We start from the raw sequence: 56,803 nt of genomic DNA, 5'->3' as shown, positions 1-56,803 counted from the left end.
CGACGGCGAGACCGTCCGGATCCGCGTCGCCAAGCTCCCCTGACCGACTGATTGCGCATTCCGCCCCCAACACCCCGACTGATTGCGCATTGCGGACCGACCCAGCAGGCCGCCGGCCTGATCGTGAGGGTCTGCAATGCGCAATCAGTCGGGTGGGCCGGCAGCCCGGCATACGCTGCGCAGGTGAGCGAGAGCGCGCGACGGGTCCCCGGGGACGTGCTCGTCCACCTGCGCCGGGCGCGCGACCACGTCGACCGCAGCTTCGCCGAGGAGCTCGACCTCGACGAGCTCGCGTCCATCGCCGGGCTGAGCAAGTTCCACTTCATCCGCTCGTTCGCCGCGGTCTACGGGCTCACTCCCATCGCGTACGTCGGTGAGCGGCGCGTCGAGCGGGCGCAGGACCTGCTGCGCACGACCAACCTCACCGTCACCGAGGTCTGCCACGCCGTCGGCTACAGCAGCCTGGGATCGTTCAGCAGCCGCTTCCGCGAGATCGTCGGCGAGACTCCCAGCGCCTTCCAGACCCGGTATGCCGTCCACGGCGCCCCTCGTGTCCCGGGCTGCTGGGTCTTCATGTCGGGGCTCGTCGAGAGGCGCGCGGGCCCGGGGAGCCCCGCGGACGGCATACCGAGCAATCCGGGAGAAGCGGCGGGTGGGTCCGGGCTCGTAGCGTCGAGCCCATGATCACCAACGTCTCCCTCGTGTCCGTCTGGGTCAAGGACCTCGACGAGTCCCTCGCCTTCTACACCGACGTCCTCGGCTTCGCCGCCGGGGACGACATCACCCTCGGGCCTGACTTCCGGTGGGTCACCGTCACCCACCCGGCCCAGCCCGAGCTCTCCCTGCACCTCACGACGCCGAGCAAGCCGCTCTCGGACGAGCTCATCGCCGCGATGCAGCGCGCCCAGCTCGACGGCGGGCTGCCCGGCGTGGGCCTGCACGTCGACGACTGCCGCAGGACGGTCGAGGAGCTCAAGGCCAAGGGCGTCGAGTTCCTCCAGGAGCCGGAGGAGCGGCCGTACGGCATCGAGGCCCTCATGCGCGACAACTCCGGCAACTGGATGGTGCTCGTCGAGCCACGCGAGTTCACCCCCGAGGACTTCGACGGCGTCTCCTTCGACTGACCACCCGCTGACCCATCCCCCGACTTATTGCGCATTCCGGTCCCTGCGGAGTGACTGATTGCGCATGACGGCCAGCACGCCCGAACGCACTCCGCAATCAGTGGGACTCGCACGGTCGGGATGCGCAATAAGTCGGGGGTCTGGGGGTGGGCGCGGGGCTGCGAGAATGGGGGGCATGGCACCGGCTCCCGACTCTTCCCAGCGCGAGGCAGCGCGCACCCTCGAGATCACCAAGCGGCTGCGTGAGGTCGAGCAGGCCATCCTCGCCCGGGCGCCGGAGCACGACCTCGAGCCCTCCCTCGACCGGATCCGCGCCGTCATGGAGCTCGCCGACGACCCGCAGCGCACCTACCCCGTCATCCACCTCACCGGCACCAACGGCAAGACGACGACCGCGCGGGTCATCGAGTCGATCCTGCGCGAGATGGGCCTCACGACGGGTCGGTTCACCTCGCCCCACCTGCACTCCATGCTCGAGCGGATCGCCATCGGGGGGCGCCCCATCGGGGCCGAGCAGTTCCTCTCCGCCTACGACGACGTCATCGGCCTCATCGACATCGTCGACGCCAGGTCGGCCGCCGAGGGGGGTCCGCGGATGACCTACTTCGAGGTGCTCGTCGCCGTCGCGTACGCCGCCTTCGCCGACGCCCCCGTCGACGTCGCCATCGTCGAGGTCGGCATGGGCGGCAGCTGGGACGCCACGAACGTCGCCGACGGCGTCGTCTCGGTCATCACGCCGATCAGCCTCGACCACCAGCACTTCCTCGGGAACACCGAGGTCGACATCGCCCTCGAGAAGGCCGGGATCATCAAGCCCGACGGCATCGCCGTCAGCGCCAGCCAGGACGACCCGGCCGTCATCGGCATCCTCAACGCCCGGGCGGAGGAGGTCGGCGCCCAGATCGCCCACGAGGGCGAGCAGTTCGGCCTCGAGGGCGGCGACGTCGCCGTCGGCGGCCAGGCCGTCACGGTGCGCGGCCTCGCCACGACCTACCCCGACCTCTTCCTGCCGTTCCACGGGTCGCACATGGCCCAGAACGTCACCGTGGCCATCGCGGCGGTCGAGGCGTTCGTCGGCGGCGGCGAGCAGGAGCTCGACCTCGAGGTCCTGCGGGCCGGCCTGGCCGCCGCGACCTCACCCGGCCGCCTCGAGGTCGTGCGGCGCAGCCCGACCGTCCTCGTCGACGCCGCGCACAACCCCGCCGGTGCCATCGCCCTGCGGGACGGCCTCCAGGAGGCGTTCACGTTCACCAAGCTCGTGGGTGTCATCGCGATTCTCAAGGACAAGGACGCCTCGTCCATGCTCGAGATCCTCGAGCCGGTCCTCGACGAGGTCATCGTCACGCGCACGACCTCACCGCGCGCGATGCGCCCCAACGACCTCGCCGAGCTCGCCCGCGGGATCTTCGGCGACGCCCGCGTCACGGTCGTCGACGACCTGCCCGACGCCCTGGACCGCGCGGCGGGCATCGCCGACGGCGCCGGCGTCGGTGGGGGAGTGCTCGCCACCGGTTCGGTCGTCACCGCCGCCGAGGTGCGGATGCTGCTCGGGGTCACCGACGCCTGAGGCACACCTCGCGGGGCCAACGCCGGGGCGGGTCGCGACGGTTCGCGAACCGCACCCGTGCTCGTGGACCGGTTGGAACCGGCGCGCGAGTCACCCTGCGGTTCGCGAACCACGTCGGGCAGGTCCTCCGGCGCGCGCTGAGGGCGGGGCGCAGCCCCGTCAGCCGACCTCGTCCCCTGCGAGCGCCTTCGCGGCGAGGTGCTCCTCGTCCGCGACCTCCCACACCTCCACGGCCGCGTGCAGCCCGATGACGACGATGACCAGCCCGAGCAGCAGGTCCGGCCACCCGGATCCCGTCAGGGCCGTCACCGCCGCCATCGCGACGATGAGGAGGTTGACGAGCACGTCGTTGCGGGCGGAGAGGTATGCGGCCCGCGACAGGCTCCCGCCCACGTGCCGGACCCGGGCCAGCAGCCACGCGCAGAGACCGTTGACGAGGACGGCCCCGAGCGCCGTGGCCACGAGCCAGCGGACGTCGGGAGGCGCCGGGTCGCCCCACTTCGACACCGCCTGCCAGATGGCAGCGGCGGCGGGCACGAGGAGCACCCCGGCCATGACCTTGCCGGCGATCGCCCGGTGACGAGCTCCCCACCCCAGTGCCAGGGCGATGAGGAGGTTGACCGCCGTGTCCTCGAGGAAGTCCACGCTGTCGGCGAACAGGGCGACCGACCCGATGGCCAACGCCACGCTCGCCTCGACGGCGAAGCCCGCGACGTTCAACCCGGCCACTGTCAGGACGACGCGTCGCAGCCGCCACGGATCGGCGGCGCCGGGGACCTCGGGGACCTTAGGAACACCGGGGACCTCGGGGACGCCGGGGACCTCGGGGACGCCGGGGACACCGCCGGGGACGGCTGGGGGAGGCACCGGTCCATCCAACCAGCGCACGCGGCATACCCTCGTGCCATGCATCCGATCGCCAGGCTGGTCCTCATCCTCGCCGTCGCGGCGCTGGCGTTCTGGCTCGTCATGAAGCTGCGCGAGAGCACCCGCGGCGACACGGTGAGCTTCCGGCCGGTCGAGGACCTCCCGCCGACGGTCCAGCAGTCCATCGACCTCGCGCTCGCGCACGGCAAGAGGGTCACTGCGATCAAGCTCTACCGCCAGGCCACCAAGGCCCCGCTGGCCGCCGCCAAGGCGGCGATCGACGTGCGGGAGTGGAAGCGCGGATGACCCGGGTCCCGTTCACCGGCCGGCTCGGGACGTTCACCTGGCGGATGCTCGCCACGGTCCTCGGGAGCCAGGCCCTCATCATCTTCCTCGGTGCGCTCGTGGCCCGGGGCTCGGCGATCGCCCGGGGCGACGGCAACGGCACGACCCTGCTGTGGGCCGGCTGCGGCCTCGGGATGCTCGCGATCGTCGCGGCCGGGCTGATGCGCGGGCCGCTCGGGCTCCCGCTCGGCTGGCTCGTCCAGCTGCTCACCTGGGCCAGCGCCGTCATCGTCCCCGCGATGGTCGGGGTGGGCCTGGTCTTCACCGGCCTGTGGCTGCTGTGCCTGGTCAAGGGGCAGCAGGTGGACGCGATGATGGCGGCGCGCGAGTCCGGGGCCTCCGGCCCGGAGGCCGCTCGCTAGGCTGACCCGCGTGACCACCGAACGCTCGCTCGTCCTCGTCAAGCCCGACGGCTTCGCCCGCGGCCTCTCCGGGGAGGTGCTCCGCCGGATCGAGTCCAAGGGCTACACGCTCGCGGCCCTCGCGGTGACGACGCCCACCCGCGAGATGCTGGCCGACCACTACGCCGAGCACGAGGGCAAGCCGTTCTACGAGCCGCTCGTCGAGTTCATGTCCTCCGGTCCCGTCACCGCGGCCGTCATCGAGGGCCAGGGCTGCATCCCCGGCTTCCGCGCCCTCGCCGGCGCCACGAACCCGACCGAGGCGGCCCCGGGCAGCATCCGGGGCGACCTGGGTCGCGACTGGGGCGAGAAGGTCCAGAAGAACATCGTGCACGGCTCGGACTCGCCGGAGTCGGCCGAGCGCGAGATCGCGATCTGGTTCCCCGGGCTCTGACGGCCCCCGCACACCCTTCCTCGGTATGCCGTCCGCTGACCAGCGCGGGCGGCATACCCGCGTCCGGGGCCTTGCGTCCGCAACCCTGGTCGGGAAGTCGACCACGCCGCGGACGCCAGCCGCCGCACCGGCGCTGCGTCCGCAACCCTGGTCGGGAAGTCGACCAGGGTTGCGGACGCAAGCGAGGGCGTATGCCGCGTGTTGGGCCGACGACCCGCGAGCGCCCCCGCGTAGCATCGCGAGCGTGGCTGGACTGGACCGATGGATGCGCGCGCGAGACCTCGCCATCGACCTCGGGACCGCCAACACGGTGATCTACGAGCGGGGGCGCGGGGTCGTCCTCGACGAGCCGTCGGTCGTCGCCGTCCGGACCGGCACCTCCGAGCTCCTCGCGGCCGGGCACCGTGCCAAGGAGATGCTCGGCCGCACCCCGGACTCGGTCCGCGCCGTCCGCCCCCTGCGGGACGGCGTCATCTCCGACGCCGACGTCACCGAGCGGATGCTGCGCTACTTCGTCGACCAGGTCGCCCCCTCACGGCTCTTCCGCCCACGCATCGTCGTCTGCGTCCCCAGCGACATCACGAGCGTCGAGCGCCGCGCCCTCGAGGACTCGACCCTGCGCGCCGGCGCCCGGAGGGTCCACGTCATCGAGGAGCCGATGGCGGCGGCGATCGGGGCCGGGCTGCCCATCGAGGACACGATGGCGTCGATGGTCGTCGACCTCGGGGGTGGCACGACCAACGTCGCCGTCATCAGCCTCGGCGGCATCGTCACCTCCCGCTCGATCCGCACCGGCGGGGACGAGGTGGACGAGGCGATCGTGGCCCACGTGAAGTCCGAGTACTCGCTGCTCCTCGGGGAGCGCAGCGCCGAGCAGATCAAGGTGGCCGTCGGGTCGGCCTTCCCGCTGCGCCAGGAGCTGAGCGAGCGCGTCCGCGGGCGTGACCTCGTCACCGGGCTGCCCAAGACCGTGGCGATCTCGTCGGCCGAGGTCCGGCGGGCCATCGAGGGTCCGGTGCTGCAGATGGTCGAGCTGGCGCGCGCCGTGCTCGACGTCTGCCCGCCCGAGCTCGCCGGTGACGTCCTCGAGCGCGGTGTCACCCTCACCGGTGGGGGAGCGCTGCTGCGCGGGCTCGCCGAGCGGATGCACCACGAGCTGGGTGTGCCCGTCACCGTCGCCGACGACCCGCTGCGCGCCGTGGCCCGCGGCGCCGGCCGGTGCGTCGAGGAGTTCGACACCCTCCACCGCGTCCTCGTCGACAACCGCCGGCCGTGAGGGGCGACGCGCCCGACCGTCGGAGGCGCCGCCTCCTCGCGATCGCGGTCCTCGTCACCTCGGCCCTGGTCGTCCTCGACCTCGTCGGGGGCCCCGGCCCCGGGCTCCTGCGCCGTGGCGCCGCGACCGTCCTCGGCCCGCTCGAGCGCGTCCTCGCCCCGTCCGGGCGCGCCGGTGAGGACGAGCTGCTCCGCGACAACGAGCGGCTCGCCGACGAGCTGCGGCAGGCGCGCCTCGAACGAGCGGAGGCCACGGCCGCCGCGCAGCTCCTCGCCTCGCCCACCACCGCCGGGGCCGAGGTCGTCCCGGCCCGCGTCGTCGGGGTGGGCGCGCCCGGCCCGCAGGGGATCGTCCGGATCACGATCGACGTCGGCAGCCGGGACGGGGTGAGCGTCGACCGCACGGTCGTGGCGTCCGGCGGGCTCGTCGGCAGGGTCGCCTCCGTCGCCCCGTGGACCAGTGACGTCCTCGTCGTCGGCGGGCCGGAGGTCGTCGTCGGGGCCCGTGTCGGCGCCGCGGGCGCGCTCGCCACCGTCGGCGCGGACGCGAGGAGCGCCGCGGACCGTGGTCCGGGAGAGCTCGGGCTGGCCCTGGTGCAGGTGGGCGCCCTTGCGGTCGGCGACGAGGTGCGCACGCTCGGCAGCGTCGACGGGCGACCGTTCGTCCCCGGCGTCCTCATCGGCACGGTGACGGCGGTGCAGCCGAGTCGCGGCCGCCTCGCCCCCACGGGCACGGTGCGGCCGGCGGTCGACACGGGGTCCCTCTCGGTCGTCGGGGTGCTGCTCACCGCGCCCCGCACGACGCCCCGTCCCGCCGCGACCGGAGGATCGTCGTGACGGCGACTGGTGCCCTCCTGCGGGCGGCACTGCTGCTCGTCGGCGCCGTTCTCGGCGTCACCCTCGCGGCCCGTCACCTCGCCCCGCTGCCCGACCTCGTCCTCGTCGTCGTCGCCTCGGCCGCGCTGCGGTCCGGGCCGCGCGGCGGTCTCGTCACCGGACTCGTCGGCGGGTGGCTGCTCGACCTCCTCCCGCCGGGTTCCGCCGTGCTCGGGACCCAGGCCCTCCTGTATGCCGTGTGCGGCCTCCTCGTCGGGCTCGCCCGCCGCCCCGGCCCGGTCTCGCTCGTCTGGGTGGTCGCGGTCATCGCTGCTGCCGCGGGGGGTCTCGAGGTCGTGCGCGCCCTGCTGGCCCTCGCCCAGGGGGTCCCCGTCGGGGTGGGGTCCTCGCTCGGCCGGGTGGCGGCGACGGCCACGGTCGGCCTGCTCCTCGTCCCGGTCGTCGGCAGGCTCGAGCGCCGCTCCGAGCGTCGGAGGTTCGCGTGACGAGCGCCGGGCTGCGGCCGCGGGACGGGTCCGGCCACCAGGGCCGCTTCCTCGCCGTCGGCGCGGTCGTCACGCTCCTCTTCGTCGTCCTCTTCGGCCGCCTCGGGCAGGTGCAGCTCACGGAGCACGCCGACTTCGCCGTGGCCGCGGCGAAGCTCAACACGCGCGAGGTCGTCGTCCCCGCCGTGCGCGGCCGGATCCTGGACCGGGCCGGGAAGCCGCTGGCCGACAACACCTCCGTCACCGTCGTCACGGTGGAGCGGCGCGTCGTCGCCGACAGCGACGACGGGGCGCGGGGGGTGCTGGAACGGGTCGCGGCGACGATCGACCGCCCGGTCCAGGAGCTCCTCGACCGCACCCACCTCTGCGGTGCGGAGGGGGCGCCGGCGGCCCCGGCCTGCTGGGCGGGCTCGCCCCAGGTGCCCATCCCCGTGGCGAGCGGGGTCGACCCGCAGCGGGCGCTGAGCCTCGTCGAACGGCCCGACCTCTTCCCGGGGGTGGCCGTCGAAGCCGTCCCCGTCCGGCGCTACCCGGCGCCGCTCGGGGTCAACGCCGCCCACCTGCTCGGCTACCTCGGTCGCGCCACCGAGGCCGAGGTCACGTCCGGGCGGGTCGGCGCCGACGACCTCGTCGGCCGGGCCGGCCTCGAGCAGCAGTACGACGCGGAGCTCCGCGGTACCCCCGGTCGCACCACCGTTTCGATCGACGCCCGCGGGCTCGTCACCGGCGTCGTCGCGCAGGTGGACCCCACGCCCGGCCGCGACCTCGTGACGAGCATCGACGCCGGTGTGCAGGCGGCCACCGAGAAGGCCCTCGCCCGCGAGATGGCCGCCGCGCGGGCCCGGGGCCTGCCCGCCGACTCGGGCGCCGCCGTCGTCCTCGACGTGACGACCGGCAGCGTCGTCGCCTCCGCCAGCGCCCCGACCTACGACCCCAACGTGTGGACCGGCGGCATCTCGGCCACGGAGTACGCCGCCCTCACCTCCCCGAAGGCCGGCACCCCGTTGCTGTCACGGGTCACCGGCTCGGCCATGGCCCCGGCCTCGACGCTCAAGGCGCTGAGCGTCCCCGCCGCCGTCGCTGCCGGGAACTCCCTGGCCCGCACCTACGAGTGCGGGTCCAGCTACCGCATCGGCAACCGCTCCTTCCGCAACTTCGAGTCGCGGGGCTACGGTCCGATCACCTTCCACAAGGCCCTCGAGATCTCCTGCGACACCGTCTTCTACGACGTCGCGTACCGGTCGTGGCTGGCCCTCGGCGGGCTCTCGGGCGCGGACGCCCGTGACCCGTTCATCACCACCGTCCGCGACTTCGGGCTCGGCAGCCGCAGCGGCATCGACCTGCCGGGGGAGAGCGCCGGGCGGATCCCGGACCGCGCGTGGAAGCGCGCGGTCTGGGAGGAGACCAAGGACGAGACCTGCGCCAGGGCGACGTCCGGCTACCCGGAGGTGGCGCGCACCGACCCGTCGCGGGCGGCATACCTCGTCGCCCTCGCGAAGGAGAACTGCGTGAGCGGGGCCCAGTTCCGCGCCGGGGACGCCGCGAACTTCTCGATCGGGCAGGGGGACGTCGCCACGACCCCGCTGCAGATGGGCGTGGCGTATGCCGCGATCGCCGGTGGTGGTGTCGTCCGGACGCCGCGCGTCGGGGTGCGGACCGTGGACCCGGTCACGGGGTCGGCCGCGCCCGTGGCGGCCGGTCCCACCCGGGCGACGGCGCTGACGAAGGACGTCGGGGACTACGTCCGGAGCGGGCTGCGTGCCGTCGTCGTGTCGGGGACGGCGGCCCGGGCCTTCGCGGGGATGCCGGCCGACTGGCCGGTGTCGGGCAAGACCGGGACGGCCGAGGTGTTCGACCGGTCCGACACGTCGTGGTTCCTGTCGTACGCACCGACGACCAGACCCCGGTATGCCGTGTCCGTCGCCGTGGGCCAGGGCGGCCACGGCAGCGAGACGGCGGCGCCGGTGGCGCGCTCGATCCACGAGGCGCTGCGCGTCCTGCGTTGAGGGTCGGTCGCCGCTCGACGGGCACGGGCGGCCCACTAGGCTGGCGCGCATGGCTGACTTCGATGTCGTTGTTCTCGGTGCTGGTCCCGGTGGGTACGTCGCGGCGATCCGCGCCTCGCAGCTGGGTCTCAGGGCCGCCGTGGTGGAGGCGAAGTACTGGGGTGGTGTCTGCCTCAACGTCGGGTGCATCCCGTCCAAGGCGCTGATCAAGAACGCCGAGCTGGCCCACACGCTGCAGCACGACAAGAAGAAGTTCGGCATCGAGGGCGACGCGACGATGTCCTACGGCCCGACCCATGCCCGCTCGCGCCAGGTCTCGGCCGGCATCGTCAAGGGCGTCCACTTCCTCATGAAGAAGAACAAGATCGAGGAGATCGACGGCTGGGGCACCCTGACCAGCCCGACCTCGATGGACGTCAAGCTCAGCTCCGGCGACAGCCGGACCGTGACGTTCGACAAGCTCATCATCGCGGCCGGTGCCGTGACCCGGATGCTCCCGGGCATGGAGGTCTCGAAGAACGTCGTGACGTACGAGGAGCAGATCCTCGACGAGGACCTGCCGGGCTCGATCGTCATCGCCGGGTCCGGCGCCATCGGTGTCGAGTTCGCCTACGTCATGAAGAACTTCGGCGTCGACGTGACGATCGTCGAGTTCCTCGACCGGATGGTGCCGACCGAGGACGCCGACGTCTCCAAGGAGCTGCTCAAGCACTACAAGAAGCTCGGCGTGAAGGTCCTGCTCTCGACCAAGGTCGAGGGTGTCGAGGACACCGGGTCGGGCGTCAAGGTCACGGTGTCGCCGGCGGCCGGTGGCGACTCCCAGGTCCTCGAGGCCGACAAGTTCCTCTCCGCCATCGGGTTCGCCCCGCGCACCGAGGGCTACGGCCTCGAGGCGATCGGCGTCAAGCTCACCGACCGCGGCGCCGTCGAGATCGACGACTACTGCCGCACCAACGTCGACAACGTCTACGCGATCGGTGACTGCACCGCCAAGCTCATGCTCGCCCACGTCGCCGAGGCGCAGGGCGTCGTCGCGGCCGAGACCATGGCCGGCGCCGACACGATGCCGGTCGAGTACGACTTCGTCCCGCGGGCGACCTACTGCCACCCGCAGATCGGGTCCTTCGGCTACTCCGAGGCCCAGGCCAAGGAGAAGGGCTACGACGTCAAGACGGCCATGTTCCCCTTCAGTGCCAACGGCAAGGCCATGGGCCTGGGCGACGCGGTCGGTTTCGTCAAGATCGTCGCCGACGCCACGCACAACGAGATCCTCGGCGCGCACATGATCGGCCCGGACGTCACCGAGCTGCTCCCGGTGCTCACCCTCGCGCAGAAGTGGGACCTCACCGCGGACGAGGTCGCCCGCAACGTCTTCGCCCACCCGACCCTCTCCGAGTCGGTCAAGGAAGCCATCGAGGGCATCGCCGGCCACATGATCAACCTCTGACCCGGCCGGGCGCGACGCCCCATCCCGCGCGTGAGCCTCAGCCCATGCCGGTGCCGAGGTTGAAAATGTTGCCGTCGGGGTCCTCGAACCAGACGCTGCGGAACCCTCCGTCCATCATGGTCGCCACGCCGTCGTCCCACTGGGTCTCCGGCAGGTCGTAGGTCTGGAAGGCGACCCCCTTCGCGCGGAGGTCGGCGACCTGGGTGTCAAAGGCGTCCTCGGGCAGCTCGAACATCATCGCCGTCGCCTTGTTGGTGCCGGCGAACTCGGACTCGTAGACGAAGATCCCGCCCGAGCCGGCCCGGTACTCCACGCCGCCTGGCATGTCCCTCCCGGGGGTCAGCCCGAGCGTGCCCTCGTAGAACTCCCGGGCACTGCCGATGTCCCTGACGCCGAGCGTCGGGACGGGTGTGTGGTCACCGATCATGACTGCTCCCAAGGCGGACCGGGCGACCCTCGCACGGTCGGCCCCCTCGAGCCTAGGGAGCGCGGCGGTCCACGTTCAATGGGTCGAAGAGAGGTGGCCGGATGGTGAAGGTGGGCCACCCCGCCCGGCGCGGCCCACAGCACGCGGCCCCTCAGCGCGTCGACGTGCCCGACGGCAGGGCCGAGCCGGTCTCGAGCAGCGACTTGAGCGAGTCGAGGATGCTCACCCAGCCCTCGCGCACGTTCTCGGCCGTGAGCGGGCTCGCGTCGAGGCGGTCGTGGACGAGCCGGAGCCGGGTGAGCCCGTCCCCGACCGGGGCCAGGGTCCACGCGACGCGGCTGGGCGGCTCCGCGGCGAGCTCGTCGTCGTAGAGAGGGTGCCAGGTGTGGACGAGACGGTGGGGCGGGTCGACCTCCTCGACGAGGCCCTCGACCGCGACCCGGCCGTCCGGCAGGTGCGTCTGGAACGGCTCGCCGGCCACGGGAGGCGAGGTCCAGTGGGTGGCGTGGAAGTACTGCCGGGTCGACGCGGGGTCGGTGAGGGCGTCCCAGACCTCCCCGACCTCCGCCCGGATGTCGATCTCGTAGACGTGCTGCGTCGTCATGGCTGCTCCTTGGGGTGCGGGGTCTCCACGGCGCCCTTGAGGTCGAGGAGCGTGCGGGTGAACGGCTGCGCGTACTTGCTCACCCAGCGGTCGGCGATCTGCGCGATGGGGACGGGGTTGAGGTGGTGGTGCTTCTCGCGACCGACACGGTGGGTCGCGACGAGGTCGGCCTCCTCGAGCACGGTGAGGTGCTTCATCACCGCGAAGCGGGTGACGGCGGGGAAGAGGGCGACGAGCGCGCCGACGGTCTGCCCGTCGACGTCGAACAGGGCGTCGAGGATCGCCCGACGCGTCGGGTCGGCCAGTGCCCGGAAGACGAGCTGGTCCGCATCCATGCCCCAGTATGTGACCAAATGGTCACATGATTCAAGACCCGTGCGCAGAACCGGCCGCCAACACCGAGCGGTATGCCGTGACGATCGCCTCGGCGCTGCGCGCCGCCTCGTCCGCGTCCGTCTCGAACCCGACGACAGAGAGCCTCATGACCTCGCGTCCCAGCCACGTCGCCCCACCGGTGAAGCAGACGCCGTCCGCGCGGATGCGCTCGATGGTGGCCCGGGTGACGCGGTCGCCCTCGTCGTCGGGACGGTCGGCGCCGAACCGGACGAGCACCTGGTTGAGGTCGACGTCGTTGAGCACGGCGATGCCCGGCTCGGTGCGCAGGCGGCCGGCGACGAGCCGTGCGCACGCGCAGTGCCGCTCGACCACCTCTCGGATGCCGTCCCTCCCGAGCGTGCGGATCATCGCCCACACCGCGAAGCCGCGTGCCCGCCGCGAGAGCTCCGGGACGTAGTGGGACGGATCGCGCTCGCCCTCGCCGGGGGTCGGCAGGTAGCTCGCGGCGATCGTCATGGCCCGTCGGTGCGCCTGCTCGTCCCGGACGACGACGAAGCCCGAGTCGTACGGGGTCTGCAGCCACTTGTGGCCGTCGACGGCCCAGGAGTCGGCGCCCTCGAGGCCGACGGCCAGGTGGGACGTCTGCTCGGACACGCGGGCCCACAGGCCGAACGCCCCGTCGACGTGCACCCAGGCACCGGCGGCCCGGGCTGCGGGGACGAGCACCCCGAAGTCGTCGAAGGCACCGGTGTTGACGTGTCCGGCCTGCAGGACGACGATCGCCGGCTGCCCCACCCCCGACAGGACCTCGAGGGCGGGCCGTACGAAGACCCGGCCGTGGTCGTCGACCGGCAGGCGGGTGACCCGGTCGCGACCGAGGCCGAGGAGCTGCAGCGCGGCATACACCGTCGTGTGCGCTTCGGCGCCGATGACGACGGTGACCTCCGGCGCCCCGAACAGGCCGTCGCGCTCGACGTCCCACCCGACGCGCCGCAGGACCTCGCCGCGGGCGGCGGCGAGCGCCGTGACGTTCGCGACCGTCGCGCCGGTGACGAACCCGACCGACGCCTCGCGGGGCAGGTCGAGGAGCTCGAGCAGCCAGCCGGCGGCGACCGTCTCCACCGCGGAGGCGGCGGGCGCGGCCTGGTGGTTGCCGGCGTTCTGGCCCCACGCACTCGTCAGCCAGTCGGCCGCGACACCCACGGGGTGGGAGCCGCCGATGACCCACCCGAAGAACCGGGGGCCGGTCGGGGTCATGAGCCCTCGGTCGGCGCGGCGCACGAGGTCGTCGAGCACCTCGGCCGGGTCCGAGCCCGACTCCGGCAGCGTCGCGACGAACGAGCGCAGCGACGCGGCGTAGTCCTCCTGCGGTGCGGCGGCACGGTCGGCGACGCCCTGGCGGAACGCGATCGCGGACCGGGACGCCTGCTGCCACAGTCGGGCGATGTCCTCGGGCGGCGTCCTCACCATGTGCCCAGCATCCCGGTCGGGGGCGGCGGGCGCCAGAGTCGTGGAGGCGACGGGCGTGGCCTACGCCGTGGCGGGTGGCTCCTCCACGGACGCGGGGGAGACGAACTCGCGCAGGACCTGTGTGAACCGCTCCGGGTCGTCGAGGTGCGGGAAGTGACCCGCCCCCTCGAAGAGCTCGACGCGACAGCCGGGGACCGAGCGCTGGGCGCTGATGGCGTGCCACGCCGGGATCATCCGGTCCCTGGAGCCCCAGACGATGAGGACCGGCACGGACGGGGCGTCCTCGAGGTGGCCGTGGGCGCTGATGCTCTGCCCGCCGAGGTCGATCACGGCGCGGGTGGTGGCGAGGAACGCTCGGCGGCTCTCGCCGTCGCCGAGGGTCGTGAACCCGCGCCAGACGGCGCTGAGGTCCGAGCCGGCCCGCCAGCCGACCTTGCCCGCGACGCGGCCGAGGGCCTCCACCTTGGACAGCACCGGGGCCGAGGCGACGACGCTGAGCACCTGCTCCGCGCCGGGGAGGGTCGCGGAGCGCAGGACGAGGTTGACCTCGCGGCCCAGCCCCCCGCTGGCGACGAGGACGATCTTGTCGACGCGGTCGGGGAAGAGGTAGAAGAACTGCATGGCGATGCCACCGCCGAGCGAGTGCCCCACGAGGGTGACCCGTTCGATGCCGAGACGGTCGAGGAGGTCGCGCATGGTCGCGGCGTGCGCGCTGAGGGAGTAGTCGCCCAGCGGCTTGGCCGAGTCGCCGTGGCCGAAGAGGTCGGGCACGAGGACCCGGTGGTCGTCGTCGAGCTTGTCGACGAGGCGGGACCACTGCCGCTGTGAACCGAGGATCCCGTGGATGAAGAGCAGGGCCGGTCCGGAGCCGCTGTCGACGAAGGACAGCTCGTGACCGTGCAGACGCACCGTGCGCGGGGTCATGTGAGCCATGGAGAGGTCCTCGAGCGGGTCGGCGGGGCGGATACTCCACGGTAACCCCGCGCGGGCCACCGGTCTGCGCGTCCCGGGTGTGACCTATCCCGCGAGGGTCCCTCCGAAGACCTGCCACGCGAGCAGGGACTTGGCGACCAGGCTGAGGACGATGTAGACCCGCTCGCCGAACAGGTAGTCCGCCCACCGGCCCCGGGCGCGGTACTGCAGCCACTGGTTGAGCGCGAAGACGTTGAAGAAGAGGAAGAGCGAGACGACGATGCCGTAGACGAAGCCGGGCGGACTGGCGTCGGACGGGGACTGCGGCGAAACGACGTAGAGCACGACGGCGAGCCACGGCACGGCGCCGGCGATGCACCCGAACCAGAACGGCAGCCAGCCGCCCCCTCGGGGCCGTTCGTACCTCTCCTGCAGCCAGCCGAAGAGGATCATCGACGCGTTGACCCCGGCGATCGCCAGCAGGGCCGTGACGTCGGCGATCCCGACGAGCTGGGCGATGACCACCATCATGAGGGAGCTCGACAGCGAGTACTCCACCCATCGGGCCCGGTTGATGGACCGGGCGAGGTCGGCGACGTAGCCGCGGAACCACACGGTGGAGACGACGAGGTGCGCGAGCGCCGACAGCGCGAGGAACGCGGCCACGGCCAGCCCCGTGGACAGGTCGAAGAGGACGGTCGGGTCCTGGGGGGCAGTTCCGGGCGGCCCGGCCAGGTAGCTCGCCGTGACCGGCAGGGCGAAGTCGGTGGCGAGCGCCACCACGGCGACCGCCTGGGCCGCGTGCAGGGCTGCCGCCGCGAGGTTCCACGTGCGGAGTCCGCGCTGGGTGTCGGGGGAGAGCTCGTTCGTCATGAGTGGACCGTAACCGGCGGACCCCGGTTCTCCTCCTAGGATCACCGCGTGAGCTCGCTGTTCATCCGTCAGGCCCGACTCGTCCCCGTCGCCGGCCGTCCCGCCCCCGAGGGCATCGTCGGTGTCCCCGTCGACGTGCGCGTCGAGGCCGACCGGGTCGTCGAGGTGGCACCGACGCTGCGCCCCACCGGCGCGGACCAGGTCCTCGAGGCCGAGGGGCGCTGGCTCGTCCCCGGGCTGTGGGACCAGCACGTGCACATGGGCCAGTGGGCCGCGAACGCCACGCGCCTCGACCTGTCCTCCACGTCCAGCGCCGGAGAGGTCGTGCGGATCGTCGCCGCCGAGATCGGCGCGAGGTCGGGCCGAGCCCCCGGCACGGTGCTCCAGGGGTTCGGCCACCGCACCGCCGGGTGGGAGCGCCAACCCACCGTCTCCGAGCTCGACGCCGTGAGTGGTGAGGTGCCGGTCGTCCTCATCAGCGGCGACGCCCACCACGGCTGGCTCAACTCGGCGGCGCAGCGGCTGCTCGGGGTCGCGCCGAGGGACACCGTCGTCGAGGAGAACGAGTGGTTCCCGGTCTTCGCCCGGCTCGACGAGGTGACGCGGACGCCGGAAGGCGGGCGGACGGCATACGCGAAGGTGCTCGACGCGGCGCTGCGTCGCGGCGTCGTCGGGGTGCGCGACATGGAGTGGGCCGACAACGCGACCGAGTGGGTGGAGCGTTCCGGGTCCGGTCTGGCGGTGCTGCGGGTCCGCACCGCGACGTATGCCGTGGGGCTGGCCGACGCCATCGCCGCCGGCCGCCGCTCGGGTGACGTCCTCGACGAAGCCGGGCTCGTGACGATGGGGCCGCTGAAGATCATCAGCGACGGGTCGCTCAACACCCGGACCGCGTACTGCCACGACCCCTACGTGGGCGACGACGTCCTCGAGCACCCCCGGGGTCGGGCCAACAACTCGCCCGAGGAGCTCGCCGACCTGCTCGCGCAGGCCACGGCCCACGGGCTCGACGTCGCGGTGCACGCGATCGGGGACGCGGCGGTGGGCATCGCCCTCGACGCGTTCACCGCGACGGGTGCAGCCGGGTCGATCGAGCACGCCCAGCTCGTGGCCCTCCCGGACCTCGGGCGGATGGCTCGACTGGGCGTCGTGGCGAGCGTCCAGCCGGCGCACCTCATCGACGACCGCGACGTCACCCACCAGTGCTGGCCCGACCGGGCGGACCGGTGCTTCCCGCTGCGCTCGATGCTCCGGGCCGGCGTCACGCTGGCGCTCGGGTCGGACGCGCCGGTCGCGCCCCTCGACCCGTGGGAGGCCATGGCCGCAGCCGTCCACCGCACGGGTGACGACCGCGAGGAGTGGAACGCCCAGGAGACGATCACGGTCACCGAGGCGCTCGCCGGCAGCCTCGACGGCGCCCCGACGGTGGGTGCCGGGAGCCTGGCCGACCTCGCGCTCCTCGATGCGGATCCCTACGCCGCCGGGGAGTCCGGACCGGAGGCGGCGGCCCACCTGCGCTCGCTCGAGGTGTCGACGACGGTCGTCGGCGGCCGGGTTTTCGGGATCGTCTGACCCATTCGGGCCATGCCTGACTAGTTGACTGGGCCATCCCCCAGTGCCCCTTGGGTGGACTTCCCGGCATTCGCACTCGGCGTTCCGATGGCCCACCTAGCGTGAACTGCGTCGTCATTACTTGACGAAACCACAGCGGTTCAGGGGTGCAGGATGTCGAGGTCGCAGATCTTCGCACGGCGTTCCGTGATGGTCGGCTGGGATGCCGTCTCATGGCTGCTGGCGCTGTTCGGCTTCCTCCTCGTGCGCCACGAGTTCGCCCTCAGCGAGCGGATGTGGGTCATCGCCGCGGCCTACGTCGCGGCAGCGATCGGGCTGCAGGTCGTCGGCGGGTTCGCCACCCACCTCTACCTCGGTCGCAGCAAGGTCGGCAGCTTCGACGAGGTCACCTCGCTCGCCCAGATCGTCGTCGCCAACAGTGTCATCCTCGGCGCGACCTTCTACATCGCGGCCCCGCTGTTCTCGCGGGGGATCGCGTTCGTCATGCCGGCCCTGGCCTTCCTCTTCATGGCGGCCGGACGGTGGGTCTTCCGGATGGCGCGCCAGCAGGACCGCCGTCGGCGCACCGAGCACCCCGGTGTCCCCGCCCTCATCTACGGTGCCGGCGACGCCGGGCACCAGCTCGCCGGCCTCGTCGACTCCTCCGGCGACTCTCCCTACTCGATCGTCGGCTTCATCGACGACGACCCCCGGCTGCGCTTCCTGCGGGTGAACGGCTACCGGGTCCTCGGCCGGGGGGTCGACCTCGTGGCCGCCGCCCGGGCCGCCCACGCCGAGGTCGTCGTGCTCGCGATCAGCCAGGCGTCCCCGCAGCTCATCCAGGACGTCTCCGACCGCTGCACGGAGGCGGGGCTCGACCTCGTCGTCGTCCCGCCGCTGCGCGAGATGATCTCGGGCCGGATCGACCTCGACGAGCTGCGCGCCTTCAACGTCGCCGACCTCCTCGGTCGTCGTCCCATCGAGACCGAGCTGTCCGAGATCGCCGGCTACGTCACCGGCAAGGTCGTCCTCGTCACCGGGGCCGGCGGCTCGATCGGCTCCGAGCTCGCCCGTCAGGTCAGCCAGCTCGGCCCGTCGAAGCTCATCCTGCTGGACCGCGACGAGTCCGCCCTGCACGCGACCAAGCTCTCGCTCGACGGCGACGGGCTCCTCGACACCGACGACACGGTCCTGTGCGACATCCGGGACCAGGGCGCCCTCTGCGCCGCCTTCGCCCGGCTCGCCCCGGAGGTCGTCTTCCACGCCGCCGCCCTCAAGCACCTCCCGATGCTCGAGCGGTTCCCCGAGGAAGGCTGGAAGACGAACGTGCTCGGCACGCTCAACGTCCTCGAGTGCGCCGCGACGAACGGCGTGCAGCACTTCGTCAACATCTCGACCGACAAGGCTGCGGACGCCACCAGCGTGCTCGGCCAGACCAAGCGCCTCGCCGAGCGGCTCACCGCCTGGTATGCCGGCGAGACCGGGATGAGCTTCCTCTCGGTCCGCTTCGGCAACGTCCTCGGGTCGCGCGGGTCGGTGCTCGACACCTTCCGGGCCCAGATCGAGCGCGGTGGCCCGCTCACCGTCACCGACCCCGAGGTCAGCCGGTTCTTCATGACCATCCCGGAGGCGTGCGAGCTCGTGCTCCAGGCCGCGGCCATCGGTCACCCCGGCGACGTCCTCGTCCTCGACATGGGTGAGCCGGTCCGCATCATCGACGTGGCCCGGCGTCTCATCGAGGAGTCCGGCAAGGACATCCAGATCTCCTTCTCCGGCCTGCGCGACGGCGAGAAGCTCCACGAGGTGCTGCTCAGCGCCGAGGAGCGCAGTCGCCACACGGCCCACCCGCTCATCACCCAGGTCTCCGTGCCCCACCTCTCGCCGGCCGACGTGCTGGCCAACCGGCTCGACCTCGACGACCTCGAGGTCCCCATGTCCCACCAGGGCGACTCTTCAAGAAAGAGGATTCGATGACCACAGCAGCCACTCAGGGATTCCCCACGATGCCGGGCGGGGTGCGGCTCGCCGTCGTCGGGCTGGGCTACGTCGGCCTGCCCCTCGCCGTGGAGTTCGGCAAGACCATGGACGTCGTCGGGTTCGACATCAACGGGTCCCGCGTCAAGGAGCTCAGCGCCGGCAACGACTTCACCCTCGAGGTCAGCGACGAGCTGCTCGCCGAGGCGACCGGCCTGCGCTTCACCGAGCACCCCGAGGACATCGAGCACTGCAACGTCTACATCGTCACGACGCCGACTCCGATCGACGCCGCGAAGCAGCCGGACCTCACTCCCGTGCTGTCCGCGACGGAGAGCATCGCCAAGGTGCTCGCACCCGGCGACACGGTGATCTACGAGTCGACCGTCTACCCGGGGGCCACCGAGGAGCAGTGCGTCCCGGTGCTCGAGGAGATCTCGCGGCTGAAGTTCAACAAGGACTTCTTCGTCGGCTACAGCCCGGAGCGGATCAACCCCGGCGACAAGGAGCACCGGCTCACGACGATCGTCAAGGTGACCTCCGGCTCGACGCCCGAGACGGCCGACTTCGTCGACGAGCTCTACTCGAGCATCATCACCGCGGGGACGCACCGCGCATCGTCGATCCGCGTCGCCGAGGCGGCCAAGGTCATCGAGAACACCCAGCGCGACGTCAACATCGCCCTCATCAACGAGCTCGCGATCCTCTTCAACCGGCTCGACATCGACACCGAGGAGGTCCTCAAGGCGGCCGGGTCCAAGTGGAACTTCCTCGGCTTCCGCCCGGGCCTCGTCGGTGGTCACTGCATCGGCGTCGACCCGTACTACCTCACGCACAAGGCGCAGGCGGTCGGATACCACCCCGAGATCATCCTCGCGGGCCGTCGCCTCAACGACTCGATGGGCTCCTACATCGCGGCGCAGCTCGTCAAGCGGATGACCAAGGAACGCATCCCGGTGCGCAACGCGCGGGTCCTCATGCTCGGGCTGACGTTCAAGGAGAACACCCCCGACCTGCGCAACTCGCACGTCGTCGACATCCTCGACGAGCTCGCCGAGTACGAGATCGACGTGGACGTCCACGACCCGTGGGCCCGTGCGGAGGAGGCCAAGCTGCACTACGGCGTCGACCTCGTCGCCGCGCCCGAGGAGGGTGCGTACTCCGCGGTCATCGTCGCGGTGGCGCACCAGGAGTTCGTCGAGATGGGCGCGCAGCGGATCCGGGCCTTCGGCAACCCCGACGGACACGTGCTCTACGACCTGAAATACGTGCTCGACAAGTCCGAGACGGACATGCGGCTGTGACCGCCCTCACCCCGCCCAGCGAGCGCATCTGCCTCTCCGCTCCGGACGTCACCGAGGCCGAGGAGGTGGCCCTGGTCTGCGCGCTCCGCTCCGGATGGGTCGCCCCGCTGGGTCCCGAGGTCGACGCCTTCGAGGTGGAGCTGGCGGATCGTTTCGACCGGGCCCACTGCGTGACGCTGTCGTCGGGTACCGCCGCGCTGCACCTGGGTCTGCTCGGTCTGGGGGTGAAGCGAGGAGATGTCGTCGTCACGTCGACGATGACCTTTGCCGCGACGGTCAACGCCATCACCTACACGGGAGCGGAAGCCGTGCTCGTCGACTGCGACGAGAGCGGGAACATGGATCCCGACCTGCTCGAGGAGGCGCTTCAGTCGTGCGCCGCCGAGGGCCGCCCGGCGAAGGTGGTGCTCCCCGTGGACCTGCTCGGCAAGGCCGCGGACCACGACCGGATCCGTGCCCTCGCCTCGGCGTTCGGCGCCTCGGTGCTCTCGGACGCCGCCGAGTCGGCTGGTGCCGTCCGCGGTGGTAGGCCGTCCGCAGCGTTCGGAGACGCCGCGGTGCTCTCCTTCAACGGCAACAAGATCATGACGACGTCGGGTGGAGGCGCGCTCCTCACGGACGACGGCGTGCTCGCAGAACGCGTCCGTTACCTCGCGACCCAGGCGCGGCAGCCGGTCGTGCACTACGAGCACACCGACATCGGCTACAACTACCGGCTGTCCAACCTGTTGGCCGCCATCGGCAGGGTCCAGCTGCAGCGCCTGGACGAGATGATGGACAAACGACGTCAGCACCGGCTGCGCTACATCGAGCAGTTCCAGGGACTGCCGGGCGTGACCGTCTTCGGCGAACCATCCGGGGTCAACGGAGGGTCGACCCGGGACAACTGGTGGCTGACCTCGATCCTCGTCGACCCCAAGCGCGCCGGCTTCTCGCGGGAGGACCTGCGGCTCAGCCTGGCGGCGCATGACATCGAGGCGCGTCCGCTGTGGAAGCCGATGCACCTGCAGCCCGTCTTCATGACGGCGCGGGCCTTCGTCAACGGCACCAGCGAACGTCTCTTCCAGACCGGGCTGGCACTTCCGAGCGGCTCCGTCCTGGGCCAGGCGCAGATCGACCGGGTCCACGGCGTCATGGCCGACTTCCTGCAGGGTCACTGTGCCGCGTGAGGACCGCTACGACCGGGTGAAACGAGCCGTCGACATCTCGGTGAGTGCCCTCGGCCTGTTCGTGTCCGCGCCGCTCCAGGCCGTGATCGCCGCTGTCGTCCTCGCCGCGCACGGCCGACCGGTGTTCTTCAGGCAGGCCCGGCCGGGCCTGCACGGCGAGGTCTTCGAGCTGGTCAAGTTCCGCACCATGCGTCATCCCGACGACACCCATGTGACGGACGCGGAGCGCCTCACCGGCGTCGGCCGCTTCCTCAGGTCCACGAGTCTCGACGAGCTCCCCTCCCTGTGGAACGTCCTCAGGGGCGACATGAGCCTGATCGGGCCGCGGCCGTTGCTCGTCGACTACCTCGGGCGCTACTCACCCGAGCAGGCGCGTCGACACGACGTGCGCCCCGGGATCACCGGTCTGGCGCAGGTGTCGGGACGGAACTCGCTCTCGTGGGAGGACCGGTTCGCGCTGGACGTCGATTACGTCGAACGCCGAAGTCTCGCTCTCGACCTGTCTATCATCGGCCGTACGGTGGTGGCCGTGCTGCGGCGCCAAGGGATCAGCGGGGAGGGAGAGGCGACCATGAGTCCGTTCCTCGGCAGCGCTCTGTCTTCGGACCACGGGCAGGACCGGGTCGTCGGTGCCTGAGAGCGCACGGCGGGTCGTCGTCGTGGGTGCTTCGGGTTTCGGTCGTGAGTGCCTCGACGTCCTCGAGGCGATGGTGGCCGCGGGTGTGGATCTCGAGGTGGTCGGCGTCTTCGACGACGCACCCTCGCCGGCCAACCGCGATCGCCTGGGGGTGCGCGGGGTCGCCCACCTCGGGTCGCTCGCGGACTTCATTGCTGCGGACGACACCTCGATCAGCTACGTCCTGGGGGTCGGCCACCCCCAGACCCGGGTGACGCTCGTCGAGCGGCTGGACACCGCCGGCTTCACCGCGTTCTCCGCGATCCACCCGAGCGCCGTCATCGGCTCGGACCCGTCGATCGGTCCGGGGTCGGTCATCTGCGCCGGCGCGGTCGTCTCCACGAACGTCAAGCTCGGGCGGCACGTGCACCTCAACCCCCACGTGACGATCGGCCACGACGCGGTGCTGGCTGACTTCGTGTCGGTGAACCCCGGTGCGGTCGTCTCCGGTGAGGTCACCGTGGGCGCGGCCACGCTCGTCGGGGCGAGCGCGACGATCCTGCAGGGGCTGCTCGTGCGTGAGGACGCGGTCATCGGGGCGGGGGCCGTCGTGACACGAAACGTCCCGAACGGCGTCACCGTCACAGGTGTGCCTGGCTCGTGGTCATAGACACCGCGTCGGGCACCCGGGCGACGACCGCTCGCCAGGCGGGTTCGCCAGTCGCCACGGGCGATCGTCGACGGCTGGACGTCCAGGGCCTGCGCGCCGTCGCGGTCCTGGTGGTGGTCGGGTACCACGCAGGTCTGCCGCTGCCCGGTGGCTTCGTCGGCGTGGACGTCTTCTTCGTGATCTCGGGGTTCGTCATCACGGGAATGCTCCACCGGGAGTGGGCCGCGCACGGCCGCATCCGGTTCGCGCGCTTCTACCTTCGGCGGTTCAAGCGCCTCACGCCCGCCCTCGCGCTGATGGTCGCCGTCACCGTGCTGCTCTCGACGCTGTTCCTGTCACCGCTCGGAGCGCAGCAGTCGACCGCTCAGACCGCAGTCGGCGCGATGTTCCTTCTCGCCAACGCCGTCATCGCCCGCACCACCGGCGACTACTTCGACGCACCGGCAGAGACGAACGCACTGCTGCACACGTGGTCGCTCTCGGTCGAGGAGCAGTTCTACCTGTGCTTCCCCCTGCTCCTCGCCGGTTGCTGGTGGCTCGCCCGGCGTCGAGGGTGGAAGGCACGCCGCGTCGCGTCGGTCGTCGTCGCCGCAGCCGCCACCCTGTCCTTCGGGATCGCCGTCGCCGTCAGCCGTGGCCTCGAGCTTCAGGCGGGTGAGATGCTCGTCGGTTTCTACGGCCCGCTCACCCGGGTGTGGGAGTTCGGCGCCGGCGCGCTGCTCGCGCTCGTCCCGTCGTGGTCGGGCGCGCGTTCACGGCGAAGCGGGATCGCCCAGGGGGTACTCGGTGCGGGCCTGCTGGTTGCCTCGCTCGTCCTCATCTCCGGCGCCACCCCCTTCCCTGGGGCGTGGACCCTTCTGCCGGTCGCCGCTACGGCTCTGCTCATCCGGGCCGGGGGGCGTGACGACAACGTCGTTGCTCGGCTGCTGCGGGCCCGGCCAATGGTGCGCGTGGGGGACTGGTCCTACTCGATCTACTTGTGGCACTGGCCCTTCATCGTCTTCGCGGGTGCGCTGTGGCCCAATCAGCCGATCGCGCTGGTGCTCGCCGCCCTGCTCTCGATCGCTCCAGCAGTGGCGTCCTACATCTGGGTCGAGGAACCGATCCGCGCCAGGGAGTTCAGAGGATCCGGTCGGATTGCACGTCTGGTCGTGCCGAGCGTCGCCATCCCGGTGGTCCTCGGTCTGTTGCTCGGCGCATCCGTGCGGCAGGGGTTCTGGGCCCCGACCATCAGGGTCCACCAGGCCGCGGTCCTCGAAACCCAGCGGGGATGCCACAGCTTCGAGCCGCTCTCGCTGCGATCGGTCTCCGGCTGCACGTGGAACGGCTCGGCGGATGGTGCGCCCGTGTATCTCGTCGGCGACTCGCACGCCCGGCACTTCGGCGAGGCGCTTATTCGGGCAGGCGAGGACCTCGGGCGACCAGTTGTCATAGCCACAGCCTCCGCCTGCCCGTTCGTCGACCTCCATCTGCGCGACTCCTCGGCGCACCAGCAGCACGACCCAGCGTGCCGCTCCTACGTGCAGGGGACGCTGGACCACCTGCGGAACGCCGCACGGGGAACGGTCGTCCTATCGTCCTCCGACCTGTACTGGCGAGACCCCACGTTCGCCGCCGGTCCCACGGCCGAGACGATGAGCACCGAGACGCAATCCAAGATGGCGTTGGCCACGCAGGCACTGAAGGCGACGGTTGGCACACTCCGGGACGCCGGGCATCAGGTGGTCCTCGTCCAGACCGTTCCGCGTTGGGACGGCGTGGACGCCTGGTCGCCGGCCAGCTGCACTGTGGTCTCGCTCCTCTCATCGGTCTGGTCCTGTGAGCAGGGCATGCCCGTCGAACGGGCCACCGCGAGGCAGGGAGCCGTCCGCAACATGCTCGAAGGGGTGGCGAGCGCGACCGGATCCGGCGTGGTCGACCCGTGGGTCCGGCTGTGTCCCCGAGGCTGGTGCTCCACACACGGAGCCCAAGGCAGCCAGTACAAGGACACCAACCACCTCACCGTCCGGCAGAGCGCTGAGTTCGCCGTCGACTTCCGCGAGCTCCTGGTGGTTGCGTGACGCGAAGGAGACCCGCCGATGATCGGCGCACCGCTCATCCCAGCCGCACCGACGGCGATGACTACGATGCGGTGGACGACCGCGCAGGTGACGTTCGGAGGCGCCATGAGACACAGCAGAACGCGTGAGTTCGAGCGAGCCCTCGCCGCAGGTGACGAGGGCGTCGCTCGGTGGAGCGACCTCGCCGACGACCCGAACGACCCCGCCGCTCTCGCATACCGCGCGCGGACCCTGCGTGCCGCATGGCGAGACGCGATCCCGGATCGCGGTGAGTTCATCATCGACCGCGCGCGAGGCCGCCGCGTTCTCGACATCGGATGCGTCGCCCACGACGTCGAACGCATGAAGTCCCCGCTCTGGCTACACGGACGGGTGGCGGCCGCGGCCGCCACTTGCGTCGGTGTCGACGTCCTCGACGAGGGCGTGGCGCACATGACGAGCCTCGGGTACGACGCCATCAGCCACGATCTGACGCAGGGCACGGGGCCCGTGGCCGATCGGGGGCCGTTCGACGTCATCGTGGCGGGCGAGCTCATCGAGCACGTGCCGGCCATGGACATGCTCTTCCGCGCGGCTCGCGATCTGCTGGCCGACGGAGGCGAGCTCATCGTGACGACGCCCAACCCCTGGGCCCCTCACCGGGTTCGAGCCGGACAGCGCGGTGACTGCTGGGAGAACACCGACCACATCCTCTTCGCCTTCCCCAGCGGCATGGCCGAGCTCGCCGAGCGCTATGGACTGGTGCTGTCCGAAGCGGCCACCACGTCTCCGCGAAGGGTGCTGCCGTCCGGATTCCGGGGCGTCGCTCGTTCTGCTCGTCGCCGGCTCCGTGGCACCGCGTGGGTCCGGACCGGGTACGCCACCATGGGGGACGGCCGGGTCGTCGACGTGCCTGGCCGGATGCGGCTTTCGGGTGCGCGGACGGGCCGTGCACGTTTCATCGGGGAGACGTTCGTCTATGTCGTACGTCGGCCGGAGGTCCGTGCGTGACGCCATCAGCAGGGACGACATCACGCAGCGGGACACGTCGGGGGATGCAATGACCAGCAGATCCACCAGTGGACCGCGAAGTCGACGTGTGCTGTGGGCGCTGACGGAGGGTCATCGTCAGCGAATCTTCGTGCTCGGCATCGTCACGCTTCTGGGCGCCCTTCTCGAGGCGGGCTTCCTCGTCCTGCTGACCGCCACCCTGCTCGGCCTGGCCAACGGCGAGACGGACGTGGGCCCGGTCCTGAACGTCACCCTGCCGATCACGGTTGCGCTCGCACTGGCCGCCGGGGCGGTCACAGTGCGGCTCCTGCTCAGCGTCGTCGGCGTCCGGATGTCCGCCATCCTCACGAGCGAGGTCTCGATGGCCCGGCGCCGCCGGCTCGCTCGATCGTTCCTCCACGCGGACTGGGCCACCCAGCAGGCGGAGCCCTCGGGCCGGCTGCAGGAGCTGCTCACCTCCTTCGTCTCCCGGGTGACGTTGGCGGTCCTCGCCATCACGCAGGCGCTCACGGCGCTGTTGAGCCTGCTCGCCTTCCTCGGGACCGGCGTTCTCGTCGAGCCGCTGGCCACTCTGGCGATGATCGTCGCGTTGACCGTGCTCGCCCTCGTGCTCGCGCCCGTCCGCCGCCGGATCCGCACTCGCGCCGCCGAGTGGGCAAGGATGAATCTGGAGTTCGCCAGCACCGTCTCCGAGCTATCTTCACTGGGCCAGGAGATGCAGACATTCGGGGTGCGCGAGCGCGTGGTCGATCGTGTCGACGCCCTCACGGTCCGCAACGCGGAGGAGCAGCGTGTGGTCCAGACCCTCAACGGCGTGCTGACCCCGCTCTACACCTTCCTCGCCTACATCGCCGTCATCGGTGGCCTCCTGGCCCTGAGCAGCATCGGGGTCAGCGACGTGGCTGCGGTCGGTGCCGTGATGCTGCTGCTGCTTCGTTCGCTGAGCTACGGTCAACAGCTCCTGGCCGTGTCCGGACAGCTGACGACATCGATTCCCTTCATCGAGGGCCTGGACAAGACTGCGGCACGCTACGAGGCGGCCGCCGCCCCCGACGGTGAGGCACGGCCGGACCGGACCGCACCGGTTGAGGTCGACCGGGTGTCCTTCGCCTACACCACCGACCGCGCTTCGGCTCTCACAGACGTGTCGCTGCGGATCGGCGTGGGTGAGACGGTGGGCGTGATCGGTCCATCAGGTTCGGGCAAGTCCACGCTGGCCCAGCTCGTGCTCGGGCTGCGCGAACCGACCACGGGGGTCGTGCGGGTCGCGGGTGTGGACCTTCGGACGGTGGACCGGGACTGGTGGACCCAGCGGGTTTCCTTCGTCCCCCAGGACGCACTGCTCCTCACCGGCACGGTCGCGGAGAACATCCGGTTCTTCCGCGACGGGATCGACGACGACGCCCTGCGCAGGGCCGCACGGAAGGCGAACATCCTCGCCGACATCGAGGCGCTCCCGCAGGGTTTCGACACCCATTTGGGGGAGCGCGGAGGCACCCTGTCCGGCGGGCAGCGCCAGCGCCTCTCTATCGCTCGCGCGCTGGTCGGGAGTCCCGACCTCCTCGTGCTCGACGAGCCGACCTCGGCGCTGGACGGCCACAGCGAGGTTCTCATCCGTGACACGTTGGCCACCCTGCACGGTGATGTGGCCATGGTCGTCATCGCCCACCGGATGTCCACCCTCGACCTCTGCGACCGGATCGTCGTCATCGAGCACGGGCGCGTCACCGCCGACGACGAGCCGCAGGCCCTGCGGGAGCGGAGCGGCTTCTATCGCCGCGCGCTCGCGATGGCCGGCATCGCCTGACCCGTCACCCCGTCGAGGCGGCTGCCTCGGTCAGCCGACGGATCGCCACTCGCCAAGCGACCAGGGCGGCGGGGTCGACGGTTCCGTTGGCTGCCCGGCTCACCCCGCCGTGGTGGTAGACGACGTCCCCGGTCGACATCCCGGGCAGACCGTCCACGAGGTTCGCGGTCCGCTCGACGAAGCCGACCTCGCTTGGATCCAGGCGACCCGTCATGAGCTCGGCGGTGTCCCAGGCGTTCTCCCCCCAGACGACCGTCTCGGGCGTGACGTCGAGGGGAACGTAGGTCTGGAACGACAGCCGGCGTCGGAGGAATGTCGCGGTGTCCACCGCCGAGTAGACGGGATGGACGAAGTCTCGGCGGGCCCTGAGGCCACAAAGGAGGACGTCTCCGCTGCGGACCCGCGAGACGGCTGGCTCCAACCAGCCCTCGGCGAGGGGGATCGCATCGGAGTCGAGGGTCACCGCGATCTTGGTGCGGACTGCGCACATCGCCAGGTCGAGCGCCACGCCGTGTCCCGCGTTCCGGCGCAGCAGGAGGGCCTCCACCCCCGGCCACGCGTGGAACAGCTCGCGGCTTCCGTCCGTCGAGCCGTTGTCCACCACCAGGATCCGGACATCGGCCGGAGAGAGCTGCCGAACCGCCCGAACGACATCGCTGGTCACCTCCTTGGTGTTCCAGTTGACGACGACGATGGTCACGCCGTCGACAAGACGAGCCGTACGGGTCAAGGCGGACGCTCGCGCCATCTTGATCCTGATGTTCCATGGGCGCTTCGCCGCGAGGTCGTCCAGGACGGAGCGTTCCCAAGCCGGCTTGTCCAGCGCGTCTGGGCGAGCGGCCGCCAGGCCCTCACTGAGCCGACGGGCGGCTGGGCGCAGGCGAGCGGACATGGAACTGAGAGCGCTGGACACGGCCACGAGCCTAGGGCCCACATCGCTCATCGGGGGTCGCTTGGTCGAGAGCGCAGGAGACCGGCGCGCTGGCGGGGCGTCCGAGTGACATGCGACTTGGCGAGCCAGCACCTCAGCCGAGCCGGTCGGAAGCGTCCGTCGCGAGGAGGTGTGTGCCGTGTGAACCCGGCCGGCGACGCTCGGCCTGCTGGCGTGGAGCACGGCGAAGGCTCTCACCTTCACGGGATGGGGGTCTCCTTCTCACGGTCTGGGCGACGTCGACGAGGCTTCGACGGATCTCGGCGCGTAGGCGTTCGTCGGATGTCGACGCGATCCAGTCACGCAGTCCAGCGAGGGGTTCAGGAGCTGGTCGCGGACGAGCCCCGCGACCGCCGGCATCCCGACGCGATCGAGGACCGCAACCGGCTCGTGGCCCGCTGCCCCGCCGTCGAAACCCCCTGCCTGGACAGCATCATGGGCGCCGGGTGCAGCCACAGCTCTCCGACCACTGGCAGCGGCCGGTGGAGCAACAGCGGTCGTGATCTCGTCCTCGTTCAGGCGACTGACGGGGGACGAGCTGCCCTCGAACAGGCCCTCGGGATCGGCTTTCCCTATGACCTCGTGAGCACGCCATGGTGCCGACCTGCCCAAGGCAGCAGCGCGGCGCCGCCGTCGAGGTGGTGGACGGCAGCGCCGCCGGTGTCCCCGTCGACGAGGTGTATTGACGTCCTGAGGAATGAGCTGAAGGCGATGTCACATTTGCCGGTCGCCGGTTCCGGACCACGTCGTTCTCCGATAATGCTTGTGCGATGGGCAGGGAAGCAGCTGGTGCGCTCAAACCTTGTCGCCGACACGTTGGCATACCTCGGTCCACGCGAAGTCACTCAGGAGTCAGGAAGCGCACGGACCGCGCGTTGCGTTGGCTGACGTTCTCACGTGGAGAACGTGGCGGGACTTCACTTCCGACTGCGCCACACCGGGTGCGCCGGCGTTTGTCCCGAACCGCGGGAGCGGTCTGAGATGATGTCGGTATGACATCCCGTATCCCTTGCACGGTGGCGATACTCACGTTCAACAATGCAAGCACGTTGAGCAGAGCACTGGACTCGGTAGCGGACGCCGAGGAAGTGATTGTAAGCGACGGCGGTTCCACTGATGGGACGCAAGACATTGTCCTGAAGTACGGAAGGACGCTCATTGGGCAACCCGATTCTGCAAAGAATCCGGAAGGGCGGCTCGTGGACTTCGGGGCAGCGCGGGATCACATGCGAATGTTGGCAACCCAACCATGGATCATGGAGCTCGGATCCGACGACTATCTTTCGCCCGATCTCATGACGGACCTTCGGCGAGTGTGTGTTGATCGCGGCAGTGTGAACATGTACGCAATTCGAGCTCAGTACGAACTCAACGGTCGTCTGATCGATTGCGCAACCACTTATCCAATGTACTTGCCCCGGCTCTTTCGATCGGCGGTATGCACCGGGTACGTTGGCCTGACAAACGAGAGGGCAGTGGTGCCCGGGGTGCCAGTTCGGCTGGAGTCGCCATACGTCATCCCGGTCCCCCCGACGAAGGTCATTGCGCGCAAATGGCTGCACTACCTGAGTTTGGATCGGCGGGAGTTCAGGCAACTGAGTCCGGACGACCTGGCGAAACAATCAGCCCACACACGCAGTCAAGTTCGCTGGTTCTTGCGTGAGTTCACGAGGATTCGGTTCGGTGGTGGTTGTGCGTCGCCCCTCCCGGTGCACCGCGAGATGATGCGTGTCGGCTTCTACCTGGCGCGGCACACTCTCACTTTGACCGAGCGGGCTCACAGGCGGGTCGGCGCTTCCACGAGACCTGTCTGACGGGACTGGTCTCCGGGTGATCATCCGATGTTCCTCCCAACCACCGCGCGCATGGTCGGACCATCTCTGTGTCGGTCGATCTGGTGGGTGTTCGCCGGGACCGCCCTAGAGCATGATGACGCGTTCGCGAACGGATCCCAAGACCTGTCCCATCCGATTACCTGCGACCCATCCCCATACGGCGCGACCCTCTTTGTGGGTGAGTGACGGGAGCCGCAGCAGCAAGAACGCCCAAGGTTTCCATCCCGCAAAGCGTGGCGGACGTTCGGCCCCTGCATCCCTGAGCAGCTTCACGATTCGAGGCCGATTCGAGCCGTAGGCGAGGCCTTGCCTCCACAGCGCTCTCGGGGACTGGCGGTACCGATAGTGCACGAGCGCTCCCGGTAGGCCGACGATCTCGTATCCAGCGTTCCAACAGCGAAAGGAATATTCTATGTCCTGACCAGCATGGAAGCTCTCGTTCATGCCGCCCACCGAATCCCAGGTCGTACGCCGTATTGCCCAGCCCGCACCGCGAATGCAGGGAAAGATTCCGAAGAATGAGCCAACAGGTTCCTCGATGGACCGGCCTCGCGAGTCGGCGAGCCACCGTGGGTTGAGCAGGTCCAGTTCATGGGGGCCCGTGACGACCTCGTGCTCAGAAAGGCCATCCGCGATGCAGGCCAACCAATGGTCGTCAACGATGTCGTCCGCATCGCAGAAGGCGATCCAGGGGCTTGACGTGGCGTCGACCCCGACGTTCATGCTGTAGCTCTGTCCAGCGCGTTCAACAGCGTGGACAAGTCGGAGGCGCGGGTCGCGTTTCGCCCTTTCGACGACTATGGCTGCGGTCGCGTCGGTCGAACGGTTGTCGACGACGACGACCTCCCATTCTCCCTCCCACTGCTGAGCGAGCACGGCATCCAACTGTTCGGCCAGGTGGGCCTGCTCGTTGTATGCGCAGATCACGACAGAAAGTTGCATGTGGCGTTACCTTTGTGAGGGCCGAACGGCTTGTTGCGCGAGCTCGAGGAACGTTCGAGCCAAGCCCTCCGGGTCGACCTCTCGACGCTCGCCATGCGCGCGTGCCCTCGTGGCGAGTTGGCGGTACTGACCTTCGTCCTCCCACAGGGAACGGATCGCAGCAGCCCAGGCTGTGGGGGAGTCGAGATCGACGATCAGGCCACCTTCACCGATTGCCTCGCGCAGGGAAGGAACATCGCCAACGATCACAGGAATCCCATTGGCCTGCGCCTCGAGGATGACTCTCGGCCGGCTGTCCATCTGATACGGGACGAGCAACACGCGTGTGTCTTCGTACAGCGAAGGGCCAGGCGGTTGACAACGCCTGAACTCCACATTTGGTCGAGCCGCGACTTGGGCAAGTACGGATTCCTCGAGGGCCCCTGTCAGGGGCCATGACTCCTGCACCACGAACGCGACATCAGGCAGCAGGTCTGCCATCGCCCACATCAGGTGCGACCCCTTGTCAGGGATGGGATTGATCGCCATCGCCACGCGCCGCGTGCTGCTCGTGCTCGTGACCGTTGTATCAATGACGGAAGGTAGAAAGGCGCAGTCGAATCCGCTGCCCCTCAGCTGCTCGGCAAGAGAGGCCGCGTTGGCGATCAGAACCGTTGGAGTGGCGCCAGTATTGAGATGGCCCAGACTGTCGACTTCTCGCACGTACAGAATTGTTGGGAACCCGTGAGTCGAACTGATTGAATGCAGGCGGCGCCAGGCCCAGCGCTCAACGCTGTTTGCCACCACCGCATCAACTGGATGGGTCGCGAGGTATCTTGCCGCGGCATTCTGGGGAACGGGTGACGTCAGGTGCTCCAGGCCATCAATGATCCGCTGGTGCGTGCGCCGCCCGATGACGTCTCGTGCCCTGGTGACGAGCCGGGCACCCATTCGTCCATCCAGACGCACCGACAGGTCAGAGAGGTGGGCGTAGGCCCATCGGCGAACCGGGGCCCGGCGCTTGTCGTCGACGATGAACGTCACTTCTGTGCCGAGCAACATGAGCTGCTTGGCCAGTTCCCGCTGGCTGCGGCCTGATCCGCCGCCTGTGGTGCCAGAGACAAAAAGAAGCTTCATGCTCACCACCACAGGACTCGGTAGCGGGCGGACCCCTCGAATCGACCGATCTGCTGGCCGAGCCGCCGCAGCCACGCACCCCGCCGGCCCTGCGCTACGGCGAACGGCAGTCGAGTCAGAATCCACCACAAATCGACGATGGGAGCGCTTGCAGGTCTCCTGTCCAATCCGAACTGGGCGAATTTTTGGTACAGATGGGCCTCCGCCGCACCGTAGGCCCGCGACTGCTTGTAAAGCTTGCGCAAAGACGGGCGGAGGCGATAGTGCACGATGGCGTCGGGGACGGTGTGCAATGGTGTGCCACGAAGCTGGGCCCGCCAACAGAACTCGATGTCGGGTCCACCGAATTCGAACGACTCATCAAAGCCATTCAGCTCGTTCCACAGCGATTTCGTAAATCCGAGGTTCGCTCCGTGACCGGACCCAAGGAAGTTCAAGATGGTCCCGGTGGATGCGCGGTCGGCTCCGCGCCAGGCTCGGACTTGGGCAGGATTGAGCGCCACGTAGTCGATGGGCCCTGCCATGAGCTGATGACCCTCGTCGAACCCACGGCTCATCGCGGTGAGCCAGTCGGCATCCACGCGGTCGTCACCGTCGCACAGGAGGATCCGCTGGTGCCGTGCGGCCCGCACCCCGCAGTTGCGCGCGTAGTTGCTACCCGGGGCGCCTCCTGCGTCGACGACTCGAATCGTCATGCGTGATGCGAAGGAAACGGCGATCTCTGCGGTCTCGTCGCTTGAACCGTTGTCGGACACGATCACTTCGAAACCACAATCCGGGCGGTGAGCAACGGCCAGTGCCTCAAGTTGCTCGCCCAACGTGTGGGCCGCGTCGCGGACCGGGATGACGACGCTGATGGCACGGTCGCGGGCGTGGGCCGAGGGGCTGGGGCCAGACGCTGGGGAGTCCTGGCTCGCTCTCACGGGAGTTGCTTTGGTCGGGCCGAGGTTGAGCCGGGGTTGGGGGTCAATGCTGGAATCCATCGTCAGAGGGAGGAGTTCGGAAGTGCTGGACACGCGTTGTGCAGCTACAGGCGACGTGCGCACACGCCAACAATGAAGACCTTGGGCTACTTCGTGGTGTTCGCCGGGCCATTGTTCCATCCTTGCCTGAGTCGCTCGATTCGGCGATGAACCGAGGATTTGAGACGGGTGCTCGCAGGCTGCCGTCGCGGTCCGAGGAAGTCTTGACCGGTCCACTCCTCTTGCAGCGTGAAGTCACCTTCCTTACGGAAGGCCAGCCATTTGTGATCGCCGCCGACGCGGGTCCAGCGCGGATCCGCGTTGAGGTATCGGATCAGATAGTCATGAACGGAAGGCAGCTGGATATCGTCCACGATGACCAATCCGCCGGCGCGTAGAAACTGCGAGCCGTAGTACCAGTCGACGACTGGAATCGGGAAACCATGTCCCCCATCAATCAGGTACAGGTCGATCGGGTCCACCACGAGTGACGGAAGAACCTGGTCCGACGTGCCGACCTCAAAGCCTATGTCGAGGTGTGACTGGCCGTGGTCCAGCAGGTATGCCTTAAGTGCGTCCACCTGCGCAGCAGAACCCACGACGCAGGTGTGCCTAGCCGACCAAAGGCCAAGGAGCACTGTCGAGATACCCAGCCCCGTCTCCAACGTCCTTGCACCGTCAGGCAGATTCCGCGCGATGAACTGGTAGCAGTCGGTTGACGTCCCCCAGACCCCACTCGGTGCGCTGTCGTGGACACGCGGCGGATCCGCGATCACGGTGGTGATGGCGGTCAAGCGATCAGCAACGAGGGGTGGTGAGGTCATGGGTCAACCCTACGAGCCGGGGGACTTTTGTACCTGAGGTATCGCGGAGGGGGATCCGTGGTAGTCATGCGTGGTGCAGTTTCTCTGGTACTGGCCATTCGCGCGCGAGGAAGAGCTCGATTGGGCGAAAGCAACCGCCCGGCCGGGGGAGTCCATCGTCGTTCAAGTCGTTGACCGGGCGCACGCACCCAGCGCTGGTGCGCACGGTGTGGTCACGGTGGTACGAGACCTGCCGGATGTCGCGGGAGACGTCAAGGGCCTGCGCTGGATGAGGTCTCGTGCGGTGACTTACAGCGCCCGCGCCCGCGCACGCCGGCGCGCGTGGGAAGGTGCAGACTTCGACCTCGTTCACCTGCACTACCTCAACCGCTTCACAGATGCGGTGGCCAGGCTTCCTTCGCCAGTGGTGATCAGCGTCCACGACGTCGTACCGCATCGTGCGCGCCTCGGTCCTGTCGAGCACTCGGTTCTGAGACGCACCTACGGCCGTGGCGATGCCCTTGTCGTCCACCACGAGGCGCTGCGCTCTCAATTGGTCCGCAAGTTTGACATCGACCCGCAGCGCATCCATGTGGTGCCACACCAGGTCTTTCGAACTTCGCACCTGAGAGCTCCAGCGGGCGGTCCGAGCACAGTCCTGTTCTTTGGTGCATTACGCCACAACAAGGGTCTGGAGGTGTTCATTGACGCCGCCGAGCGACTTCGTGGGTCCGAGATCGAGTTCGTTATTGCCGGCCGAGGCGCCCGCGACCTCGAGGCTCTGGCAATCGAGGCGGCGACTCGCAATCCCAAAATCCGTGCCGAGATCGGTTTTGTCACGCTTGAGCGCAAACAGGAGCTGTTCACCAACGCGTCGCTGGTGGCACTTCCGTACACCGCCTTTGCTTCACAGTCAGGAGTCCTTCACGACGCCTACGGTCATGGGCGTCCGGTTGTTGTCACAGACGTCGGCGCACTTGGGCATTCGGTTCGTGAAGACGGGTCTGGGTTGGTGGCCGCGGCTGGTGACCCTGACGATCTCGCGGTCAAGATCGTGGAGGCGCTCGAGGCCTCGACCTGGTCGACCTTGTCGGGGGCGACGGAGAGGATCCGACTCGAGCGTTCCCCTGAGCGCACAGGTGAACGTCTCCGCTCTGTGTACGACCTCGTGCTGCGTGCGGGAGCACCCTCGTGAGGTCGGGGTGGGGCCCATCGCATCAACGAGTGCGGTCTGCTGAAGACGTCACCCCATCTGGCCCTCGGCCGTGAAACGCGACCGACGGCGAATCTCCTCATAGGTGCGCAGAGACCTCCGGGCGACCTCGTTCTGGTCGAACTCCTCCAACGCCCGGACCCGCGCAGCGCCGGCGAGGCGAGCGCGAAGGGGAGGATCGTCGAGAAGGCGTGACACGGCATACGACAGGGCTTGGGCGCCCTCGGGCGGCACGAGGATGAGGTGCTCCTCGTGCGTGCCGATCTCGCGGCAGCCCCGGATGTCGGTGAGGACCATCGGCACACCGCAGGCGGCGGCCTCCATCGAGGCCCTGGAAAAGCCCTCGCGGTGCGAGGCGAGGACGAAGACGTCGAGCGCCGAGTAGACGGCGTCCATGTCGGAACGCTCACCCAGGAAGCGCACCGAGTCCTCGTGGGGCACGGAGGCGTCCGCGTCGGTCGAGTCGTCGGGACCGACCCACACGAACGTCGCGCGGTCGCCGAGCCGGTGCGCCACCGCGGCGTACTCGGCGAGTCCCTTCTCACGCACCCGGCGACCCACCGAGCCCACGAGCAGCTCGTCGTCGGCCACCCCGAGCTCCGCCCGCACGCGGCGCCGCGCCTCCGGGTCGGGCGCGAAGCGTTCGAGGTCGACGCCGTTGCCGACGACCTCATGGCGTCCGGGCTTGAGCACCCGCCGCATGGTGTCACGGTCCGCGGCGTTCTGGAACAGCTCGTAGTCGGAGAAGCGCACCGCCAGCGCCTCCGCACCGTAGACGAACGCCCGGCGCCGGAGCCGGTCCTCCGGCTTCGCCCACAGCCCGTGGCAGGTGTTGACGACGACCGGTATGCCGGCCAGACGGCCCGCGATGCGGCCCATGACCCCCGTCTTGGGGTTGTGGGTGTGCAGCACGTCGAGGTCGAGCCGCCGGAGCGTGCGGACCAGCTGACCGAACGCGGCGAGGTCCTGGCGCGGGTTCCATGCGCGCGTCAGGGCCACCAGCGGCACGTGGGTGACTCCCAGGGCCTCGACCGCCGGGACGTAGCGACCGGGGGCGCTGATCCCGAACACCTCGTGACCCTGCTCGACGTCGACGGCGAGCTCGGTGGAGAGCAGCAGCGCCAGGCTCATGTCGACCGTCGTCAGGTGTGCGATGCGCATGCCTCATCCTTCCTCTCCCCATTCCCCGCCCGGTCACGTCGGGCCATCCTGACAAAGGAACCGGTCCGCTGCCCAGCTTTGACGAAGCACGCTGCCGTCAGTGGAGCGCGAGCTAGACTTCCGGCTGACTGTCCACCAGCTGGAAGGCGCGCCGTGCTGACCCGGGGGACGCGCATTTTCCGCAGGCAGGGAGGGACAGCGTGACGCTGCAGGACTACATCAAGGTGTTCCGCCATCGATGGATCGTCATCGTCCTCTGCGCCGTCATCGCTGCCGGGGTGACGTGGCTCGTGACGCCGGCGAGCGCCGACACGACGAAAAAGGTCGGTTCCTACACCGCCACGGCGACGATCCTCGTCGGCTCCACCGACCCCGAGCGTACGGGCAACATGGGACGCATCCCGCTCTACATGACGACAGGGGAGATCCCCAGGCGGGCGGCCGCGGTGGTCGGCTACGAGGGCGACCCGGCCCGCCTCGCCGCCGGCCTGACCGTGACACCCGACAACGCCGCGGAGGCCCTCACCGTCTCCGCCACCGCCTCGGACGGCGAGGAGGCCGCCGCGGTGGCCAACGCGTTTGCCACCGAGACCGTGAAGTTCTTCAAGGAGACCAGTCCGCCCGGCGCGGAGAACACGACGCTGACGATCCTGCAGCCCGCGACGCCCATCCCCTCGACCGCGAACGACGGCGGCTTCGTCGTGCCGCCGGGTCGCGGACCCCGCACCGCGATCGCGACCCTGCTGGGCCTGCTGGTCGGCATGGGTCTCGCCCTCCTCCTCGACCGCCTCGACTCGCGCCTGCGCAGCCGCAGCGAGATCGGCGACGCGCTGAGCATGCCGATCATCGCCGAGGTGCCCAGACTCAAGCGCTCCCAGCGCAACCGCAACAGCATCGCGGTCGTCGAGGACCCCCTGAACCTCTACTCGGACGCCTACCGGGCGGCGCGGACCGCCCTGTCGCACACGGCCGGTCAGGTGATGCCGAGCGACTACACCCCTCGTCGCTCCACCGTCGAGCCGCGCCGCTCGGCGTCGTCCGCACGCCTCGTGCTCATCACGTCGGCGCACGCCGCCGAGGGCAAGACGACGAGCGTCGCCAACCTCGCCGCGAGCTTCGCCGAGACCGGGCAGAAGGTCCTCGTCGTCGATGCAGACCTGCGCTCACCCGACGTCCACAACGTCTTCGACGTCCCCCAGGGTGCCGGCATCTCGGACTACCTCAGCGACCCGGGTGGCACCTCCCTCGAGACGGTGGTGCGGCCCACGAGCGTGCCGGGGGTCCGGATCATCACGGCCGGCACCGTCCTCACCCACCCGGCCTCCCTCGCCAGCCGCATGGGCGGACTGCTCGAGGAGGCCCGCGAGATGGCCGACGTCGTGCTCATCGACACCGCGCCCCTGCTCGAGGCGAGCGACGTCTTCGACATCCTCCCGATGGTCGACACGATCCTGCTCGTCGTCCGCAGCGGGAGGCTCACCGAGCCCGACGGCAACCGGGTCGCCGAACTCGTCGGTCGGTTCCAGGTGCCCGTGAGCGGGGTCATCCTCGTGGGCGCCAAGGCGCGACGCGGTGACGCGTACGGCTACGGCTACGGGGAGACCCGCAAGGCGAAGAAGAAGGTCAAGCGCGAGCGCAAGCTGGCCGAGAAGCGTGGTCCTGTCGCCCCCGCCACCCCCTCGACCTCGTCCCGGCCCACAACCGGGCCGGCGGAGGAGACGCGCTCCCGCGACGCCGTCGGCACCGCGGACCCGACCACCACGGTCGACCCGGTGCTCGGCGTCGACGACGACGACGTCGAGCCGGACAGCCGGCGCACCCGCCGCCGCGCCTCCTCGCTCTGAGTCCGCGGTGATCCAGGACCGACTTCGGCTCCGGTTCGTGTCGGTGGCCCTGGCCGTGCTGGCAGGCCTCGGCGTGGCCGCCGCGTTCCGGTGGGCGGTGAGCACGAACTCCTACAACGTCTGGGGTGCCCTGATCTGGGTGCCGATCGTCATCGCCGTCAACGTCGTCCTCATCCGACGCGTCTCCCGGACCACGGACATGGCCTGGCTTCCGGGGCTCCTCGGTCTCGCCTACGCCCTCAAGCTCGTCGGCGCGCTGGGCCGCTACTACATCGCCTACGTCGTCTATGCCGGGGCTGCCGATGCCCAGCGCTACAACCTCTATGCCGCAACCCATCACGTGCAGTGGCGCGGGGGAGTCATCTCGTGGGAGTGGAGCGCCAAGCAGGGGACGCAGTGGATGGAGCTCATCACCACGGCGCTCTACACGGTCACCGGACCGTCGCCGCTGGCCGCGTTCGTCATCTTCGCGTCCTTCGCGTTCTGGGGGCAGTACCTGCTCTTCCGCGCGTTCCGTCTCGCCCTGCCGGAGGGCAACACGAAGAGGTATGCCGTCCTCGTCCTCGTCCTCCCGTCGCTGCTCTTCTGGCCCTCCAGCATCGGCAAGGAGGCCTGGCTCATGTTCTTCGTGGGCGTGACGGCACTGGGAGCCGCGCGTCTCTTCACGCACCGTCGCGGTGCCCTCGTCCTGCTGCTCCTCGGGGCGGCCGGCACGGCGCTGCTACGGCCGCACCTCGCCGTGCTGCTCTTCGCCGCACTCTTCGTCGCCCAGCTCTTCCGGCCCACCGACGACCGGCGCAGCGGCCTGCTCAGCAAGATGGGTGGGGTGATGGTGCTCGGGGTGGCGGCCTACATCCTCACCAGCCAGTCGGCCGCGTTCCTCGGGATCGACGACTTCTCCTGGCAGGCCGTGTCGGACACGGTGGACAGTGCGTCCGACCAGGCGAGCGAGGGCCAGTCCGCCTTCGAGTCGACACCCATCCGGTCGCCCGCCGACATCCCCGGGGCCCTCGTCACGGTGCTCTTCCGCCCCTTCCCGTGGGAGGCGAACAACGCCCAGATGCTCATCCAGAGCCTCGAAGGGGTCTTCCTCATCGCCCTCACCCTCAAGGCGGTCCCGCGACTGCGCCGGCTCCCGAGCGCCATGGCCCGCAGCCCGTACGTGACGTTCTCGGTGGTCTACGTGTCCACCTTCGTCTGGGCGTTCTCCGGCTTCGGCAACTTCGGGATCCTGGCGCGACAGCGGGTGCTCATGATCCCGTTCTTCCTCGTCCTGCTCGCGCTCCCGGCGATCGACCGGCTCCGCGAGGAGGCCACCGCCCCCGTGAGGAAGCTCGACCGTGTCCGCCGCTGACCCCCAGGCGCGGCGGCGCCGTCTCAAGCGGGCCCTCGCCCGGACCTCCCGAGACGCCCCGGCGAGCGGCGCCACCCTGCTCATCTACCACCGCGTCGGCGGCGGCACCCCGGACGAGCTCGACCTCACGACGGCCGACTTCGAGCGCCAGCTCGACATCATCGCCGGCCACGACGTCCTCACGCTCGATGCCGCGCTCGACCGGCTCGACGCGAACGACACGCGGCCCTCGGTCGTGCTCACCTTCGACGACGGGTTCGCCGACGTGCACGCCAACGCGTGGCCCCTGCTGCGGGAGCGCGCCCTGCCGTTCACGGTCTACCTCGCATCGGGCTTCATGGGCGACCCGATGGTCTGGGAGGGCTCGACCGCCAAGGAGGCCTCCGGTCGCGGCATGACGTGGGACCAGCTCGCCGAGCTCGTCGACTCAGGGCTCTGCACCATCGGCAACCACACGCACCAGCACGTGCGGCCCGAGGCCCTCGACGAGGCGGAGCTCGACGCCTGCACCACCACGATCGAGCACCACCTCGGTGTCACCCCGGCGCACTTCACCTACCCGTGGGGGATCCCGGTCCCCACGATGGAGCCGGCGCTGCGCGCCAGGTTCCGCAGCGCGTCCACCGGCGAGCTCGGACGCAACCTGCCCGAGGGTGACCGGATGCGCCTCGCCCGGGTGCCCGTCCGCCAGTCCGACCCGCCGCCGTTCTTCGCCGCGAAGCTCACCGGTGCGCTCGGCCCCGAGCGGGCGTATGCCGCGGCCGTGCGCCTCGGGAAGACCGCCGGACTGCGCGGCTAGGTTCGGGCGGAGGCCGTGCGCAGGGCGGCATACGCCGACTCCTGCTCGCGCACCGCGTTCCGGATGTCGTATGCCGCGGAGCGCTCGAGCCCGGCGGCGCCCATCCGTCGGCGGAGGTCGTCGTCCGCGGCCACCGCGACGAGGGCCCGGGCGAGCGCGGCGGCGTCCGCGGGGGGGACGAGGAGTCCTTCGACGCCGTCGGTGACCTGGTGGGGGAGGCCGCCGACCTCGGTGGCGACGACCGGGAGGCCGTGGGCGAACGCCTCCATCACCGCGACCGGCAGCCCCTCGTGCGCGGACGCGAGGGTGAACACGTCCGCGGCCGCCATGAGGTCGTGCACGTCGCGGCGGTAGCCGAGCAGCAGGAAGCGGTCACCGAGACCGAGCGAGGCGTGGAGGGCCGCGACCTCGTCGGCGAGCGGGCCCTGCCCGACGGCCGCGAACCGCAGGGACGGGTCGGCGTCGAGGGCGATGCGTGCCCCCCGGAGGAGGTTCGGGTAGTCCTTGTTGCGGCGCAGGTTCGCCACGGTCAGCGAGAGGACCTCGTCGTCCGCGACGCCGAGCTCGGCCCGCAGACGGCTGCGGGCTCCCGGGTCGGGGCGCACGGTGTCGGGGTCGATGCCGTGGATGAGCACGGCATATCCGTCCCGCAGCGGTGACCACACGGTCTCCTTGACCTGGTCCGACACGGCCCAGTGGCGGGCGTCGAGGCCCGCGGTGGCGGCGTTGAGCAGGCGGGTCGGGGTGCGGTGGCTCGTCCACTCGTTGTGCTCGGTGACGACCACCGCGGGCCGGCGCGTGCGGGGCAGGGTCCGCGCCACGAGCCGTGCGGCCGAGGCCAGCACGGGGGAGTGGGCGTGCACGACGTCGACGTCGCGCAGGGCGCGGCGCAGGTCGCCGACCCACCCACCCCGCCGGTCGGACCCGGCGCCGAGGCGTTCGGGCTCGAGACCCAGCGCCTGGAACTCCGGCACGAGGTGGGTCTTGTCGGGCCGGACGAAGGCGAGCCGGTAGTCGAACCGCTCGCGGTCGGCCACACCGGCGGCGAGGAGCAGGAGCTGCTCGGCTCCTCCGGGGCCGAGACCCTTGACCAGCCAGAGGACACGCACGGGCGCGGGTGACGGGGTGGCGCTCCCCATGCGGTCCCTCCCGGGGTGATCGGGCCACGCGAGCGCAGGACGCGGTCGGCTCGCAGCCGTAAACTCGCACAGGTTACCAACGACGAAGTGGGGCGCGGATGAGCACGGTGCAGGCGCAGGACCTCGTCATCCGGGCGGCCGAGCCGGGGGACGACGCGACGGCCCTGCCGATGCTCCGCGCGTCGTTGGGCAAGGTGGACGACCCCCACTACGAGGCCTTCCTGCACTGGAAGCACCGCGAGAACCCGTTCGGCGTCTCCCCCGCCTGGGTGGCGCTGCACGACGGGGTGGTCGTCGGCTACCGGACCTTCCTGCGGTGGGAGTTCCTCACGGGGGAGGGCAGGCTGCTGCGGGCCGTGCGTGCCGTCGACACGGCGACCGACCCGGCCTACCGGGGGCTCGGGATCTTCCGGACGCTCACCCTGCAGGGCGTCGCGGAGATGACCCTCGCCGGCGACGGCATCGTCTTCAACACGCCCAACGACCAGAGCCGCCCCGGCTACCTCAAGATGGGCTGGAGCGCCGCCCGGCAGCTGCCGGTCGGCGTGATGCCGCGCGGACCGCGCTCGCTGGTCTCGATGCTGAGCTCGCGCGTGCCGGCCGCGCTGTGGTCCGAGGCCACCGAGGTCGGCGACGACGCCGGCAAGGCGCTCACCGACGGTGACGTCGTCGAGGGCCTGCTCCGCCACGCGCCCACCTCCGGCGTGCGCACCCACCGCACGCCGGGGTACCTCGCGTGGAGGACGTCGTTCGGGCCGCTCCACTACCGGCTGCTGCTGGCCGACGAGGAGGACCCCTCACGCGGAGGGGTGGTCTTCCGGCTCCGCCGACGCGGCGACGCGGTCGAGGCGGCGATCGTCGAACAGCTCGTCCCGGACGTGCGGACCGGCGCCACCCTCGTGCGTCGTGTCCTCGGCGAGACCGGGGCCGACTACGCCATCGGCCTGCGCACCGGTCGCTCCGCCGGACTCGTCCCGCTGCCGCGCCAGGGGCCGTTGCTCACGACCCGGCCGCTCGCCGCGTCGCCCCCCTCACCCCGTGACTGGGCCCTGACCCTCGGGGACGTCGAGCTGTTCTGACGGATGGCTCGCCTCCGCCCAGCCGAGCACGAGGCCCGCGGCGAGCACGACGGGGGCGAACTCGAGCAGGTGGTCGATGTAGGAGTGGACGAGCAGGGCGGTCCACGCCGTGGCCGCGACGACCGCCTGGGGCGCCGGGGCCCGCAGCGTCCAGAGCAGACCGGCCAGCGCCACCGCCCCGAAGAGGGCCACCCCCACCCAGCCCGTCTCGGCACCGACCTGGAGCACCGAGGAGTGCGCGGTGGACGTGTCCGGGTCGACCGACAGCGCGGTCGCGTCGGGGAAGGAACCCACGCCCGCACCGACCACCGGCCGGGTCCGCCACAGCGCGACGGCATCGTGCCAGAGCTGCTGGCGGACCGAGTCGAAGATCCGGTCCGCCCACCCCGGGAGGACCGGGCTGGCCGCAGCGCGCAGGAGGAGGACGGCGGCGGCGACCGCGGTGGCTGCCGCGAGCAGCACCACCCACCAGCGACGTCTCGGCCGGCGCCACACGGCGAGTCCGACGGTGACGGCGACGGGTAGCGCCACGGCGACCCCCGCGGCGGACCGGTTGAGAAGGGTCGCAAGCGCCGCGAGGGCGAGAGCGACCACGAGCAGCCGTCGGCCGTGCCGTGGCGCGGCGAGCAGGGCCAGCCCGGCGAGCGCGACGACCTGGACCGCGAGGGCGGCGTTCGCGTTGGCATAGCCGAGGGGGTTCTTCCCCGGCTCTGCCGTGAGCAGGACGCCGAGCACGAGGACGACACCGACACCGAGCAGGGCGACGTGCACCCTGCGGTCGGCGGCCCACCGGGCGAGCTCCCGACCCAGGGCCACGCCCACGGCGAGGACGAGCGGCGCGACGACGTAGGGCGAGGTGAGCGGCAGCCCCAGGTCGGAGCGGACGGTCGTGACGAGGGCCCAGCCGATGCAGCAGAGCAGGAGGAGCAGCCCCGCGACCTCAGGCAGACCAGCGGCCCGCAGGGGGGAGCGGGGCGCGTCGGACGACAGGGTCAGCCCTGGTACTCGGGCAGCGTCCGGAACCAGGCGACCGTGGCCTCGAGACCCTCACGCAGTGCGACCGGGCTGACGTCGGGGAAGTGGCCGCGCAGCCGGGCGTTGTCGGCCTGCGAGTCGCGCACGTCCCCGGCGCGCGTCTCCACGTGCTCGACGGCGGGACGCGCCCCGAGGATGTCGGAGAGCTCGTCCACGACGGAGTTGAGCGAGGTGCGGGTGCCGAAGGCGAGGTTGACCGGCTCGAGGTCGGTGACCGTGTTGACGACGGCGTCACCGATGACGCGGGTGACCGTCCCGACGAACGTGAAGTCGCGGGTCTGCTCGCCGTCGCCGTGGATCGTCAGCGGGATGCCGCGCAGCGCCGCGTCGATGAAGGCGGGCAGCACGGCGGCATACGCGTGGCCGGCGGCCTGCAACGGGCCGTAGACGTTGAAGAACCGGAAGGCGAGGACCGGCATCCCGTAGGTGTGTCCGAACGACATCGCGTAGGCCTCGGTCGCCTGCTTGCTCACGGCATACGGGGAGATGGGCGCGGTGCGCATGCTCTCGCGCTTGGGCAGCTCGCGGTTGGCGCCGTAGACCGAGGAGGACGAGGCGACGACGACGTGGAGGTCGCCGGCCCGGCGGGCGGCCTGGAGCACCTCGAGCGTGCCGGTGGCGTTGGCGTGGTGGGAGGCGACCGGGTCCAGCACCGAGCGGGGCACCGAGGGGAGCGCGCCGAGGTGGACCACCGCGCCGGCCCCCCGGCACGCCTCGTCGAGGGCGGTCGTGTCGAGGACGCTCGCCTCGATGAGGGTGACGCCGCTGCCGTCGAGGTTGGCGCGAAAGCCGGTGGACAGGTCGTCGATGGCCACGACCTCGTCCACCTCGGGACGGGAGAGCAGCTCGCGGCCCAGGTTGGAGCCGATGAACCCGGCGCCGCCGGTCACCACGACCTTCACGTGCGTTCCCCCATGTCGAGGCGACGAAGAGCCCTCCCGGGCCTGACGCGCGCACGCTACCATCGGCGCCCCTCGGGGCCCGGCGACTCGGTAGGGTCGGGCCGTGGACGCGACGACGATGCCCTGGTCCGTGGGCATCCGCTTCGCGCACGCCTCGTTGCAGGTGCTCGCGGAGGACCACGGCGTCGACCTGCTCCACATCAAGGGGCCGTCCGTCGATGCGAGCCTCCTCGACGGGCCCCGCGAGAGCATCGACGCGGACGTGCTCGTCCGGCCCGAGCACGTGCCCAGACTTCTCGACGCGATGCACCGCCACGGGTGGAGCACCCAGTACCGCTTCGAGGACGGCTCGGCGTTCGAGCACGCGTCCACCCTCGTGCACCCGATCCTCGCGCCGGTCGACGTGCACCGACGCTTCCCCGGGATCGACGCCGATGCCTCCGACGCCTTCGACCGTCTCTGGTCGGAGCGGCACCCCGCCGAGCTGGCCGGCGTGCCGTGTCCCGTGCCGTCGTTGCCGGCGCAACGACTCCTCCTCATCGTCCACGCCGCGAGGTCGGGGGCCCTGCGGCACCCCGACATCCGGCGCTGCTGGGTGGATGCGACCGACACGCAGAGGGACGAGGTGGTCCGGCTCGCCGACGACATCGGGGCCTCGGTCGCGCTGGCCGCGGGGACCGGCCGCCTCGACGAGTTCGTCGGCGAGCCGGGCTACGACCTGTGGAAGGTGCTCTCGACGGGGGAGCGGTCACAGGCGCGGATCTGGGCGGCCCGGGTGAGGGCCGCCCCGAACCGACGAGCCGCGCTGCGCACCGCCGTCCGGCTCGTCATCCCCAACCGGCACCGCATGGAGGCCAGCCTCGGGCGTCCCCCCAGCGCCCGGGAGGTGGCGTCGGCCTACGGCACCAGCGCACGACGTGGCGCGAAGGAGCTGCTCGCCGTGGTGCGTTCCGCGACCGACCGAGCGGGGGGCCGGCGATGAGCCGGTTCGTCGTGCCACCCCGGGTGGCGTTCGTCGTCCCCCGGACCGACGCCACGCAGGTCTTCCTCATGGCCCTTCCGGACGGCCCACCGTTCATCCTCACGGACACCGCCGCCGTCATCTGGGTGCTGGCCGCCGATGGGGAGACGGACGTCGCCCGTGCCGTGGGCGACGTGGTCGGCGTCCCGCGCGAGGCGATCGTCACGGAGGTGGAGCAGTACCTCCGTGACCTGGTCAGCAAAGGCCTGCTCTCAGCGACGGAGTGACTAGTCATTTCGTGCGAAATGGCCACGGGTGTAATGGTTTTCGCCTTTGTGGTCACATTCCATGAAACGGCCGTAAAGGCCATTCCGGCGGTGATACCTTGGCAAGGATTTCAATGACCACTTCAGGGGAGTTCGCATGAGTGACAAGGTCGAAGAGCGTCGGATCTCGCGTCGCACGATCGCCAAGGGCGCGGCGTGGGCCGTGCCTGTCGTCCCGCTCGTCGTCGCCACGCCGGCCTACGCGTCGTCCGGAGGTGGGCCGGTCATCACCGTGGGTGACGCCTGCAAGCTCCCGGGCAACTCGTGCGGCAACGTCTTCGTCAAGGGCTACATCTTCGACGTGACGATCAGCAACCCCACCGACCAGGACATCTACCTGTTCAACGAGGACCCGGCCGGCCCCGGTTCGTACCTCATCACGTTCACGGACACCAACCCGGACATCAGCCTGTTCTTCCAGGCGGCCGTCGATGCCATCACCGGCGAGGTCATCGAGTTCCCCTACCTCCTCGAGGCAGGTTCGTCGCTGGTCATCATCCTCAACGCCGGCGAGAACGGGAACTCGGCCAACGTGTCCCTCACCGGGACGATCAGCGTTCCCTGGGGGCACACGCTGCCCGCTGGAAGCGACCCGGACAACCACCCGCCGGCCGTCGACGGGTTCACCTTCCCCGACACGCCGCCGGTGCAGAACCCGAGCTGTGGCGTGATCATCCCGCCGAAGTGCGGGAAGTAGCGCGGTCGAAGGGGCGCCTACTCAGACCGACGCACGACGCCGTGACGGACGAGTTCCGTCACGGCGTCCGTCGTTGCCGCGAGGGCTGACCCGCTCCCGGGCGGGCCGAACTCGGCCTCGAGGCCCCGGGCCAGGTCTTCGATGTCCACGGGCCGCTCGGTGAGGGCGAAGACGGCGGCACCCACGTCACTGAGCCGCACGATGCTGCGGCGGGCGAGCACGATCGTCTCTCCGTCGCGGCTGAGCCAGTCCACGACCTGGTCCTGACGGCGCTGGACCTTCACAGCGCCACCCCGAGCAGACCCAGGGCGTCGCTCGTGGCGTCCGCGGCCTCGCCGTAGTGGAGACGGATGACGGGTCCCACGTCGTCGATGAGGTCGGCGAGCCGGGTCAGTGGCTTCGGGAGGGCGTGGAGCGAGGACGACTGCTCCGCGAGAGCGAACACGGCGTCCATGAACGCCAGCTCCTCGACGCGTGCCGTCCGGTGCCCCGGCTTGCGCTCGAGGAGGACGAGGCGGGACACGCGGGGAGACGTCGGGGCCGGCGCGAGGGCCAGGGTGTCGGGCGACAGCTCGTCCTTGACCCGAGGCTCGTCCGGCCGGCGCACCGACAGCGGTTTGGGGTACGGGTGGATCGCCCCGTTCGCGTCGATGCCGACCGTCTCGTCGGTGACGTACCCGAGACGCTCACCGAGCAGGCGGGTCAGCGTCGTCTTGCCCGTCCCTCCCCGCGCCACGAGGACGAGGGTCGCACCCGTGAGGGGGTCGCTGACCGCGCCAGCATGGAACATGAGCAGCTGGCCGGCGCGCGCACCGATGAGCGCCCTGGTGACGTCCTGGGTCGTCGACTGCATCGTCGCGGCGAGCCGGCCCGGGTCGTCGAGCGAGACATCCACGGGCTCGCCCTCGTGCTGCTCCGCCGTCGGGTCGTGAGGAGTGAGGCATCGGCTCCACGCCTCCCGCATCGCGGCTGCATGCACGGGGCCGGCGCCCCCGCCGCAGCGCACCTCCACGGCAGCGCCGAGACCGTGCAACCGCAGCACGTCACTCACGGGGCGGAGCCTCTCTGTGTGACGCGTTCGCTCGGGGGAGCGCAGGACTGCCGCAACCCTATCCAGCGGTTCCTGCGAGCGAGCCCGACCGCGCGGATAGCCTGACGGCGTGAGCGACACCTCGGCACGGCCGGACCAGCCCTTGCGGGTGCTCTTCGTCTGCACCGCCAACATCTCTCGCTCGCCGTACGCCGAGCGTCGGGCGGCCCACCTGCTGGCCGGGGTCCCAGCCCTGGTCGTCGCGAGCGCCGGAGTGCCGGGTTTCGCGGGCCGGGAGATGGATCCCGCGATGGTCGTCGAGCTCGAGGCGCGAGGTGGGTCGTCGCAGGGCCACGTCAGCCGGTCGGTCTCGGACGTCGTCCTCGCCGACAGCGACGTGGTCGTCACGGTGGAGTTCGCACACCGACTCCGGATCCTCGAGGCCTGGCCGGAGCACGCCCCCAAGGTCTTCGGGCTGAACCAGCTCGCCGACGCGGTCGGTCGGGTCCCCACCCCGCACGGGGGTCTGGAGACGCTCGACGCGGCGGTCGCGGTGGCCCGGCCCGACAGCCTCGCGTGGGACGTCGCCGACCCCTACCGCCGTGGCCGCAGGGCCGCGAAGCGGTGTGCGGACGAGATCGACGCGGCGCTCGCGGTCATCCTCCCGGCACTGAACGGCATACCTGCTCCCCGGTGATTAGGGCGGCCACACGCCCACTGGTAGCCTTGGCACGCCGTGAGAATCGGCCGCGGATCCAGAGAGCCTCGGTGAACCAGCCCGGGAGCGCCGCGCAACCACACCAGAAGGAGTCTCTCGCCCATGCCTTTGGACGCAGACGTCAAGCAGAAGATCATGTCCGAGTACGCCACGACCGAGAACGACTCCGGATCCCCCGAGGTCCAGATCGCGCTCCTCACCCAGCGCATCCTCGACCTCACCGAGCACTCCCGGGAGCACAAGCACGACCACCACAGCCGTCGTGGCCTGCTGCTCCTCGTCGGCCGCCGCCGCCGCCTCCTCCGCTACCTGGAGGACATCGACATCGAGCGCTACCGCTCGCTGATCAAGCGCCTCGGTCTGCGTCGCTGACCCACCGATTTCCGTCGGAGCGGCTCTCCTTCACGGGGGGCCGCTCTTTCGGATGTGCAGAACAACTCCATAGCAGGACGTCCCACCAGCACGACCATCACGAGAACCCGTGCACAACGACGATGCACGGTCTGACACTCAAGAAAAGGAGGACCCATGGAGGGTCCTGAGATCACGTTCGCCGAAGCCACCATCGACAACGGCTCGTTCGGCACCCGCACGGTCCGGTTCGAGACCGGACGACTGGCCAAGCAGGCCGGAGGCGCAGTCGCCGCCTACCTGGACGAGGACACGATGCTCCTCTCCACCACCACCGCCGGGAAGCACCCGCGCGAGGGGTTCGACTTCTTCCCCCTGACCGTCGACGTCGAAGAGCGCATGTATGCCGCGGGCAAGATCCCCGGTTCGTTCTTCCGTCGCGAGGGTCGCCCGTCCACCGACGCGATCCTCACCTGCCGCCTCATCGACCGCCCGCTGCGCCCGACCTTCACCAAGGGTCTGCGCAACGAGGTCCAGGTCGTCATCTCGGTGCTCGCGCTCAACCCGGACGCCCAGTACGACGTCCTCGCGATCAACGCGGCGTCGGCGTCCACCCAGATCTCCGGCCTGCCGTTCTCGGGCCCGATCGGTGCCGTCCGCGTCTCGCTCATCGACGACCAGTGGGTCGCCTTCCCGCAGTTCTCGGACGTGGAGCGCTCCACGTTCGACATGGTCGTCGCCGGCCGTGTCGTCGGCGACGCCGACGACAGCGACGTCGCGATCATGATGGTCGAGGCCGAGGCCACCGACAACACCTGGAACCTCGTCAAGAACGAGGGCAAGACGGCTCCCACCGAGGACGTCGTCGCCGAGGGCCTCGAGGCCTCGAAGAAGTTCATCAAGGTCCTCTGCCAGGCCCAGGCCGAGCTCGCCGCCACGGCCGCGAAGCCGATCCAGGAGTTCCCGCTGTTCCTCGACTACAGCGACGAGCTGTACGCCGTGGTCGAGGCCAAGGTCTCCGAGCAGACCGCTGCGGCCCTCCAGATCGCCGGCAAGCAGGAGCGCGAGGACCGACTCGACGAGATCAAGTCCGAGCTGCACCTCGCCCTCGTGGGTGACGGCGAGAACGTCAAGGGTGAGTACGCGGACCAGTCCAAGGACGTCTCCGCGGCCTACCGCGCCGTCCAGAAGAAGCTCATCCGCCAGCGCATCATCACCGACAAGGTCCGCATCGACGGCCGTGGGCTCGCGGACATCCGCGCGCTGTCGGCCGAGGTCGAGGTCCTGCCGCGCGTGCACGGTTCCGCGATCTTCGAGCGCGGCGAGACGCAGATCATGGGCGTCACGACCCTCAACATGCTCCGCATGGAGCAGCAGCTCGACACGCTGTCGCCGGTGACGCGCAAGCGCTACATGCACAACTACAACTTCCCGCCGTACTCCACCGGTGAGACCGGTCGGGTCGGTTCGCCGAAGCGCCGCGAGGTCGGTCACGGAGCGCTCGCCGAGCGTGCGCTCATGCCGGTGCTGCCGACGCGTGAGGAGTTCCCCTACGCGATCCGCCAGGTCTCCGAGGCGCTCAGCTCCAACGGCTCGACCTCGATGGGCTCGGTCTGCGCCTCGACCCTGTCGCTCCTCAACGCCGGTGTGCCGCTGCGCGCCCCGGTCGCGGGCATCGCCATGGGCCTCGTCACCGCTGAGGTCGACGGAGCGACGCAGTACGCCGCCCTCACCGACATCCTCGGCGCCGAGGACGCGTTCGGCGACATGGACTTCAAGGTCGCCGGCACCCGCGAGTTCGTCACGGCCATCCAGCTCGACACCAAGCTCGACGGCATCCCCGCCGACGTGCTCGGCGGCGCGCTGACCCAGGCCCGTGAGGCCCGTCTGCACATCCTCGACGTCATGAACGAGGCGATCGACGTCCCGGACGAGATGAGCCCGTTCGCTCCTCGCGTCATCTCGGTGACGGTCCCCGTCGACAAGATCGGCGAGGTCATCGGCCCGAAGGGCAAGATGATCAACCAGATCCAGGACGACACCGGCGCCCAGATCTCCATCGAGGACGACGGCACCATCTACATCGGTGCCACCGACGGTCCGTCGGCCGAGGCGGCCCGCGCGGCGATCAACGCGATCGCCAACCCGCAGATGCCCGAGGTCGGCGAGCGCTTCCTCGGTACCGTCGTTAAGACGACGACCTTCGGCGCGTTCATCTCGCTGCTCCCCGGCAAGGACGGTCTGCTGCACATCTCCGAGGTGCGCAAGCTCGTCGGCGGCAAGCGGATCGACAACGTCGACGACGTCCTCGCCGTGGGCCAGAAGGTCCAGGTCGAGCTCAAGGAGGTCGACCCGCGCGGCAAGCTGTCGCTCGCGGCCGTCCTCGCCGAGGGTGACAGCGGCGAGGCCGAGGTCGTGGCGGACGCCCCGACGTTCGACGACGCCCCGGTCGCGCAGGCTGCTCCCGTCGACGGCAGCGACGCGACCGAGTCGACCGACTCCGGCGACTCGGCCGACTCCGGCGACTCGGCCGACTCCGGCGAGGCCACGGACGGTGGCGAGCGCCGTCAGCGCAGCCGTCGCCGTGGCGGCCGTGGCCGTGGCCAGCGCTCCGAGTCCGCGGACGCCTCCGGCGACGAGTGACCCGACACGCGCACGCGTGACGACGGGGCGGCACACCGAATCGGTGTGCCGCCCCGTCGGCGTGCAGGGCGCTCTCCCGGGTGGCCCGCTCCCGGGCGCCGGGGGAGTCAGTCCTGCTCGGGCGGCGCCTCGTGGTGATGGGCGTGCATGGCGCGACGGTAGGAGCCCGGGAGCGAGTCGAGGCGTCGGCGACGGGTGGTGACGAAACGCTCCCACTCGTCCTCGTCCCAGTTGCCGAGACCGGGTTCCCCCGTGGTGGCCACGGAGTTCTCCGCGGCGAAGGCAGCGACGGGAACGGGCTGGATCGCGGCGATGGGGGTGGACCGCGCGAAGCGGACGATCTCGTCACGGGAACGCAGCCTCACCATGACGGGCAACCCGTTGCCGTACCACGCGGTCTCGACCACCCCGTCGACGACGTCATGCGTGTCCGGGGGGACCGGCAGGTTGGGGATCGGCCGCACCAACGACGCCCAACCCGGGGCCGTCCGAACGGTGACCCCGGTGAAGATCTGGAACTCGCGCGGATCCGCCGGGTTCGGGTCGACCAGCGGGACACCTCCGTCGCCGAGGGCCTCACGCAGCTCCTCGAGGCGGTGCTCCGGAACGCCCGCCAGGGCAGCCTCCGTCCCGGGGTGCCGGCCCGGGCGTCCCGAGTCGAGAACCTGCCAGGAGCCGATCCGGCCGTCGTCGTCCATCAGCGCGAACTCGAGACCCTCCTTGACCCAGCGGACGGCGAACGACGTCGGAGGGAACAGCAGCCAGCCGTAGGAGCTGCCGACCGTCACCGGAGGGCACCGCTTCACGGCCTTGGCCGGCAGCAGGTCGCGCAGGATCGCCCGGGTCGGGACGGGCATCGGCCCGTCGGGAAAGAAGTGGTGGAAGCTCACCTCCGGTCCGGTCACGGGCAGCCGCAGCCGGCTGTGACCCGGTGAGGGGGCCACCGCTGGCCCCGGCGAACCGTGGTGCTCTGTCATCGCTCTCCCTTGATCGTTCTGTCGTTGAACGCCTCGTCGACCGCGAGGTCCACCGACCGCGTCGGCCAGGTCGCGGCGAGCAGGGCGATGCCACCGAGGCAGAGCATCGCGCAGATGGCCAGCGCCGTCCGCGGCGCGAGCCTCTCGGAGAGGGAACCGGCCAGCAGGAAGCCCAGCGCCGAGGCGGTCATCGAGGCGGCGCCGGCGAGCCCGATGACGCGCCCACGCAGGTCGGCGGCGACCACGAGGGCGAAGGTCGCCTGGAGCGGCAGCACGAACGCCTGGAGCACGCCGCTGAGGAACCACATCAGCCAGACCGTCGGCAGCCATCCGAGGGTCGGTGGCACGACCGCGGAGAGCACCAACGGGATGGGCATGAGGAGCGCCATCCCGATCATCCTCGAGCTCGCGACCTCGGGCTGCCACCGCCCCACGACGACCAGGCCCGCGACGGCACCGCTCACGGGTGCCGCCATGAGCACCCCACCGAGCCAGGGCGGAAGGTCGTGGCCCAGCACGTAGGGGATCGCGACCGCCTCTGGCGCGACGACCCCCCACATGGCGATGAGGCTGAGCGCGAGGAGCGACACGAGCACGCGATGGTGCGCGAGGTATCGGACCCCCGCGGCGATGTCACGGAAGAACCCGACGATCCCGGGGCTGGGTTCTCCGCTCACCGGGCGCGCCTTGACCGCGACCGCGAAGAGCGCCGCCGACACGAGGAACGTCGCCAGGTCGACGAGGAGCGCACCGCGGACCGAGAGGACGGTGACGATGATGCCCCCGACGGCGAGCCCGATGGCCTGGTTGACCTGTTCGGCGAGGGCGGTGATCCCTCGGGCCCTGAGGAAGGCCCGACGGTCCGCGAACAGGTCCGTCAGGAGGATCTGGACGGAGGCACCGGCCGGGCCGCCGAAGAGCTCGAGAGCGAACAGGAGGGCGAGCAGCACCACCACCGGGCTGCCCTGCCCGACCGCGGCCATGATCGCCACCACGAAGATGGCGCGGACGACGTCCGAACCGACGAGCACGTGCTTGTAGGGGATGCGGTCGGCCAGAGGGCTGAGCAGGCTGCGTCCGAGGATGCTCGGCAGCAGGCTGGCGGCGAAGGTCGCCGCCATCGCGAGGTCGGAGCCGGTCCGTTCCCGCACGACGAAGGCCACGGCGATGCGGGCGATGTAGTCGCCCCACGTGGAGACGCTCAGGGCCAGGAAGGCGGGGACGAAGCCCGGGGTCCGGAAGACCCGCGCGTACGACGGCATGCCCGCCGGCGCGTGCGGGGTCGTCCTCGGGCCCTCCACCGGGGTGACCCTACGTGCCCGTTCACCGGATGCGCGCGCCGTGGTGCGGGGCGGATCCGCGCGCACGGCGACGGGCCGGCATACCCGATCCGTGTGCCGTGAGGTCCCCTGGTGTGGATCATGGTCTCGACACCCGCACTCCGGAGGGACGACGTGGACACGCAGCAGGTCAAGCGGGTGATGCGCGGGCGCTTCGGCGCGCCCCTGCGAGCGGGCTACCACCACGCCGAACGGGCGCAGCTGTCGGTGGTCCGTCGGGTGGACAGGACCCGCTTCGGGGAGGCCACCGAGGCGGAACGGGCCGAGGTCGCGCGACGCGTGACGATGACGGTCAAGACGTTCGAGCGCCCCGAGGTGCTGCGGCGGTGCCTGGCGAGTGCGCGCACCGTCTTCGACGGCCGGATCGTCGTCGCCGACGACTCGCGCGTGCCGGTGACCGGGCTGGGAGCCGGGATCGACGTCATCGCGCTGCCCTTCAACAGCGGCGTCCCCGCGGGCCGCAACGCAGCCCTGGACGCGGTGGGCACCGAGCTCGTCTTCACCACGGACGACGACATCGTCTTCACCGCCGCGAGCGACATCGTCGCCGCGATGAACTACCTGGACGACCACCCGGCCGTCGACCTCGTCGCCCTGTCCCGCGTGGACCTGCCCCGGTGGCGCGCCGTGCACTGGCACGGAGCCGAGGCGCTGTTCCCCGGTGCGGGCGCACCGCTCGTCCCCTTCGGGACGATGATCGGCGACCTGCCCGTGGTGCCGAAGGCGCCCCAGCTCCACCTTGCCCGCACGGCCTCGATCCGGACGGTGAGGTGGGACGAGCGGCTGCGCATGGTCGACCACCGCGACTTCTTCTCACGGGCGAGCGGCAGGATCGTCTCGGTGCAGGCGCAGACCGTGAGGGCGTACCACCTGCGCACCCCGTTCGACCCCTTCTACACCCGCTACCGCGAAGACGTCACCGCCGACCTGCGGACCCTCGGCGAGGTCTGGGGCGGCCGGTCGGCGGACTGACGGAGGGGGGTGCCTCAGGCGGTGCGCGTGGTGCGGGGGACCGGGGTCGGGGCGACCCAGCGCATCTCCATGCTGGTGCGTCCGTCGCGGGTCACGGGGACCCAGCGCAGCGTCAGGCACGCCGGGCCGGTCGCGGTCGTGACGACCTTCTTCATGGCAGCTCCCCCGTCGTTCACCTGATGTTCACCTCATGATAGACGAAAGGTGAACGGAAGGTGAACAACCCGCCGATTCGTCCCCCGCCGACCGACGCGCCGGTCGCCGCTAGGCTCACGGCGTGAATGCGAACACGGGCGCTCCCCGCACGGTCTCGGTCATCGGTGCAGCCGGCCGGATGGGCTCGGAGGTCTGCCGGGCGGTGGAGGCGGCCGACGGCCTCGAGCTCGTGGGGCGCTTCGACGAGGGCGACGACCTCGGTGACCTCGCCGGCGCCGACGTCGTCGTGGAGTTCTCCGTCCCGGCCGCCTCGGCCGCCAACGTCGCGCACTGCGTCGACCGTGGTGTGCACGTCGTCGTGGGCACGACCGGGTGGGGCGACGACGCCGTCTCCGACCTGCGAACGCGCCTCGCGCGCCACCCCGAGGTGGGCGTGCTCATCGCCCCGAACTTCGCGATCGGCGCCGTCCTCATGATGGCGTTCGCCCAGAAGGCGGCCCGGTTCTACGAGTCGGCCGAGGTCATCGAGCTGCACCACCCGGACAAGGTCGACGCGCCGTCCGGCACCGCGGCCCGCACCGCCGAGCTCATCGGCCGGGCTCGCGAGGCGGCGGGTCTCGGCGCCGTCCCCGACGCGACCACGGCGGACCCCGACGGTGCGCGCGGCGCGCGCGCACACGGCATACGTGTGCACTCGGTCCGTCTGCGCGGCCTCGTCGCGCACCAGGAGGTGCTCTTCGGGCAGACCGGCGAGATGCTGACGATCCGGCACGACTCGTTCGACCGCGTCTCCTTCATGCCCGGTGTCATCGCCGCGGTCCGCCAGGTCTCCGACCACCCGGGACTCACGGTTGGGCTCGAGCACTACCTCGGCATCTGAGTCGAAGGGTCACGACGCCCCGTATGCCGTCCGGTCACCCGGGGTGTCGTGACCGCTCGACTCGCTCACCAGAGGTGGAGGTCACCGGCGGGCACCCCCAGGGTGGCACCCAGACGGGTGAGCGTGGCGATCCGACGACTGCGCGTGAAGACGTCGTCGGCGAAGAGCTCGAGGAACGTCCAGCCGTCGTCCTCCGCGAGCAGCCGGCGGGAGTGGTCGACGCCGCGCTGGCGGATCGTCGCGTGGTGGGCGCCCTGGTACTCGCCGATCACCCGCTGCCGGCGCCACACGAAGTCGCCCTCGAGCATCCACCCGCCCTCCTCGAACATCACGGGCACGTTGAGCTCGGGTTCGGGCAGGCTGGCACGGTGGAACATCAACCGCGTACGGGTCTCCATCGGGGACCTGACGCCGGGGCGGACGAGCGCCAGCGCCTCGGTGAGCATCACCTTCCCCCGCGGTCGCACGCGGCGGTGGAGAGACTCGGCCATGAGGTGCACGGGCTCCGCCTCCGGATCGGTGCCGAGCAGGTTGGCGACCGCGTCCCCGGCGACGACCAGGTCGTCACGCGTCAGCCCGCGACGCAGCACTTCACCGAGGTCGCACCAGGTGTCGGCGGGGGCGGTCACGCGCAGCCCCAGGTGGTCGCTCACCGCGCGCGACTCCAGCCCGCGGTGGCCGATGCACCCGTCCCGGCGCACCCGACCCCGTCGCGTCGACCACACGACGTCGAGGTCGGACTGGCCCTCGACCCTCGTGGGCAGGGGGAGTCCCCAGAGGATGGCCGCGGTGACGTGGGAGAAGGCGTGGTCCTCACGGCGCATCGCCGCGGCGAAGGCTGCGGCGCGGGCCTGCAGTGACGCCGGCGGTGTGACCACCCGCACCCCGCGGGTGACGACGGTGAGGTCCCCGCGCTCGAGCCTGCTCAGCGGCACACCCGAGTCCCGGGCCAGGTCCCGGGTGATGGGAGCCGTCCGCAGGGGCTCGGGCAGAGGCGCAGGACGCACCGCGCCAGCGTGGCCGCAGCGCCGCTGACCGGTGCCACGTTCTCCACAGCCCACGAACGAGTGGTCACGACACCCCGTGTGCCGTCCCCCCATGCGGGGTGTCGTGACCTCTCGACCCG

At 70.6% G+C, this 56,803-nt stretch carries 57 protein-coding genes (1 of these 57 cut by a window edge); 35 read left to right on the top strand and 22 right to left on the bottom strand.

Annotated elements, in window-relative coordinates; translation table 11 throughout:
- From ileS to N801_RS08885, 4 genes are all read left to right on the top strand, one after another.
- A protein-coding gene (ileS, locus tag N801_RS08900) for an isoleucine--tRNA ligase (protein ID WP_035936471.1) crosses the window boundary here: on the top strand, positions 1 to 43 show its 3' portion. The gene continues 3,272 nt to the left of window position 1, outside the view; only the last 43 of its 3,315 coding nucleotides appear in the window; its start codon lies off the left edge, out of view; it ends in the stop codon at positions 41 to 43.
- 140 nt (positions 44 to 183) lie between these two features.
- Positions 184 to 684, top strand: coding sequence for a helix-turn-helix transcriptional regulator (locus tag N801_RS08895; RefSeq protein ID WP_035936468.1), 501 nt, complete (start codon positions 184 to 186; stop codon positions 682 to 684).
- The gene (locus N801_RS08890) at positions 681 to 1,124 is read left to right on the top strand and encodes a VOC family protein (RefSeq protein ID WP_035936464.1); all 444 of its coding nucleotides are present in this window, start codon (positions 681 to 683) and stop codon (positions 1,122 to 1,124) included. Before N801_RS08895 ends, N801_RS08890 begins: the two co-directional genes overlap by 4 nt.
- Before the next feature lie 166 nt (positions 1,125 to 1,290).
- Positions 1,291 to 2,691, top strand: a complete 1,401-nt coding sequence (locus N801_RS08885; RefSeq protein WP_084108555.1) for a bifunctional folylpolyglutamate synthase/dihydrofolate synthase — start codon at positions 1,291 to 1,293, stop codon at positions 2,689 to 2,691.
- Positions 2,692 to 2,850: 159 nt separating this feature from the next.
- Here N801_RS08885 and N801_RS08880 read toward each other — a convergent pair whose 3' ends face one another.
- Positions 2,851 to 3,558, bottom strand: a complete 708-nt coding sequence (locus tag N801_RS08880; protein ID WP_342666913.1) for a cation efflux transmembrane domain-containing protein — start codon at positions 3,556 to 3,558, stop codon at positions 2,851 to 2,853.
- A gap of 39 nt (positions 3,559 to 3,597) precedes the next feature.
- On the opposite strand from N801_RS08880, the gene N801_RS08875 reads away from it, so the two are divergent.
- The 8 genes from N801_RS08875 to lpdA all read left to right on the top strand — a co-directional run bounded on the left by N801_RS08875 (position 3,598) and on the right by lpdA (position 10,748).
- Positions 3,598 to 3,864 (top strand): hypothetical protein, encoded by a 267-nt coding sequence (locus N801_RS08875; protein ID WP_052112787.1) that lies wholly within the window; start codon positions 3,598 to 3,600, stop codon positions 3,862 to 3,864.
- Positions 3,861 to 4,265, top strand: a complete 405-nt coding sequence (locus N801_RS08870; RefSeq protein WP_035936457.1) for a DUF4233 domain-containing protein — start codon at positions 3,861 to 3,863, stop codon at positions 4,263 to 4,265. The genes N801_RS08875 and N801_RS08870 overlap by 4 nt, the downstream gene beginning before the upstream one ends.
- 10 nt (positions 4,266 to 4,275) lie before the next feature.
- Complete coding sequence (ndk, locus tag N801_RS08865; protein ID WP_035936455.1) at positions 4,276 to 4,698, top strand: nucleoside-diphosphate kinase; 423 nt, start codon at positions 4,276 to 4,278, stop codon at positions 4,696 to 4,698.
- 265 nt (positions 4,699 to 4,963) lie between these two features.
- Positions 4,964 to 5,974 carry a rod shape-determining protein gene (locus tag N801_RS08860; protein WP_035936452.1) on the top strand — a complete coding sequence of 337 codons (1,011 nt, stop codon included), beginning with the start codon at positions 4,964 to 4,966 and terminating at the stop codon, positions 5,972 to 5,974.
- Positions 5,971 to 6,810: a rod shape-determining protein MreC gene (mreC, locus tag N801_RS08855; RefSeq protein WP_035936448.1), complete on the top strand. Its 840-nt coding sequence runs from the start codon at positions 5,971 to 5,973 to the stop codon at positions 6,808 to 6,810. The genes N801_RS08860 and mreC overlap by 4 nt, the downstream gene beginning before the upstream one ends.
- The gene (gene mreD / locus N801_RS08850) at positions 6,807 to 7,295 is read left to right on the top strand and encodes a rod shape-determining protein MreD (protein ID WP_052112786.1); all 489 of its coding nucleotides are present in this window, start codon (positions 6,807 to 6,809) and stop codon (positions 7,293 to 7,295) included. Before mreC ends, mreD begins: the two co-directional genes overlap by 4 nt.
- Positions 7,292 to 9,301 (top strand): penicillin-binding protein 2, encoded by a 2,010-nt coding sequence (gene mrdA / locus N801_RS08845; RefSeq protein WP_052112785.1) that lies wholly within the window; start codon positions 7,292 to 7,294, stop codon positions 9,299 to 9,301. Before mreD ends, mrdA begins: the two co-directional genes overlap by 4 nt.
- Before the next feature lie 49 nt (positions 9,302 to 9,350).
- On the top strand, positions 9,351 to 10,748 hold the full coding sequence (gene lpdA / locus N801_RS08840; protein ID WP_035936446.1) for a dihydrolipoyl dehydrogenase: 1,398 nt from the start codon (positions 9,351 to 9,353) through the stop codon (positions 10,746 to 10,748).
- Positions 10,749 to 10,785: 37 nt separating this feature from the next.
- Here lpdA and N801_RS08835 read toward each other — a convergent pair whose 3' ends face one another.
- From N801_RS08835 to heR, 6 genes are all read right to left on the bottom strand, one after another.
- The gene (locus N801_RS08835; RefSeq protein ID WP_035936444.1) at positions 10,786 to 11,175 is read right to left on the bottom strand and encodes a VOC family protein; all 390 of its coding nucleotides are present in this window, start codon (positions 11,173 to 11,175) and stop codon (positions 10,786 to 10,788) included.
- 151 nt (positions 11,176 to 11,326) lie between these two features.
- Positions 11,327 to 11,779 carry an SRPBCC family protein gene (locus N801_RS08830; protein WP_035936442.1) on the bottom strand — a complete coding sequence of 151 codons (453 nt, stop codon included), beginning with the start codon at positions 11,777 to 11,779 and terminating at the stop codon, positions 11,327 to 11,329.
- The gene (locus tag N801_RS08825) at positions 11,776 to 12,114 is read right to left on the bottom strand and encodes an ArsR/SmtB family transcription factor (RefSeq protein ID WP_035936439.1); all 339 of its coding nucleotides are present in this window, start codon (positions 12,112 to 12,114) and stop codon (positions 11,776 to 11,778) included. Before N801_RS08825 ends, N801_RS08830 begins: the two co-directional genes overlap by 4 nt.
- Before the next feature lie 31 nt (positions 12,115 to 12,145).
- Positions 12,146 to 13,585, bottom strand: coding sequence for a pyridoxal phosphate-dependent decarboxylase family protein (locus N801_RS08820; RefSeq protein ID WP_035936437.1), 1,440 nt, complete (start codon positions 13,583 to 13,585; stop codon positions 12,146 to 12,148).
- 60 nt (positions 13,586 to 13,645) lie between these two features.
- The gene (locus tag N801_RS08815) at positions 13,646 to 14,518 is read right to left on the bottom strand and encodes an alpha/beta fold hydrolase (RefSeq protein ID WP_245618321.1); all 873 of its coding nucleotides are present in this window, start codon (positions 14,516 to 14,518) and stop codon (positions 13,646 to 13,648) included.
- 84 nt (positions 14,519 to 14,602) lie between these two features.
- On the bottom strand, positions 14,603 to 15,370 hold the full coding sequence (gene heR / locus N801_RS08810) for a heliorhodopsin HeR (RefSeq protein WP_035936430.1): 768 nt from the start codon (positions 15,368 to 15,370) through the stop codon (positions 14,603 to 14,605).
- A gap of 48 nt (positions 15,371 to 15,418) precedes the next feature.
- On the opposite strand from heR, the gene N801_RS08805 reads away from it, so the two are divergent.
- From N801_RS08805 to N801_RS08765, 9 genes are all read left to right on the top strand, one after another.
- Entirely contained in the window at positions 15,419 to 16,942 is a 1,524-nt protein-coding gene (locus N801_RS08805) for an amidohydrolase (RefSeq protein ID WP_035936428.1), read from the top strand.
- Between the two features lie 153 nt (positions 16,943 to 17,095).
- Entirely contained in the window at positions 17,096 to 18,895 is a 1,800-nt protein-coding gene (locus N801_RS08800) for a polysaccharide biosynthesis protein (RefSeq protein WP_035936426.1), read from the top strand.
- Positions 18,892 to 20,199: a Vi polysaccharide biosynthesis UDP-N-acetylglucosamine C-6 dehydrogenase TviB gene (tviB, locus tag N801_RS08795; RefSeq protein ID WP_281175681.1), complete on the top strand. Its 1,308-nt coding sequence runs from the start codon at positions 18,892 to 18,894 to the stop codon at positions 20,197 to 20,199. The genes N801_RS08800 and tviB overlap by 4 nt, the downstream gene beginning before the upstream one ends.
- Positions 20,196 to 21,368, top strand: a complete 1,173-nt coding sequence (locus tag N801_RS08790; RefSeq protein ID WP_035936420.1) for a DegT/DnrJ/EryC1/StrS family aminotransferase — start codon at positions 20,196 to 20,198, stop codon at positions 21,366 to 21,368. Before tviB ends, N801_RS08790 begins: the two co-directional genes overlap by 4 nt.
- Positions 21,358 to 22,005: a sugar transferase gene (locus N801_RS08785; RefSeq protein WP_035936418.1), complete on the top strand. Its 648-nt coding sequence runs from the start codon at positions 21,358 to 21,360 to the stop codon at positions 22,003 to 22,005. Before N801_RS08790 ends, N801_RS08785 begins: the two co-directional genes overlap by 11 nt.
- Positions 21,998 to 22,654 (top strand): acetyltransferase, encoded by a 657-nt coding sequence (locus N801_RS08780; RefSeq protein ID WP_035936416.1) that lies wholly within the window; start codon positions 21,998 to 22,000, stop codon positions 22,652 to 22,654. The genes N801_RS08785 and N801_RS08780 overlap by 8 nt, the downstream gene beginning before the upstream one ends.
- The gene (locus N801_RS19695; protein WP_052112784.1) at positions 22,645 to 24,714 is read left to right on the top strand and encodes an acyltransferase family protein; all 2,070 of its coding nucleotides are present in this window, start codon (positions 22,645 to 22,647) and stop codon (positions 24,712 to 24,714) included. The genes N801_RS08780 and N801_RS19695 overlap by 10 nt, the downstream gene beginning before the upstream one ends.
- A gap of 105 nt (positions 24,715 to 24,819) precedes the next feature.
- On the top strand, positions 24,820 to 25,704 hold the full coding sequence (locus tag N801_RS19690) for a class I SAM-dependent methyltransferase (protein ID WP_169744236.1): 885 nt from the start codon (positions 24,820 to 24,822) through the stop codon (positions 25,702 to 25,704).
- A gap of 130 nt (positions 25,705 to 25,834) precedes the next feature.
- Positions 25,835 to 27,511, top strand: coding sequence for an ABC transporter ATP-binding protein (locus tag N801_RS08765; RefSeq protein ID WP_245618319.1), 1,677 nt, complete (start codon positions 25,835 to 25,837; stop codon positions 27,509 to 27,511).
- A 4-nt stretch (positions 27,512 to 27,515) separates the two neighbouring features.
- On the opposite strand, the gene N801_RS08760 is transcribed toward N801_RS08765, so the two are convergent.
- Complete coding sequence (locus tag N801_RS08760) at positions 27,516 to 28,211, bottom strand: glycosyltransferase family 2 protein (RefSeq protein ID WP_035936414.1); 696 nt, start codon at positions 28,209 to 28,211, stop codon at positions 27,516 to 27,518.
- 1,223 nt (positions 28,212 to 29,434) lie between these two features.
- Between N801_RS08760 and N801_RS21870 the strand changes: the two genes are divergently transcribed.
- Complete coding sequence (locus N801_RS21870; protein ID WP_084108541.1) at positions 29,435 to 30,256, top strand: glycosyltransferase; 822 nt, start codon at positions 29,435 to 29,437, stop codon at positions 30,254 to 30,256.
- Between the two features lie 105 nt (positions 30,257 to 30,361).
- Here N801_RS21870 and N801_RS20180 read toward each other — a convergent pair whose 3' ends face one another.
- The 4 genes from N801_RS20180 to N801_RS08740 are packed head-to-tail and all read right to left on the bottom strand — an operon-like array spanning position 30,362 to position 34,121.
- Complete coding sequence (locus N801_RS20180; RefSeq protein WP_084108538.1) at positions 30,362 to 31,219, bottom strand: glycosyltransferase; 858 nt, start codon at positions 31,217 to 31,219, stop codon at positions 30,362 to 30,364.
- Between the two features lie 6 nt (positions 31,220 to 31,225).
- Positions 31,226 to 32,335 (bottom strand): glycosyltransferase, encoded by a 1,110-nt coding sequence (locus N801_RS19685; RefSeq protein WP_052112782.1) that lies wholly within the window; start codon positions 32,333 to 32,335, stop codon positions 31,226 to 31,228.
- A gap of 2 nt (positions 32,336 to 32,337) precedes the next feature.
- The gene (locus N801_RS08745) at positions 32,338 to 33,351 is read right to left on the bottom strand and encodes a glycosyltransferase family 2 protein (RefSeq protein ID WP_169744234.1); all 1,014 of its coding nucleotides are present in this window, start codon (positions 33,349 to 33,351) and stop codon (positions 32,338 to 32,340) included.
- A gap of 53 nt (positions 33,352 to 33,404) precedes the next feature.
- Positions 33,405 to 34,121 carry a class I SAM-dependent methyltransferase gene (locus N801_RS08740; protein WP_156996645.1) on the bottom strand — a complete coding sequence of 239 codons (717 nt, stop codon included), beginning with the start codon at positions 34,119 to 34,121 and terminating at the stop codon, positions 33,405 to 33,407.
- 73 nt (positions 34,122 to 34,194) lie between these two features.
- Between N801_RS08740 and N801_RS20175 the strand changes: the two genes are divergently transcribed.
- Entirely contained in the window at positions 34,195 to 35,295 is a 1,101-nt protein-coding gene (locus tag N801_RS20175) for a glycosyltransferase family 4 protein (RefSeq protein WP_169744233.1), read from the top strand.
- A 48-nt stretch (positions 35,296 to 35,343) separates the two neighbouring features.
- Here N801_RS20175 and N801_RS08725 read toward each other — a convergent pair whose 3' ends face one another.
- Positions 35,344 to 36,474, bottom strand: coding sequence for a glycosyltransferase family 4 protein (locus N801_RS08725; protein ID WP_035936400.1), 1,131 nt, complete (start codon positions 36,472 to 36,474; stop codon positions 35,344 to 35,346).
- A 200-nt stretch (positions 36,475 to 36,674) separates the two neighbouring features.
- Here N801_RS08725 and N801_RS08720 point away from each other — a divergent pair, with 200 nt between their 5' ends.
- Genes N801_RS08720 through N801_RS08710 form a run of 3 tightly spaced genes read left to right on the top strand, consistent with a single transcriptional unit; the run spans position 36,675 to position 40,471 of the window.
- A complete protein-coding gene (locus N801_RS08720; protein WP_035936397.1) occupies positions 36,675 to 38,318 on the top strand; it encodes an AAA family ATPase in 1,644 nt (547 codons plus the stop codon).
- 37 nt (positions 38,319 to 38,355) lie between these two features.
- Entirely contained in the window at positions 38,356 to 39,672 is a 1,317-nt protein-coding gene (locus tag N801_RS08715) for a hypothetical protein (protein WP_156996649.1), read from the top strand.
- The gene (locus tag N801_RS08710) at positions 39,659 to 40,471 is read left to right on the top strand and encodes a polysaccharide deacetylase family protein (protein WP_035936393.1); all 813 of its coding nucleotides are present in this window, start codon (positions 39,659 to 39,661) and stop codon (positions 40,469 to 40,471) included. Before N801_RS08715 ends, N801_RS08710 begins: the two co-directional genes overlap by 14 nt.
- Here the strand turns inward: N801_RS08710 and N801_RS08705 are convergent.
- Complete coding sequence (locus N801_RS08705) at positions 40,468 to 41,610, bottom strand: glycosyltransferase (RefSeq protein WP_035936390.1); 1,143 nt, start codon at positions 41,608 to 41,610, stop codon at positions 40,468 to 40,470. The two genes, N801_RS08710 and N801_RS08705, sit on opposite strands and share 4 nt — an antisense overlap.
- Positions 41,611 to 41,708: 98 nt before the next feature.
- Here N801_RS08705 and N801_RS08700 point away from each other — a divergent pair, with 98 nt between their 5' ends.
- The gene (locus N801_RS08700) at positions 41,709 to 42,689 is read left to right on the top strand and encodes a GNAT family N-acetyltransferase (protein WP_035936387.1); all 981 of its coding nucleotides are present in this window, start codon (positions 41,709 to 41,711) and stop codon (positions 42,687 to 42,689) included.
- Here N801_RS08700 and N801_RS08695 read toward each other — a convergent pair.
- A complete protein-coding gene (locus tag N801_RS08695; RefSeq protein WP_035936383.1) occupies positions 42,642 to 43,511 on the bottom strand; it encodes an O-antigen ligase family protein in 870 nt (289 codons plus the stop codon). The genes N801_RS08700 and N801_RS08695 overlap by 48 nt on opposite strands.
- 170 nt (positions 43,512 to 43,681) lie before the next feature.
- Entirely contained in the window at positions 43,682 to 44,626 is a 945-nt protein-coding gene (locus N801_RS08690; protein WP_035936381.1) for an NAD-dependent epimerase/dehydratase family protein, read from the bottom strand.
- Between the two features lie 103 nt (positions 44,627 to 44,729).
- Between N801_RS08690 and N801_RS08685 the strand changes: the two genes are divergently transcribed.
- The 3 genes from N801_RS08685 to N801_RS08675 all read left to right on the top strand — a co-directional run bounded on the left by N801_RS08685 (position 44,730) and on the right by N801_RS08675 (position 46,610).
- A complete protein-coding gene (locus N801_RS08685) occupies positions 44,730 to 45,608 on the top strand; it encodes a nucleotidyltransferase family protein (protein WP_245618315.1) in 879 nt (292 codons plus the stop codon).
- The gene (locus tag N801_RS08680) at positions 45,605 to 45,874 is read left to right on the top strand and encodes a PqqD family protein (protein WP_035936377.1); all 270 of its coding nucleotides are present in this window, start codon (positions 45,605 to 45,607) and stop codon (positions 45,872 to 45,874) included. The genes N801_RS08685 and N801_RS08680 overlap by 4 nt, the downstream gene beginning before the upstream one ends.
- 136 nt (positions 45,875 to 46,010) lie before the next feature.
- Positions 46,011 to 46,610 (top strand): hypothetical protein, encoded by a 600-nt coding sequence (locus tag N801_RS08675; RefSeq protein ID WP_035936374.1) that lies wholly within the window; start codon positions 46,011 to 46,013, stop codon positions 46,608 to 46,610.
- Between the two features lie 17 nt (positions 46,611 to 46,627).
- Here the strand turns inward: N801_RS08675 and N801_RS08670 are convergent, their stop codons facing one another.
- Positions 46,628 to 46,894, bottom strand: coding sequence for a PqqD family peptide modification chaperone (locus tag N801_RS08670; RefSeq protein ID WP_035936372.1), 267 nt, complete (start codon positions 46,892 to 46,894; stop codon positions 46,628 to 46,630).
- Positions 46,891 to 47,661 (bottom strand): hypothetical protein, encoded by a 771-nt coding sequence (locus N801_RS08665; RefSeq protein WP_052112779.1) that lies wholly within the window; start codon positions 47,659 to 47,661, stop codon positions 46,891 to 46,893. Before N801_RS08665 ends, N801_RS08670 begins: the two co-directional genes overlap by 4 nt.
- A gap of 109 nt (positions 47,662 to 47,770) precedes the next feature.
- Between N801_RS08665 and N801_RS08660 the strand changes: the two genes are divergently transcribed.
- The 3 genes from N801_RS08660 (at position 47,771) to N801_RS08650 (ending at position 51,352) form a co-directional block, all read left to right on the top strand.
- Positions 47,771 to 48,337, top strand: coding sequence for an arsenate-mycothiol transferase ArsC (locus N801_RS08660; protein WP_245618314.1), 567 nt, complete (start codon positions 47,771 to 47,773; stop codon positions 48,335 to 48,337).
- A gap of 123 nt (positions 48,338 to 48,460) precedes the next feature.
- The gene (rpsO, locus tag N801_RS08655) at positions 48,461 to 48,730 is read left to right on the top strand and encodes a 30S ribosomal protein S15 (RefSeq protein ID WP_035936369.1); all 270 of its coding nucleotides are present in this window, start codon (positions 48,461 to 48,463) and stop codon (positions 48,728 to 48,730) included.
- 156 nt (positions 48,731 to 48,886) lie between these two features.
- Positions 48,887 to 51,352: a polyribonucleotide nucleotidyltransferase gene (locus N801_RS08650; protein WP_035936367.1), complete on the top strand. Its 2,466-nt coding sequence runs from the start codon at positions 48,887 to 48,889 to the stop codon at positions 51,350 to 51,352.
- A 107-nt stretch (positions 51,353 to 51,459) separates the two neighbouring features.
- Here N801_RS08650 and N801_RS08645 read toward each other — a convergent pair whose 3' ends face one another.
- Together N801_RS08645 and N801_RS08640 are read right to left on the bottom strand one after the other, a co-directional pair.
- Entirely contained in the window at positions 51,460 to 52,329 is an 870-nt protein-coding gene (locus N801_RS08645) for a DUF6065 family protein (RefSeq protein ID WP_156996639.1), read from the bottom strand.
- Positions 52,326 to 53,630: an MFS transporter gene (locus N801_RS08640; protein WP_156996637.1), complete on the bottom strand. Its 1,305-nt coding sequence runs from the start codon at positions 53,628 to 53,630 to the stop codon at positions 52,326 to 52,328. Before N801_RS08640 ends, N801_RS08645 begins: the two co-directional genes overlap by 4 nt.
- Positions 53,631 to 53,783: 153 nt before the next feature.
- Here N801_RS08640 and N801_RS08635 point away from each other — a divergent pair, with 153 nt between their 5' ends.
- Positions 53,784 to 54,641, top strand: coding sequence for a glycosyltransferase family 2 protein (locus N801_RS08635; RefSeq protein ID WP_169744232.1), 858 nt, complete (start codon positions 53,784 to 53,786; stop codon positions 54,639 to 54,641).
- A gap of 14 nt (positions 54,642 to 54,655) precedes the next feature.
- Here the strand turns inward: N801_RS08635 and N801_RS20995 are convergent, their stop codons facing one another.
- Positions 54,656 to 54,796: a hypothetical protein gene (locus tag N801_RS20995; RefSeq protein WP_169744231.1), complete on the bottom strand. Its 141-nt coding sequence runs from the start codon at positions 54,794 to 54,796 to the stop codon at positions 54,656 to 54,658.
- A 122-nt stretch (positions 54,797 to 54,918) separates the two neighbouring features.
- Here N801_RS20995 and dapB point away from each other — a divergent pair, with 122 nt between their 5' ends.
- The gene (dapB, locus tag N801_RS08630; protein WP_035936355.1) at positions 54,919 to 55,677 is read left to right on the top strand and encodes a 4-hydroxy-tetrahydrodipicolinate reductase; all 759 of its coding nucleotides are present in this window, start codon (positions 54,919 to 54,921) and stop codon (positions 55,675 to 55,677) included.
- 65 nt (positions 55,678 to 55,742) lie between these two features.
- Here dapB and N801_RS08625 read toward each other — a convergent pair whose 3' ends face one another.
- Positions 55,743 to 56,684, bottom strand: a complete 942-nt coding sequence (locus tag N801_RS08625) for a putative endonuclease domain-containing protein (protein WP_156996633.1) — start codon at positions 56,682 to 56,684, stop codon at positions 55,743 to 55,745.
- Between the last annotated feature and the right edge of the window lie 119 nt (positions 56,685 to 56,803).

The organism is Knoellia aerolata DSM 18566 (assembly GCF_000768695.1).
GTDB classification, from domain to species: Bacteria; Actinomycetota; Actinomycetes; order Actinomycetales; family Dermatophilaceae; genus Knoellia; species Knoellia aerolata.
The sequence above is the reverse complement of the archived record's forward strand: the minus strand, read 5'-3'. Positions and strand labels throughout refer to the sequence as shown.

Excerpts from the sequence above, each read along its gene's own strand:
- N801_RS08890 (WP_035936464.1), top strand. The coding sequence starts at position 681 with ATGATCACCAACGTCTCCCTCGTGTCCGTCTGGGTCAAGGACCTCGAC.
- N801_RS08885 (WP_084108555.1), top strand. The coding sequence starts at position 1,291 with ATGGGGGGCATGGCACCGGCTCCCGACTCTTCCCAGCGCGAGGCAGCG.
- N801_RS08875 (WP_052112787.1), top strand. The coding sequence starts at position 3,598 with ATGCATCCGATCGCCAGGCTGGTCCTCATCCTCGCCGTCGCGGCGCTG.
- N801_RS08870 (WP_035936457.1), top strand. The coding sequence starts at position 3,861 with ATGACCCGGGTCCCGTTCACCGGCCGGCTCGGGACGTTCACCTGGCGG.
- N801_RS08860 (WP_035936452.1), top strand. The coding sequence starts at position 4,964 with ATGCGCGCGCGAGACCTCGCCATCGACCTCGGGACCGCCAACACGGTG.
- lpdA (WP_035936446.1), top strand. The coding sequence starts at position 9,351 with ATGGCTGACTTCGATGTCGTTGTTCTCGGTGCTGGTCCCGGTGGGTAC.
- N801_RS08835 (WP_035936444.1), bottom strand. The coding sequence starts at position 11,175 with ATGATCGGTGACCACACACCCGTCCCGACGCTCGGCGTCAGGGACATC.
- N801_RS08830 (WP_035936442.1), bottom strand. The coding sequence starts at position 11,779 with ATGACGACGCAGCACGTCTACGAGATCGACATCCGGGCGGAGGTCGGG.
- N801_RS08825 (WP_035936439.1), bottom strand. The coding sequence starts at position 12,114 with ATGGATGCGGACCAGCTCGTCTTCCGGGCACTGGCCGACCCGACGCGT.
- N801_RS08820 (WP_035936437.1), bottom strand. The coding sequence starts at position 13,585 with ATGGTGAGGACGCCGCCCGAGGACATCGCCCGACTGTGGCAGCAGGCG.
- N801_RS08815 (WP_245618321.1), bottom strand. The coding sequence starts at position 14,518 with ATGGCTCACATGACCCCGCGCACGGTGCGTCTGCACGGTCACGAGCTG.
- heR (WP_035936430.1), bottom strand. The coding sequence starts at position 15,370 with ATGACGAACGAGCTCTCCCCCGACACCCAGCGCGGACTCCGCACGTGG.
- N801_RS08800 (WP_035936426.1), top strand. The coding sequence starts at position 17,096 with ATGTCGAGGTCGCAGATCTTCGCACGGCGTTCCGTGATGGTCGGCTGG.
- tviB (WP_281175681.1), top strand. The coding sequence starts at position 18,892 with ATGACCACAGCAGCCACTCAGGGATTCCCCACGATGCCGGGCGGGGTG.
- N801_RS19690 (WP_169744236.1), top strand. The coding sequence starts at position 24,820 with ATGAGACACAGCAGAACGCGTGAGTTCGAGCGAGCCCTCGCCGCAGGT.
- N801_RS21870 (WP_084108541.1), top strand. The coding sequence starts at position 29,435 with ATGACATCCCGTATCCCTTGCACGGTGGCGATACTCACGTTCAACAAT.
- N801_RS20180 (WP_084108538.1), bottom strand. The coding sequence starts at position 31,219 with ATGCAACTTTCTGTCGTGATCTGCGCATACAACGAGCAGGCCCACCTG.
- N801_RS19685 (WP_052112782.1), bottom strand. The coding sequence starts at position 32,335 with ATGAAGCTTCTTTTTGTCTCTGGCACCACAGGCGGCGGATCAGGCCGC.
- N801_RS08740 (WP_156996645.1), bottom strand. The coding sequence starts at position 34,121 with ATGACCTCACCACCCCTCGTTGCTGATCGCTTGACCGCCATCACCACC.
- N801_RS08725 (WP_035936400.1), bottom strand. The coding sequence starts at position 36,474 with ATGCGCATCGCACACCTGACGACGGTCGACATGAGCCTGGCGCTGCTG.
- N801_RS08705 (WP_035936390.1), bottom strand. The coding sequence starts at position 41,610 with ATGGGGAGCGCCACCCCGTCACCCGCGCCCGTGCGTGTCCTCTGGCTG.
- N801_RS08700 (WP_035936387.1), top strand. The coding sequence starts at position 41,709 with ATGAGCACGGTGCAGGCGCAGGACCTCGTCATCCGGGCGGCCGAGCCG.
- N801_RS08680 (WP_035936377.1), top strand. The coding sequence starts at position 45,605 with ATGAGCCGGTTCGTCGTGCCACCCCGGGTGGCGTTCGTCGTCCCCCGG.
- N801_RS08675 (WP_035936374.1), top strand. The coding sequence starts at position 46,011 with ATGAGTGACAAGGTCGAAGAGCGTCGGATCTCGCGTCGCACGATCGCC.
- rpsO (WP_035936369.1), top strand. The coding sequence starts at position 48,461 with ATGCCTTTGGACGCAGACGTCAAGCAGAAGATCATGTCCGAGTACGCC.
- N801_RS08650 (WP_035936367.1), top strand. The coding sequence starts at position 48,887 with ATGGAGGGTCCTGAGATCACGTTCGCCGAAGCCACCATCGACAACGGC.
- N801_RS08645 (WP_156996639.1), bottom strand. The coding sequence starts at position 52,329 with ATGACAGAGCACCACGGTTCGCCGGGGCCAGCGGTGGCCCCCTCACCG.
- N801_RS20995 (WP_169744231.1), bottom strand. The coding sequence starts at position 54,796 with ATGAAGAAGGTCGTCACGACCGCGACCGGCCCGGCGTGCCTGACGCTG.